The sequence below is a fragment of the Cellulosimicrobium sp. 4261 genome (genome assembly GCF_040546915.1).
Classification (GTDB): domain Bacteria; phylum Actinomycetota; class Actinomycetes; order Actinomycetales; family Cellulomonadaceae; genus Cellulosimicrobium; species Cellulosimicrobium cinnabarinum.
This window is the reverse complement of sequence record NZ_JBEPOQ010000004.1, coordinates 223,540-281,210: the sequence shown is the minus strand read 5'-3', so window position 1 is coordinate 281,210 and position 57,671 is coordinate 223,540. Positions and strand designations below refer to the sequence as shown.

Here is a 57,671-nt window from a genome sequence, read left to right as displayed (position 1 = left end):
CCGCCGCGGCACGCCGCCCCGGCGCGCTGCTGGTCCTCAACGCGGCGCCGTCGCGCGACCTGCCCGACGACGTCTGGGCCGCGCTCGACGTGCTCGTCGTCAACGAGCACGAGGCGGCGGACCTGGCGGGCGCCGCCGGCGACGCCGACCCGAGCGCGCTCGCGGGGCTGCTGCTGGAGCGCGTGCCGGCCGTCGTCGTGACGCTCGGCGGAGAGGGCAGCCTCGTGGCGGAGCGCCGCCCGGCCGGGCCCCTGCTCACGACCGTCCCCGCGATCGCCGTCGAGGCGGTCGACACGACCGGCGCGGGCGACACGTTCTGCGGCGTCCTCGCCGCGGCGCTCGCGCGCGGCGCGGGACTGCCCGACGCCGCGCGGCTGGCCGCCGCCGCGGGTGCGCTCGCGGTGACCCGCCCCGGGGCGCAGGACGCCGTGCCCGACGCGGCGGACGTCGTCGCGCTCGCCGAGCGCGCCGAGAACCCCGCCCGACCGACCTGAGCCCGTCCGCAGCACGTCCGACCGCGGGCCCGGCCCGCCGAGGAAAGGCACCATGACCTACACGTTCGACCCGCTCGTCCCGCGTCCGATCGACCTGCCGACCGAGGTCGCCCTCGACGGGCCGCTCACGCCCGAGCAGTCCCTCGCGCTCGACGAGGCGAAGATCTTCGTCGGCCCGGCCGACCCCGCCGACCGCCCCGCCTGGCGCGAGCGTCTCGCCGCCTGGCGCGACGACGCGCGCCGCCGCCACGGGTACACGGGCGCCGCGTACGACCGCCCGGACGCCGCGTGGGCCGCGGGGTGCTCGACGGTCGCGCAGGTCTGGCTGTGGGACGAGCTGCTGTACTCGTTCGAGGAGCACCGGTTCACGCCGGAGCGGTTCCTCGCCGACGCGCGCGAACGGTTCGGCGGCCTCGACGCCGTCGTGCTGTGGCACGCGTACCCCGTCATCGGGATCGACGACCGCAACCAGTGGGACTTCTACCGCGACGTCCCGGGGATCGTCGACCTCGTGCGGACGTTCCACGACGCGGGCCTGCACGTGTTCGTCGACTACAACCCGTGGGACGTCGGCACGCGTCGCGGCGACGACGACCTCACCGAGCTCGCGGCCGTCGTGCGCGACCTCGGCGCCGACGGCGTCTTCCTCGACACGCTGAAGAAGGCCGAGCCGGAGCTCGTGGCGCGGCTCGAGGCCGCGCGCCCGGGGATCGTCCTGGAGGGCGAGTCCAAGCTCCCGGTCGAGCGCATCGAGGACCACTCGTCGTCGTGGGCGCAGTTCTTCGCCGACTCGCCCGTGCCCGGCGTGCTGCGCGCGCACTGGTACGAGCGTCGGCACATGCAGCACCACGTGCGCCGCTGGCACCGCGACCACTCCGAGGAGCTCCAGTCCGCGTGGCTCAACGGCGTGGGCGTCATGGTGTGGGAGGTCGTGTTCGGGGTGTGGGTCGGCTGGTCGGCGCGCGACGCGGCGACGGTGAAGCGCCTGGTCACGGTCCAGCGCGCCGCGCGTCCGCTCCTGCTGGACGGCGAGTGGACGCCGCTCACGGAGCTCGCCCCCGAGGCGGAGGAGGCCGGTGTCTACGCGTCGCGCTGGGAGCTCGACGGCGTGACCCTGTGGACGGTCGTCAACCGCGGCGAGACGGACCACGACGGCCCGCTGCTCCCGGACGGCACGCCCGGGCGCGTGCCCGGCCGCGGCATCGCCGCGGTGCTGCACGTGGCCGACGGCGCCCCCGAGCCCGCGTGGCTGCCGCACCTGCGCGACGTCGTGGCCGCGCTCGACGAGAGAGCGCCGCACGACCCCGACGCGCGGTTCCCGCACCGCCTCGCGCGGCGTCTCGCTCCCGCGGCCGAGACCGTCGCGGCACCCGCGGCGACGGGCGTGCCCGGGGCGGGCGCCGTCGTCGTCCCCGCGGGGCCGTACGTGCTGACCGTCCGGTACCGCGCGCGCGAGACCGGGATGTACCAGGGCGCGCCGTACGTGGACGAGTGGAAGCCGCTCCCGCCGCGCCTGCACGACGCGCGGACCCTCCAGCGCGACGGCGAGCTCGCCGCCCCGGTGGCGGTGGGCCGCGACGTGACGAACGCGGAGTTCGCGGAGTTCCTCGCCGCCACGGGGTACGCGCCCGCCGTCGCGCACCGCTTCCTCGCGCACTGGGTCGACGGGCGTCCCGCGCCCGGCACGGAGGACGAGCCCGTGACCTTCGTCGACCTCGACGACGCGCACGCGTACTGCGCGTGGCGCGGCGGACGCCTGCCCACCGAGGACGAGTGGCAGCTCGCGGCCGAGCAGCCCGGCTGGTCGCGCGGCGAGCCCGCGGTGTGGAGCTGGACGGGCTCCGAGCACTCCGACGGCCGGACCCGGTTCGTCATGCTCAAGGGCGGCAGCGACCACCGCGCCGAGGGCTCCGACTGGTACGTCGAGGGCGGGCGCCACGCGGCGGACTACGCGGTCAAGCTCCTCGTCCCGGGCCTGGGGCTCGCGCGCGGCGCGACCGTCGGATTCCGCTGCGCGTGGGACCTCGCCGACGACGCGACGGAGGTGACGGCATGACGGACGCGCCGCGCGTCTCGCGCGACCCCGCCGCCGGCGCGCTCGCGGGCCTGCGCGTCGTCGACGCGTCGACGCTGTTCGCCGGGCCCATGGCGGCGATGCACCTCGGCGACCTGGGCGCCGACGTCGTCAAGGTCGAGCACCCCACGAAGCCCGACCCGTCGCGGACGCACGGCGCCGCGAAGGACGGCGTGAACCTGTGGTGGAAGACGCTCGGGCGCAACAAGCGCACCGTCACCGCGAACCTCGGGAGCGACGGCGGCCGTGAGGTGTTCCTCGCGCTCGTCGCCGACGCGGACGTCGTCATCGAGAACTTCCGGCCCGGCACGCTCGAGCGCTGGGGCCTCGGCTACGACGAGCTGTCCGCGCGCAACCCGCGGCTCGTGCTCGCGCGCGTGAGCGGGTTCGGGCAGGTCGGGCCGTACCGCACCCGCCCCGGGTTCGGCACGCTCGCCGAGGCGATGAGCGGGTTCGCCGCGATGACCGGCGAGCCCGACGGCCCGCCGACCCTCCCGCCGTTCGGGCTCGCCGACGGCGTCGCGTCGCTCGCGACCGCGTTCGCCGTCATGGTCGCGCTGTCGACGCGCGAGCGCACCGGGCACGGGCAGGTCGTCGACACGGCGATCATCGAGCCCATCCTCGCGATGCTCGGGCCGCAGATCACGCGCTGGGACCAGCTCCGCACCGTGCAGCCGCGCACCGGCAACCGGTCCGCGAACAACGCGCCGCGGAACACCTACCGCACGCGCGACGGGCAGTGGGTCGCCGTGTCGACGTCGGCGCAGTCCATCGCCGAGCGCGTCATGCGCCTCGTCGGGCGCCCCGAGATCGTCGACGAGCCGTGGTTCGCGAGCGGCGTCGAGCGCGCGCAGCACGCCGACCTGCTCGACGAGGCCGTCGGCGGCTGGATCGCGCAGCGCACGCGCGACGAGGTCGTCGCCGCGTTCGAGGAGGCGCAGGCCGCCGTCGCGCCGATCTACGACGCCCACGACATCGTCGACGACCCGCAGTTCCGCGCGCTCGGCACGATCCACGAGATCGAGGACCCCGAGCTCGGGCCGATGCTCATGCAGGGCCCGCTGTTCCGGATGTCCGAGAACGACGGCGTCATCCGCTTCACCGGCCGCGCGCACGGCGCCGACACCGACGCGGTGCTCGGCGAGCTCGGGTTCTCGCCCGAGCGCGTCGCGGAGCTCCGGGCCGAGGGGGCGGTGTGACGGGGCGGGGCGACCGGCCGGGCGCCGCGCCGCCGCTGACGCTGCTGTACGTCCCCGCGGACCGGCCCGACCGGGTCGCGAAGGCGCTCGGGTCCGCGGCCGACGTCGTGCTCGTGGACCTCGAGGACGCCGTCGCCCCGGCGCGCAAGGACGAGGCGCGGGCGCACGCCGTCGCGCTGCTCGACGACGCGGCGGCCGCGCGCGGGGCCCAGGTGCGGATCAACCACCCCGCGACGCCGTGGCACGCCGACGACGTCGCAGCCCTCGCGGGCCTGCCGCTCGCCGTCGGGGCGCGCGCGCCCAAGGTCGAGTCCGCCGACGAGGTGCGCGCGCTCGCCGCGGCGCTGCCCGGGCGCGCGCTGCACCTGCTGGTCGAGTCGGCGCTCGGCGTCGAGCGCGCGTTCGAGCTCGCGGCGGCGTCGCCGCAGGTCGCGTCGCTCGGGCTCGGCGAGGCCGACCTCCGCTCCGACCTGCGGGTCGACGACGAGGCCGGGCTCGCGTGGGCGCGCGGCCGGGTCGTCGTCGCGGCCCGGGCGGCGGGGCTGCCGTCGCCCGCGATGTCCGCGTTCACGCACGTGCGCGACCTCGAGGGGCTCGCGGCGTCGTGCCGCGCCGGGCGGTCGCTCGGGTTCTGCGGGCGCACCGCGATCCACCCCGCGCAGCTCGACACGATCCGCGACGCGTTCCTCCCGACCCCGGACGAGGTGGACCGGGCGCGCGAGGTCGTCGAGCGCGTCGGCGACGCGGCGGCGTCGGGCACGGGCGTCGTGGCGCTCGCGGACGGCACGTTCCTCGACGTCGCGATGGTCGAGCGCGCGCGCACCGTGCTGGCGCTGGCGGACCGCCGCCCGCCCGGCTAACGCGGCCGAGGCGCGCGCCGCGCCGCGCCCGGCTAGCGAGAACGACCCTCCTCCCGGTCGAGCACGACGTTGCTGTCGTCATCGGCCCGGCCACGACAGCAACGTCGTGCTCGGCGGGACGAGGGAAGGGGGAGGGGGGCAGTCATCACCGGATCTCGACGAGGAGACACCATGGACGCAGCACGACGGCCGCACCGGCGGCCCGGGACGACGGCGGCGCTCGCCGCGCTGGCGGTGAGCGCGACGATCGGCGGGTCGGCGCTCGCGCTGCCCGCGACCGCCGCGGAGCAGGGCACGGTCGAGACGGGGCGGGTCGCGGACTCCGCGGCCGGGCCGATCGACTACACGGTCTACCTGCCGCCCGGCTACGACGACGCCGCGCAGGAGTACCCGACGCTCTACCTGCTGCACGGCCGCGGTGACACGCAGGCCGCGTGGCAGCAGGTCACGGGCGACCTCGACGAGCTCATCGGGGCGGGGGAGATCCAGCCGATGGTCGTCGTCATGCCCGACGCGCCGTGGAACGACCGCGGCTCCTGGTACACGGACTCGCTGTACACCGGGGACGCGACGGGAACCGGCGCCGGCACCGCCGTCGAGACGGCGTTCACGCGCGACCTCGTCGCGCACGTCGACGCGACCTACCGCACGGTCGAGGACCGCGAGGCGCGCGCCGTCGGCGGCTACTCCATGGGCGGCGCGGGTGCGCTGCGGTTCACGCTCGCCCACCAGGACACGTTCTCCGCGGGCATCGTGCTGAGCCCCGCCGTGTACGTGCCGCAGCCGCCCGCGGACTCGTCGGCCCGCGACCACGGCGGCTACGGCGTCGGGACCGCGCCGTTCGACGCCGACCGGTACACCGCGCTGTCCTACCCGGCGGCGCTCGCGGCGCTCGACCCGGCGCTCCCGGTGCACCTGTTCGTCGCCGTCGGCGACGACGAGTGGGCCAACCCCGATCCCGCCGAGGCCACGCACGACATCGACTTCGAGTCCGCGCGCCTCTACAACCAGGCGCGCCGCGCCCCGGGCGTGACGGCCGAGCTGCGCGTGCTCGACGGCGGCCACGACTGGGACGTCTGGCGGCCCGCGTTCCGCGAGGGGGTCGTCGACGTCTCGGCGCGCCTGCGCACCACGCCCGCCGTGCCGTGGGACGCCGAGCTCCTCGGCTCCGCGGGCGACGACCGCGCGGGCGGGGTCGCGGCCCTGCCCGACGGGGGCACCGCCGTCGCACTGAACCTCGCCGGCGCGTGGGACGGGTACGAGCCCGCGGGCGGGCTCGACACGGTCGTCGTGCGACGCGACGCCGACGGCGCCGAGGTCTGGCGGCACGCGGTCGCGACGGCCGCGGACGACCGCGCGTACGGCGTCGTGCCGGGCGCGGACGGCGGCGTGCTCGTCGCCGGGTACACGAAGGGGGACCTCGACGGCGTCCACGCGGGCACGACGCGCGACGACGGGTTCGTCGCGGCCGTCACCGCCGACGGCGAGCGCGCGTGGACGCTGCAGACCGGCGACCCCGGCGCGGCCGACCGCTTCTACGCCGTCGCACCCGACGGCTCGGGCGGCGCCTACGTCGCCGGGTACACGAGCGGCGCCGTCGGCGACGCGCCGAGCGCCGGGGACAAGGACGCGCTGGTCGGGCGGGTCTCCGCGGCGGGCGAGCTGCTGTGGCTGCGCCAGGTGGGCGGCCCCGGCGAGGACAAGGCGCTCGCGGTCGCGGCCTCGCCCGACGGCGCGGTGTACGTGGGCGGGGTCTCGGGCGGCGGGATGCCCGGGGCCGAGCGCGCGGGCGCGAACGACGGCTGGGTCGCGCGCTACGCCGCGGACGGCGAGCGGGAGTGGCTGCGCGCCGTCGCGACGAGCGAGAACGACCAGGTCAACGGTCTCGTGGCGCGCTCGGACGGGTCGGTCGTCGCGGTCGGGCACACGCGCGGGGCGCTCGGCGAGGACGGCAACCTCGGGGACAACGACGTCGTCGTGCGCGCCCTCGACGTCGCGGGCGAGGTCCTGTGGACGACGCAGGTCGGGACGTCGACCGACGACCGCGGCGTGACGGGCGTGCTCGGCGCCGACGACGCGGTGCTCGTCGTCGGCACGACGTACGGCGCGCTCGGTACGGCGGTCGGCGGGGTCGACGTCGTGACGTTCCCCGTCGCGGCCGACGGCACCCCGGGCGAGGCGACGCAGACCGGGTCGCGCGAGCGCGACGGCGCGGACGAGTGGGACGACGCGAACCTGTTCGCGGCCCCCGAACCCGCCGCGGACGGTCGCGACGGCGCCGCGCTGCTCACCGGGCTCACGTACGGCGCCCCCGCGGGCACGACGAACGCGGGCGCCGCCGACGTGTTCGTCGCCCGGACGCCGTGGGAGGCCGTCGTGCCCGACGCCGGGGCCGCGGGCCCCGCGCTCGACGTCACCGCCGAGGCACGGTGCCTCGCGGGCAAGGCCTACGTCGCGGTGCGCGCGACGAGCACCGGGGACGCGCCCGTCGACGTCGAGCTCGCGACGCCGTACGGCACGCACGTCGTCCCGGACGTCGCGCCTGGCGCGTCGGCCTACCGGTCGTTCGCCGTCCGCGCCACGACCGTCCCCGCAGGCGAGGCGACCGCGACCGCGGACGGCCGCACCGCCGTCGTCCCGTACGCCGCGCTCACCTGCCCCTGACCGCTGCGGTCGACCGAGCACGACCCTGCACGCGGCCGAACACGACGTCGCTGTCGTCATCAGCCTGATGACGACAGCGACGTCGTGTTCGGCGCGGGGCTCGCTGGCGGTCAGCAGGTGAGGTGGTCGCCCGTCGTGGTGCCGACGATCTCCACGTAGTGGCGGAAGAGGCGGACGCGGTTGTTCATCTGGCGGGGGTTGCCGCCCTCGCACTCGAGCGGGCCGTTGATGGAGCGGATGGTCTCGGCGAAGCCGTGCTCGCCGACGATCGCGTCGTGGCACGTCATCGAGGCCGTGCCGGGCTGGGTGTTCCAGTACCAGAGCGCGGTCTGCCACGCGACGGTCGGGTCCTGCTCGACGAGCCACGGGTCGGCGAGGAGGTCGATCCCCAGCGCCTCCCCGGCCGCCCGGTAGTTGAAGTTCCAGCTCAGCTGGAGCGGGCCGCGGCCGTAGTAGGCGTCCTGCCCGGCGGGGCACCCGTACGGTTGCGCCGGGTCGCAGTAGTGCGGGTAGTTCGCGGTGCTGACCTCGACGACGTGCTCCAGCCCGTGCGTCTCGTGGCTCACCTGCGCGAGGAACGCCGCGGCCTCGCGCCGGGCCACGCGATCGCCGCCCGACGTCGCGAACGCGGGGTACGCGACCGTCGCCGCGACGAGCCCGGCGTACGTGTAGAACGGGTTCCGCTCCGGGAACATCGCGTCGAACTGCTGCTCGGTCACCACGAACGTCGTCGGTGCGGTGGTGGTCGTCGGGTCGGTCACGGGATCCCCCTCGTCGGCGGCGGCCGCGACGCCGCGGCCGCGCCCACCCTACGGGATTCGTGAGGAGGCCTGCGTAACCGTGGGGAGGTGCACCGGACAGAGCCACCGGCCCCCGGCCGAGACGCCCACCGTGACGCCCACGACGCCACCGAGCACGGGGACGGCGACCGGACCGGTGCGGATCCGGTCGCCGTCCTCGTGCTCGGCGGGGTGGGGTTGGGCGTCAGGAGGTCAGCGGCATGCCGTCTCCGGGTAGGCGGCGGTCGCCTCCGTCTGCACGGCCCGCCCGTCGACGTCCTTCGTCGCGACGAGCGTGATCTCGCCCGCGTCGAGCGTCTTCGCCTTCACCGCGAGCGTCTTCTCGGCCGACTCCCCGGCGGGGACCGCCGAGAACGTGTGCTCGCCCGCGGGGGTCTGCACGTGGACGTCGATCGGGACCGTGTCCTCGTTCGTCACGGACGCCGTCAGCCAGAGCTGCTTGCCCGCGGCCTTGCACGACGGCGTCGCGGTGCCGGAGAAGCGGACCGTCGTCGAGCCCGGCTCGGCGCCGACCGTGGCCGCCGTCGCGGACTGGTCGAACGACGCGTTGCCGAACGTCGTGAACCAGCCCTGGGCGGTCGCGAAGTCGTCGGTGAAGGCGCGCGACAGGAGCAGCAGGAGCCGCGCCTTGACGGCCGTCAGGTCGCCGCCGGCGATGATGCCGTTGCCGCCCCCGTACGACGACCCCGACCCGGTGCGCGTCGTCGAGACGAACCAGACGCCCTTGTCGCGGACCGCGGCGGTGCGGGCCTGGCCCATGGCGGACGAGATGCCGCCGGCGCCCGTCCCCGCGGTGACGATGCCCTGCACGCCCGCGTTCGCGAACGCCGTCACGGCCTCGCCGCCGGCCTGCTGGTAGGACATGAGGATCTCGACCCGGGGGAGCTTCTTCGGGTCGACCTTCGCGAGGTCGAACGGCGTGAACCACTCCTCGGTGTCGCACGCGAGGACACGCGCCGGGGCGCGACCGAGCGTCACGTTGTCGCCGTCGATCCAGCCGAGCACGCCGTACTCGCGCGTCTGGAACGTGTCGGTGCGGTACGAGTTCGACTTCGTGACCTCGCGGGCCGCCTGGATCTCGTCGTTGAGCATGAGCACCGTGCCGAAGCAGAACGTCTGCTGGGACGCGGCGACCTTGATCGCGTTGTAGAGGTTCGCAGGCGCGTCCGTGCCGAACACGAGGCTCGAGTCCGGCCCGGCGCCCGACCCCCACGGGCGCATCGAGCCGGACGTGACGACGGGCTTGCGCGACCGCACGGTGAGGTCGAGCCAGTACGCGAACTCCTCCTGCGTGTCGGTGCCCGTCGTCACGACGACGGCGTCGGCGGTCTTCAGCTGCTTCTCCACCTCGAGCGTGAGCGCGTGGAACTGCTCCATCGAGTAGCCGGACGAGCCGGCGTTGCCGAACTGGACGGCGGTGACGTCGGCGACCGCGTCGAGCTCGGGCCGCAGCGTGTTCAGCATGTCCTCCATGCGGTACGTGCCGGCGCGATAGCTCGTGAACGTGTCGCGGCCGGTCGCCTTGCCGGCCATCGTGCCGCCGGTCGCGACGACGACGACCTTCGGCTTCTCCGCCGCGGCGGTCGCCGTCGCGGTCGCGTACTGCGCGGACGTGATGCCGAGCGGGTTGGCCGGTGCGGTCCCGGCCGCGAGCACCGGTGCCGCGGCACCCTCGGCGCGCGCGGCGGCGGCCGACGCCCGGGAGTCGGCGACGGTGTACGCGACCGTCGCGGCGAGGGCGGCGCACGCGAGCACGAGCGCGACGACGGCCGCGACGGCGCGGCCGGACAGGGTCAGGGTGAACGTTCTCAACAGGGGGCCTTCCGTCGGGGGAACATCTGGCCCGCCCGACGCTAGGGACTCTGTGTTGCCTGGGGATTGCCTGGGCGTAAGAAGTACGGACGTGCCGGATCCCGGCGGAGCGGTTGACCGACCGCCGCCGCGGGTCCAGCCTGGCGGGAGGGCCGGCGTCGGTCCGGCCCGGTCAGGAGCGGTCATGGACGATCGCGACGCCGCCCTCCTGCGGGCGCACGAGCACGCCGCCGCGTGGCTCGACTCCCTCGCGACGCGCCCGGTCCCGCCCCGAGCGGGCGTCGCGGACGTCGTCGCCGCGCTCGGCACCGACCTGCCCGACGGCCCGAGCCCGGCCGCCGACGTCGTCGACCTGCTCGCCACGGCGTGCGGACCGGGCCTCACCGCGATGCCGTCGGGCCGCTTCTACGGCATGGTCATCGGCGGCAGCCACCCGGCGGCGCTCGCGGCCGACTGGCTCACGAGCGCGTGGGACCAGAACTCCGCGCTGCGCACCGTGACCCCGGCCCACACGGCCGTCGAGGACGTGACGAGCGCGTGGCTGCTCGAGCTGCTCGGCCTGCCCGCGTCGGGTGCGGTCGGGTTCGTCACCGGCGCCACGACCGCGAACTTCACGGCGCTCGCCGCCGCGCGCGGCGAGGTGCTGCGCCGTGCGGGGTGGGACGTGCGGCGCGACGGCCTCACGGGTGCGCCGCGCGTGCGCGTGCTCGTCGGGGCGGAGCGGCACGAGTCGGTCGACCTCGCGCTGTCCTACCTCGGGCTCGGGGCGCCCGAGGTCGTCGCCGCGGACGACCAGGGCCGCGTCTCGGTGGCCGCGCTCGAGGAGGCGCTGGCCGACCCCGCCTCCACCTCGCGAGACCGGGGCTCTACCTCGCGAGACCGGGGCTCTACCTCGCGGGACGGGGGTTCTACCTCGCCGCCCACGATCGTCGTGCTGCAGGCGGGCAACGTGCACTCCGGGGCGTTCGACCCGTTCGGCCCGGCGGTCGAGGCCGCGCACCGGCACGGCGCGTGGGTGCACGTCGACGGCGCGTTCGGGCTCTTCGCCGCCGCGTCGCCGTCGTACCGCCACCTCGTCGCGGGGTACGAGGGCGCGGACTCGTGGGCGACCGACGCGCACAAGACGCTCAACGTCCCGTACGACTGCGGCCTCGCGATCGTCGCGGACCCGGTGCCGCTGCGCGCCGCGATGGGCATGCACGGCGACTACCTCATCCAGAGCGCGGCGGGCGACCCCCTGGACAAGGTGCCCGAGCTCTCGCGGCGCGGTCGCGCGTTTCCCGTCTGGGCCGTGCTGCGGGCGCTCGGCCGCTCGGGCGTAGCGGACCTCGTGGACGGGTTCTGCCGCCACGCGGCGACGTTCGCCGACGCGGTGCGGGCGCTCGACGGCGAGGTCCTGCACGACGTCGTCTTCACCCAGGTGTGCGCGGCGTTCGGTGACGACGCGCGCACGCAGGACGTCGTGCGGCGCGTGCTCGACGACGGGACGGCGTGGATGTCCGGCTCGCGCTGGCACGACCGCGCCGTGCTGCGCGTCTCCGTGAGCTCCTGGGCGACGACGGACGCCGACGTCGCGGTGAGCGTCGACGCGCTCGGCCGGGCGGTCGCCGCGGCCCGCGCCTGACGACCGGCCCCGGGCGTCGGTCCGACGCCCGGGGCCGGTGGTGCGTCAGCGCCCGCGGTGCCGGCCGAGGTCGATGCGCACGAGGTGCCCGTCGGGCGGCGTCGTCTCGTCCGCCGGGAGGGCGTTCGTCGTCGCGAGGAGGCCCTTGCCGTCCCACTCCAGGCCTGCGGGGAGCGGGACCTCGACGAGGGTGCTGGGTCCGCGCTTGCCGACCTGCGAGATCTTGCCGCCGAACAGCTCGGCGACGTAGACCGTGCCGTCGCCGGACACAGCGAGGTTGGTCGCGCCGAGGAACCCGGAGGAGAGCTGGCGCACCGAGCCGCGCCACGGGTCCACCGTGTAGACCGCCCCGCGCGCACCGAGGCTCGCGTCCTCGGGCCCGCCGGGGAGCGTCGTCACGTAGAGCACGCCGCGCGGCCCCACCTCGACGTCCGTGGGGACGGGCTCGAACCAGTACGTCTGCCCGACGACGCACGCGGGCCACCCGAGGCCCGCCGCCGCCTCGGCGGTGACGACCGCGGGCTGCGCGGGCAGCACGGCCACGGTCCGTACCCGGCCGCGGTCGCTCACCGACAGGATCGCGTTGGCGCCCGCGTCGGCGACGTACGTGGTGCCGTGGGACGACGTCGTCGCATAGGGGTGGGAGTCCGCGATCCCCGTGTACCGGGGCGGGACGGGCGACGCGGGGACCTGGGCGACGCACGCCGGGTCGGTGTCGCGCAGGCCGTACGTCACGCCGCCGTCGGGGTTGTTCGCCTGCTCGTACGCGAAGGTGTCCGCGAGCACGACCGGCGCGCCCGTCGGGTTGCCCCGCCGGTCGGTGCGCAGCGTCGACACCTCCGACGCGACCGGTCCCTCCTCGCCGAGCTGTGTCTCGGTGAACGTGATCCGGCGGCCGTCGTAGGAGACGCCGCCCACCTCGCCGCCGTCGGGCGACGCGTACAGGACGGTCGGGGTGCCGTCGCGGCCGACAGCCGTGAGCAGCCCGGGGAAGTTCTGGGTGACGTAGGTGGTGCCTCGCGGTCCGACCGCGAGGCTGAGCGGCGTGACGAGGCCGGTCGCGACGTCGGTCACGGTCGGCGGGCGCGGCGACGGCTTGCCGCCGTGCGCGACGGCGGGCCCCGCGACGAGCACGAGGGCGGCCGTCGCGGCGGCGACGGCGGCGGGCAGGGCGGTGCGGAGTCTTCTCATGGGTGCTCCTGGTCCGGCGGTCCCGCGGGTGCGAGGGGAGCCGGCGCGCGCTGCTGTCGGCGCGGGCGTCGCCCCGGGGACGAGGGTGAGGTGGTCGTCGGGCCGGACGACGTGGCGCGCCGGGGGCGTGCCGTGCGACCGGCGAGGCGCCGGCCGGGAGTCTGCTGTGCGTCGGCGGTGAGCACAGACCTCCGAGTGTGCACCTGCGGGCGGCGCGGGTCCACCTTCGTCGCCCCGGGCGACGAGCACCCGGGGCGACGAGCACCCGGGGCGACGAGCACCCGGGGCGACGTCGGACCGGGGGGTCAGCCGCGGACGGCCAGGTCCACCCAGACGAGCCGGTGGTCGCTGCTCGGGAACGGGAAGACGCCGGTGAGGCGCGAGAGCGGGTCGGCCTGGACGGGCCAGAACACGCCCGCGTCGCGGACCCGCAGGTCGCGCGACGGCAGCACGTAGTCCGCGCGCAGGTTCCCCGGGGCGCTGTCGGCGAAGTCGGCGGTGTCGAGCGCGGGGTCGCCCCGGTGGGTCGCGTTCGCCCCGCCCTGGAGCGTGGCGGCCTCGGCCGCGCCGGCGGACCGGGGCGCCGGGTCCTGGACGCGCCGGTGGTCGAGGAGCTGGTCGATCGCGGCGTCCACGGAGTCGCCGTCGAGCGGGTCGGCGTTCTGGTCGCCCAGGACGACGAAGCTCGCGCCCGGGCGCAGCCCGCCGCGCCGGCCCGCGTCGTCGTACACGTAGCGGGACGTCTTGCCGGGCGTCACGTAGTCCGCCCAGAACCGGATCTCGTCGTGGTTGCGGCGGCCGTTGCGGTCCTCGGGGCCGTCGAACGTGGGCGGGGTCGGGTGGGACGCGAGCACGTGGACGGTCTGCCGCCCCACGCGGACCGGGACGTCCCAGTGCGACTTGCTCGACAGCCGCACGACGTCGAGCTCCTCGGGCGTGAACCAGTCCGCGGGCGCGGGCGTCGCGGGGTCGTCCGGGAGGAGCGCTCCCGGCATGTCCTTCCACAGGAAGTGCTGGAACGTGCGGACGCCGCGCGTGTCGATCGGGTACCGCGACAGCACGACCATGCCGTACTGCCCCTCGAACGCGCCGAAGCCGAACGCGTCGTCGCCGCCACCGACCACGCCGTCGTCGTTCAGGTCGAACCCGCTGGGCACTCCGGTGTTCGACGGCGCGACGTACGCGTAGCGGTACTCGATCGGCTCGGCGCCGCCCTGCGGGACCTCGAGGTAGTGGTCGCGGAAGAGGTCCACGGCGCGCCCGCCGGGCACGAAGTCGAACTCGTTGAGCAGCACGACGTCGGGCCGCGTGCGCTGGAGCACCTCGGCGATCGTCGCGGCCTGCGGGTCGTCAGGGGTCGAGAGGTCGGCCTCGAGCTCGCCCGCGGCGGCGCGGTTGAGGCTCGCGTTGTACGTCGCGACGCGGAGCGTCCCGCGGTCGTGGCCGTGGCGGTCGCCGTGCGCGGCGGCGGGGGCGGCGACGGCGCCCGCGCCCGCGACGGCGAGGGCCGCGGCGGCCGCGAGGGCGGGGACGAGCGCGGTGCGCGGTCGGGTGCGGCGCGCGGTCGGGCTGGACGGTCTCGTGGACACGGTGGCTCCTCGTCGTCGGGGGACGGTGGTCGTCGAGAGGTTCCCCGCCACCGTACGCACGGGTGCCCACGCCCGGAAGGTCGGGAAGGTGTCGCGCGGGCAAACACCCGGCGCCGGGCCGGGGTGACGATGTGAGTGCCCGGTGGGACCGTGAGACATGGACACCTCGCCGTCCCGACCCGTCCGCACCTACCCGCACGGCGTGCCCTGCTGGGTGGACACCGAGCAGCCCGACGTCGACGCCGCCCTCGCGTTCTACGGCGCCCTCTTCGGGTGGGAGTTCGAGGACCGGCTCCCGCCCGGCGCGGGGGAGCGGTACGTCGTCGCCTCGCTCGGCGGGCAGGACGTCGCGGCCGTCGCGACGGGCCGCGGCGAGCCCGGGTGGATCACGTACGTCGCGGTCGACGACGTGGACGCCTCCGCGCGCGGCGTCCCAGACCTCGGGGGCGAGGTCCTCGACGGCCCGACGACGGTCGGCCCGCCGGGGCGCATGGCGACCGTGCGCGACCCCCAGGGCGCGACGTTCCGGCTGTGGCAGCCGGGCACGCGGCTCGGTGCGCAGCGCGCCAACGAGCCGGGCACGTGGAACTTCAGCGTGCTGCGCACGCCCGACGTCGCGCGGGCCCTGCACTTCTACGGCCCGCTGCTCGGCTGGGAGGTGAGCCCGGACCTCGGAGCCGGGATGGCGCGCGTCGAGGGCTACGGCGACCACCTCGCGCGGACCGTCAACCCGGAGATCGACGCGAACCAGGCGGGCGCGCCGCCCGGCTTCCGGGACGTCGTGGCGGGCGTCCTGGAGGAGCCCGGACCCGCACGCCACACCGTGACGTTCGCCGTCGCGGACCGGGACGCCGCGGCTTCGGCGGCCGAGCGCGCCGGTGCGGTGGTGCTGTCCTCGGCCGACACGGGGTGGACGCGCGAGGCGGAGCTCCGCGACCCGCAGGGTGCGGTGCTCACGCTCTCGCAGTTCACGCCGCCCGAGGGCTTCTGACCGGACGCTGACCGCCGGGTCGCGGCGGGTGCGGCATCATGACGCCGTGAACGTCGTCACGCGCAGCCCGCACGCCCAGGTCGTCGACCGTCTCCGCGCCGCGGACCTCGAGTACGGGCGCGTCGGCCCGACGGACGAGCGGGGCTGGACCTTCGCCGAGGTCGACACCGAGAACGGCACGGCGACCGACGCGGCGGACGCCCCGACGTCGGCCGCGGAGGCCCTCGCGCAGGTCGACGCGCTCGTGCCGGTCCCGTGGGTCGCGCAGCTCGACGCGGGCTCGGACCTGCTGCCCGAGGGCGTGAGCGCGATCCTCGCCGCCCGCACGGACGCCCTTGCGCCGCCGGTCGTCGTCACCTGGGCCCCCGCGCAGCCCGGCTCGACCACCGACCACACGATGCGCCTCGACGGCGACCCGGGCGCCGTGCTCGCGGCCGTCGGCGCGCTCGTCGGGCTGCGGGACGCGACGACCGCCGCGGACCGGCTGCGCGCGCTCGAGCACCCCGACGACCTCCTCGAGGCGTTCGCGGCGGTCGCGGACCTGCCCGCGACGGACTCGGCGGCGCCCGACGCCGTCGTGCAGCTCGTCCGCGCGGACGCCGCGTTCGTCCGCGCCGCCGTGCGCCGGGCGGGCACGGCGTGGGTGCGCGCGACCGGCGAGCGCACCGTCGTCTGGAGCGCCGCACGCCCCGAGGTGCCGAGGTTCGGTGCGTCGGACGAGGCGGCGCAGGAGGCGTTCCGGTCGGCCCTCTCGGGCGAGTTCCGCGCCCGGTCCACGATCGAGCGCGGCCTGCGCGCCGGGGAGGTCGTCGTCAGCCTGGAGCGGACCGGCGGCGGCGTCGCCTGGACGCTCAGCACGCCGGGGCGCCCGTGGGTCTTCGGGAGCTGGAACGACACCTGGACGGACCTCTCGACGTCCGGCCCCGAGGGTGCGTACGAGGCCCTGGTCGAGGCGTTCGGCGCCCCGCGCGACCCGGGCCGGCTGCGCGCCCTGCTCGCCGCGTCGACCTGGCCCGGCGACCCGGTCGCCGACCTCGCCTACCTCCTCGGGCTGCCCGCCGCGCTCGTCGAGGCCGTCGAGGACCCGGCGCGGTTCCGGCACGGCGCCGAGCGCGTCCAGCCCCTCGGCCCGACGGCGCCGCTCACCGCGACCGAGAAGGCAGCTCTCGTCGCCCGCGCGCCCCGGCGCGGCGCGGGGAGCGCGGCGTGGGACGTCGTCCTGCTGGTGCTGGGCCTCGCGCTGCTCGGCCTCGGGGCGGCGATCCTCGCGACGGACGGCGCCGTCGTCGGGTCGGACGGACCGCCCGGGTGGGAAGTCGTCCCGTGGGTCGCGGGCGGCGCCCTCGCTCTCACCGGCTGGGCGCGGGCCGGGTCCGCCCGCGGGGAGCGGCGGCGCTTCCTCGCCGACGCGTGAGCGCCCGTCCCCGGTCGGCTCCGACCGGGGACGGACGACGTACCGGGCCGCTGCGCGCAGCGGCCCGGTCGATGTCAGGCGCCCGGTCAGGCTGCCCGGTCAGCGGCCGTCGAGGTGGTCGACCTCCTCGAGCAGACGCTCGCGCGTGGCCGTGTCGCGCACGAACTTCTCCACGACCTTCCGCACCGACGCCCACCGCCCGGCCTCGACCGCGTCGAGCGCCTTCGTCAGCTGGCCGGGCGGGAGGTCGAGCGCCGCGAGGCGCGAGCGCAGGCCCTCCGGCGTGACGGTCACGACGACGGTCGTCTCCGCGGTCGCCTCGCCGCCCGCGCCCCGCGCGGTCGCGGTCACCGTGTGCTCGCCGAGCGCGAGGTCCGCGGCCGGGACGACCGCCCCGTTGTCCACGGGCTCGCCGTCGAGCGTCACGACCACCTCGTCCGCGTCCGTCGTGCTCGCCGCGACGACCAGCGTGCCGCCCCGCTCGACCTCGGTGCCCTCCGCGGGGCTGACGATCGTGACCGTCGGCGCGCCGGGCGCGGGCGCCTCCTGCTCGCGCGCCTGCTTCCACCCGACGAACGCCCCCGCGCGGTCGGTGATGATGCCGTCGACCCCGATCTCGGTGAGGCGCGCCCAGTCGGCGGCGGAGTTCACCGTGTACGGCATGACGGCGACGCCCGCCGCGTTGAGGTCGGCGACGACGCCCGGACGCGCGAGCAGCGCGCTCGCCGACGGGTTGTACATGACCGCCCCGAGGTCCTGCGCCACGGCGACGGGGTCGGCGTCGAGCGCGCCGCGGAGCAGCCCGCGCGGGATCTGCGGGGCGTGCTCGCGCGCGGCGCGCAGCGCGTCGACGTCGAACGACTGGAGCACCACGCGGTCCTCGAGCCCGGCCTCGACGACCATGTCGACGACGCGCTCGACCTCCGCGGACGTCTCGGGCCCCTTGATCTCCAGGAGCAGGGTCGACGACCCGGTCTCGAGCAGGTCGAGCAGCTGCGCGAACGACGGCAGCCGCTGCCCGGTGAACGCGGGCGAGAACCAGGACCCGGCGTCGAGCGCGGTGACCTGCTCGCCCGCCAGGACGGCGACGTCGCCCGTGCCGTCGGTCGTGCGGTCGACCGTCTGGTCGTGCAGCACGACGGGGACGCCGTCGGCCGTGGTGTGCACGTCGACCTCGACGTACTCCGCCCCCGCGCGCATCCCGGCCGCGACGGCGGCGAGCGTGTTCTCGGGAGCCACCGACGAGTAGCCGCGGTGCGCGACGGTGACGGGCAGCTCGCCGTCGCCGCCGACGTACGACGCGGGCTCGATCTCGGTGACGGTCACGTCGTCGACGCTCACGGTCGCCCCGGCCGTGACGAAGCCGAGCGCGCCGTCACGGGACCGGTCGATCCGCCCCTCCAGCACGGTCCGCCCCTCGAGCGCGTACGTGACGGCCGCGCCCTGCACCTCGACGGACAGGTGCACGTCGCGCCCGGTCGCCGCGTCGGTCGGCGCCGAGCCGGTGTACGGGACGTTCCAGGCGTCCGCGGCGGTGCGCTGGGCGATCTCGACGCCGTTGGGCGCCGTCGTCGTGGTGCGCAGGACCGCCTGCCACCACGGGGTCGTGCCGTCGGGCGCGACGTCGAGGATCGCGCCCGCCCAGCGCGACGCGTTGTCCACGCTCTCGAACCGGAGCGTCGCGTCGAGCCGGTAGTTCTCTGCGGAGTGGCCGAACACGATCCGCGCGGGCGACGACCCGTCGGGTGCGTCGCCGACGAGCCGGCCGTCGCGCACCTGCCAGTCGCCGAGCACGGGCGTCCAGCCCTCGGGGAGGTCGTCGCCGTCGAACGACTCGGCGAGCAGCACGTCGCCGGGTGCGGCGGCCGCCGGGGCCGCGAACGGCACGGTCGCGGTCGTGGCCGTGGCGGCGACGAGCGTCGTCGCGAGCAGGGTCCCCGCCAGTGCGGCGGCGGTGCCGCGCACGGCGCGGCGTCGGGTGGTCGTCATCGGGTCCTCCGAGCGTCGGGTCGGTTGCCCCGGCGACCCTAGGAACGCGGCGTTGCGCTCCGGTGGACGCCGGGCGACGCCCCGGGGACGGTCAGGTGTCGGGACGCCGCCGCCCCCACGGCATCCCCTCGAGCCTCACCCGCCCGGCCCCGTCCCGCCCGTCAGGAGCCGTGCGACGTCGGCCCCCGCCGCCCGCCGTCGACCACGGGGTTGATCCCTGCCGAGCACGGGGTTGGCGGCGTGTTCCGCCGGAGAACGACCACAACCCCGTGTTCGGCGGAGGTCTCTCCGCCGGGGGGATCGGGCGGGGCGGCGGTCAGGCGGGGAGGAGGGGGGTGGTGCGCGCCGGGGCGGGGCGGGCGGCGACGTGGCCGTGGCCGGCGACGTCGACCCCGGCCGCGAGGAGGCGGGGGACGCCGTCGGTCACCTCGACGGTCGAGACGGACGCGTTGGGCAGCGCGACGAGGCCGGAGGGCGAGAGCGTCGCGAGCCAGGCGCCGAGCGTCAGGCCGTGCCCGACGACGAGCACGTGCCGGTCGCGCGTCGCGCCCGGACAGGAGGCGTCGTCGTGCGCGGCCACGACGCGCGTGAACACCGCGCGCACGCGCGCCATGAAGTCCCGGCCCGGCTCCCCGCCGCCGACGCCCGGGTGGGTGCCCGCGAGCATGCGCGGCACGAGCTCGGCCCACGGCTCGACGGCGTCGAGGTGCGACTCCGGCCGCCGCTCGTAGGAGCCGAAGGACAGCTCGCGCAGGTCGGGGTCGACCGTGAGCGGGAGGTCGGGGTGGTGCCGCAGGATCTCCATCGCGGTGAGGACCGCGCGGCCCTGCGGCGAGGAGTAGGCAGCCGCGAAGTCGTGCCGCGCGAGGTGCTGCGCCGTGACGCGCACGCCCGCGCGTCCCGTGCGGGTGAGGGGGGAGTCGCACGCCCCCTGCAGGTGGCGTCGTGCGTTGAGGTAGGTCTGCCCGTGGCGTACGAGCGTGATCGTCAGGGTCATCGTCGCTGTGCCCTCTCCGGTTCGTCCCGGTCTGCTGGTCACGGTCGACGCTAGGGGGCCCGGGTGTCGGGACGACGACCGCCGGGTGACGCCGGGGTGGCGGGTGCCGGAACGCCGTCCCTCAGGAGCGTGCGGGGACCTCGTCGGGGTGCCGGGCGTCGTCGGGCGCGGGGGCGTCGACGGCGTCGGGCGCCTCCGCCTGCTCGGGCGCGGGCTCCCCGGGGGCGGACCCCTCGGGCGCGACCGGCGCGGGCCACGGCTCGTCCGCGGTGGCCGCCTCCGCGAGCGGTCGCGCCCCCGCGTGCCGGTGCACGACCACCGCGAGCGGCGCGACGAGGACCCCGCACACCATCCCCCAGGCGAGTCCCGACTCGAGCACGGGGAGGGTGCGGCCGGCGTCGGGCAGCACGCCGCCCGCGGCGAGCGTGGAAGCGACGACGGGCACCGCCGCGGCGAGGGCCGCGCCCCCGGCGCACGCGAGCCACACCGCGAGCAGCAGCGCCGCGCGGCCCTCGACGGGTGGCAGCCGCCGCGCGGCGAGCGCCGTGAGCAGGCCGACCGCGAGCCCGACGCCGACGGGCAGCAGCAGGTGCACGGGGTCGGCGAGGAGCGCCGCGCGGTCGACGGAGATCCGGGCGGAGGGCAGCAGCACGACGTCGCGGGCGACACCCCACGGGGACTGCGGGTCCGCCGCGCCGGGGAGCGTCGTGCGCCCGACGCCCGCGGCCGCCCACAGCACGCCCGTCGCGGTGCCGGCGGCGAGCGCGGCGGGCCACGCGCGGACCCGGGTCGGCGTCCGGGTGTGGCGCGTGCCGGCGGGGTCGTCGTGGCGGTCGGTGAGGGCGCGCGCGACGGCGACCGTCACGGCCACGAGCGGCCCGTTGACGAACCCCCACCAGCCGCCGAGCGCGGTCGCGACGAACCGGGTGACGGTGTCCGCGCGCCAGGCCAGCGTGACGCCCGCGAACCACGCCGCCGTCGCGGCGAGCGCGGAGGCGAGCACGGCCGCGCCCCACACGGCGAGGAACGCCGCCCCGCGGCCCTCGCCCGCGGGCAGGCGCCGCAGCACGAGGTGCGTGCCGAGCGCGACGAGCCCGCCCGCGAGGGCGGCCGTGAGCACGGTGCTGCCCGAGACCTGCTGACCGCCCGTGACGACGCCGGTCGGGTGGGGCAGGACCGTCCGCACGAGCCCGGCGGGCAGGGTGTGCCCCGCCCCGGCGAGCCAGTCCGCGGCACGGCCGGTGACGACCCAGAGCACCGCGGTGAGCGTCCCCGCGGCGACGACGGCGGGCACGGTCCTCGATGACGGCATCCTGCGAGGGTAGTGGCAACGCGGGGCCGCGAGGACCGCTCAGTTCCGGTCCCGGGCGTCGTCTCTACGCACGGGACCTGCCGCGACGCGCGGCGGGACGACGACACGGAGGACGCCATGAGCGAGACCACGACCCGCAGCACGAGCCACACCCTGGACGTGCCGGGAGCCGTCCTGGCCTACGACGTCCGGACCCCCGCGACGACGAGCGACCTGCCGCCGCTCGTCGTCATGGGCTCGCCCATGGCGGCGTCCGGGTTCGGGCAGCTCGTGGACCTCCTCGACGACCGGGTGGTCGTCACGTACGACCCGCGCGGCACCGAGCGCAGCACGCTCGCCGCCGACGGCGAGGTGTCGGTCGAGCGGCACGCGGACGACCTGCACGAGATCGTGGCCGCGCTCGGCCTCGGCCCGGTGGACGTGTTCGGGTCGAGCGGGGGCGGCGTCGTCGGGCTCTCGTGGATCGAGCGGCACCCGGGCGACGTGCGGACGTTCGTCGCGCACGAGCCGCCGATCACGCCGCTGCTGGAGGACGCCGAGACCGCGACGGCGGTGCAGGCGGACGTCGTGGAGACGTACCGGCGCGAGGGCTTCGGGCCCGCGATGGCGAAGTTCGTCGCGCTCGTCAGCCACGTGGGGCCGCTGCCCGCGGACTACCTCGACCGCCCGGCGCCCGACCCGGCGATGTTCGGCTTCCCGACGGAGGACGACGGGTCGCGCGACGACCTGCTCCTCGGCCGGAACCTGGCCACCATGCCGTCGTGGGCGCCCGACGGCGACGCCCTGCGCGCGGCGGCGACCCGCATCGTCCCCGCCGTGAGCGCCCAGGGCGAGGGCACGCTCGCGTGGCGCGGCGGTGCCGCCCTCGCCGCCCTCCTGGGCGTCGATCCGGTGACGTTCCCGGGCGACCACGGCGGCTTCATGGTCAACGAGTGGTCGCCCGCGAACGACCCGGCCGCGTTCGCGGCGACCCTGCGCGAGGCGCTCGCGGGCTGACGGCGCGTCCCGGACGCGCCCCCGCGTCTCAGCGGAGGGCGGCGAGGGCGAGGCAGCCCAGGCCGAGGACGACGTCGAAGTACAGGCACGCCTCCGCCATCGGCCGGGGGACGACCTCGCCGCGCCGGTGGTGGACGACGTCCCACGCGGCGTGGCCGGCCAGGGTCAGCCCTGCCACGACGAGACCGATGCCCGGGTCGACGGCGAGCGCCACCACAGCGAGGGACCCGTAGCCGAGGAGTGCGGCCGCCTGGGGGAGCGTCGGTCGTGCTGCGCCGCGCGCGACGCCGATCCCGAGCAGCACGAGCGCGGTGAGCCCGATGCCGGCCCACCAGGGGATGCCCGCCACCTCGCTCGCGACCACGACGAGCGAGGCGCCGAGGATGCTCACCCAGGCGACCCAGGGGCGTCCGAGCGCTGCTGCGGCCACGTAGCAGAGCGCGGCCGCGCTCACGCCGATCGCCAGGGTGGTGCGGTCGGCCACGCCGATCGCGAGCAGCAGGACGGCGACGCCGAGGCCGAGCGCGGCGGGCCAGCGGGCCACGACGGCCCGGGCGGCGCTCGTCCCGGTGCTCGTCCCCGTGCTCGTCCCCGTGCTCGTCTGGGTGCTCGTCCCCCGCGCGGTTCCGGAGCGCGGTCCGGTGGTCTGCGGGGTGGTGCGTGGAGTGCTCATGACGTCCTCGTCTCTCGTGGCGGTCGCGGTCGGGCGACCGCGCTCTCCTGGGAGGACCAGCCTCACCCTGGGGCCGCGGTACTCCCCGGGGGTATCGTGGACGGTGTCCGGATCCGTGGACCGGACGTCGGGAACCCGGGGGTGACGGCTCATGGCGGAGCGGTTGGTGGCGGTCGTCGGCTACGCCGGCGCGGAGCTCCTGGACATCGCGTGCGTGACCTCGACGCTCGTCCTCGCGAACCGTGTGGGCGCTGCGCCGCCCTACCGGGTGGTGCTGCTGACCCCGGGCGGGCGACCCGTCGCGTGCGACTCGGGCCTCACGCTCGCGAGCCACGGCTCCCTCCAGCGGTGGGTCGAGCCGGTCGACACGGTCGTCGTGACCGGAGGGCTCGGCCACGAGGAGGCCGGTGCCGACCCGCTCGTCGTCGCGCACGTGCGCCGGGTGGCCGCCCTGAGCCGCAGGGTCGCGTCGGTCTGCACGGGCGCGACCGTCCTCGCGGCGACGGGTCTCCTCGACGGGCGTCGTGCCACCACGCACTGGCGCTACGCCGACCGGCTCGCGCAGGAGTACCCCGCCGTCCGCGTCGACCCGGCGCCCATCTACGTGCGCGACGACAACGTCTACACGTCGGCGGGCGTGACGAGCGCGCTCGACCTCACGCTCGCGCTGGTCGAGGAGGACAACGGTCCGGAGCTCGCCCGCAGGGTGGCCCGCGCGCTCGTGACGTACCTCCAGCGTCCGGGGAACCAGGCCCAGATGAGCGTCTTCACGGCGGCCCCTCAGGTGCGGGACGCATGCGTCCGGGCTGTGGTCGACCTCGTCGCCGCGCGGCTCGACGGAGACCTCTCGCTCCCCGCCCTCGCCGCCCACGCGGGCGTGAGCCAGCGGCAGCTCACGCGCCTGTTCGTCCGGCACCTCGGCCGCACGCCGGCGCGGTACGTCCGGCGAGCCCGGACCGAGGCGGCGGCCCATCTGCTCGCGTCGACCGACCACCCGGTCACCACCGTCGCCCGCGAGTGCGGCCTGAGGTCCGCGGAGGCGCTGCGGCAGGCGTTCGCCGCGGAGTACGGCCTCGCGCCCTCGCAGTACCGGGCCGCGCACCGGCGTGCCGGGCGCCTCGCCCCGCCGGGCGGGACCGGTCCGGGAGCCGCCGGGCTCCGCGGCGCGCGCGGCGAGCAGGAGCGGCTGCCGACGTAGCGGACCTCCGCGCACGGCCACCGGGCCCGTCGCGGGGACGTCCACCTACGGGGCGGCGAAGAGCGGTGCGCGCCCCGGCGGCTGCGCGGGCGGCGGGTCCTGGATGCCGGCGAGCAGCGGTCGCTCGAGGACCCGGTGCTCGGGCGTGAGCTCGAAGGGCTCGTCGTCGTGCACGACCCGCAGCCGCTCGCCGGACTCGAGGCGGTACGTGACGCCGTCGGCCCGGACCTCGACGCGCGCCCGGGCGTCCCCGTGGTGGACGGCGAGCGCGAGCCGCGTGAGCCGCGCCGGGAGGCGGGGCGCGAGGCGGAGCCCGTCGTCGTCGTGCCGCAGCCCCACGATCCCCGTGACGACGGCCGTCCAGGCGCCCGCGAGCGACGCGACGTGCAGCCCGCCGTCGGTCGACGCGCGCAGGTCGCACAGGTCGAGGAGCGCGCACTCGCGCGCGTAGTCGTACGCGAGCTCGACGTACCCGATCTCCGCGGCGACGACCGCCTGCACGGGCGCGGACAGGGACGAGTCGCGGACGGTGAGCGGCTCGTAGTAGTCGAAGTCGCGGCGGCGCTGCTCGGGCGTGAACTCCTCGGGTGCGGCGTGCAGGGCGAGCACGAGGTCGGCCTGCTTGACGACCTGCCGCCGGTACAGCTCGACGTAGTGCACGTGGTCGTCGAGCGGGAACCGCGCGGTGCCGCGCGACTCGAAGTCCCAGTGGGCGTGGCGCGTGAAGTCCTGCGACTGCTCCGTCACGCCGAGCTCCGCGTTGTACGGGACGACCATCCGGTCGGCCGCGCGCCGCCACCCCGCGCGCTCGTCGGCGGTGACGTCCAGCCGCGCCGCCTGCTCCGGGAACCGCTCGCACAGCTCGTCCGCCGCGCGCAGGTTCTTGCGGGCCATGAGGTTGGTGTACGTGTTGTTGTCGACGACGGCGGTGTACTCGTCGGGCCCGGTCACGCCGTCGATGCGGAAGCCGGCGGCGGTGTGGTGGCCCCGCCCGGCCCACAGCCGCGCCGTCTGCACCGCGAGGTCGACGGCGACGTCCCGGGCGAGCTCGTCGTCGTGCGTGGCGGCGACGTGCCGGACGGCGGCGAGCGCGACGGCCGAGGCGACGTGGAACGCGGCGGTACCCGCGGGCCAGTAGCCCGACGACTCGCGTCCGCTGATGGTGCGCCACGGGAACGCGGCGCCGGGCAGGCCCAGCTCGGCGGCCCGCTCGCACGCGTGGGGGAGGGTGGCGTGCCGCCAGCGCAGGTGCGCGGCCGCGGCGTCGGGCAGCACGTGGTCCAGGACGGGGAGCACGAAGGTGTCCGAGTCCCAGAAGGCGTGGCCCGCGTAGCCGGTGCCCGTGAGGCCCTTGGCGCGCACGCCCACGCCCTCGACGCGCGCCGACGCCTGGACCACCTGGAACAGGGCGTGCCGCAGCGCCTGCTGCATCTCGTCGTCCCCGTCGAGCTCGACGTCGCCCCGCTCCCAGACCACGGCGAGGGCGTCGGCCTGCTCGCGCTCGAGCGCGTCCCAGCCCGCGTCGACGGCCGCGGCGAGCACGGAGTGCGCGTGCGCGGGGAGCGCGTCGGCGTCGGCGCCGCCCGCGTAGGCGGCGAGGACGACGACCTCCAGCCACTCGTCGGTGCGCAGGTCGACGGTGAGGACGGCGGCGCCGCCGCGGTGGTGCCAGCGCGGGCGGACGCCGTCCGCCGCGTCGGCGAGGTGCGCGGTCTCGACGGCGACGCCGCGCTCCGAGCGCACGGTGCGCTGCCGCACGGACGACCCCTCGGCGTCGTGCCGGCACGAGACGGTGACCAGCCCGGGCGCCTCGCGGCCGGGGTCCTGCCCGCCGTGGGCGCAGCCGGGCACCGGGCGCAGGGTGACGGTGACGTCGCCGTGCGCGTGCACGCGCCAGCGCGACGCGACGACCTCGCGCCGGGTGAGCGGGACGAGCCGCTCGTTGTGCAGGGTGACGCTCCCGCCCGACGGCGCGGTCCAGCGCAGCTCGCGCCGCAGCACGCCCCGGCGCAGGTCGAGCACGCGCTCGTGCGCCTCGACCGTCCCGTCGGGACCGGCGGGGTCGTCGGTCCGGACGTCGACCGGCTCGCCGTCGACGGACCAGCCGACCCGCCACGCGTCGACGACCGGCACGAGGCGCTCCTCGACCTCGGGGTAGGCGTACGCGCGTTCCGCGTACGTCTGCTCGAACTCCTCGTGCACGGAGGCGACGAGGGTCGAGGGGTCGTCGTCGGGGTCCGCCTCGTCGAGCGTGCCGCGGACGCCGACGTACCCGTTGGCGAGGGACAGGAGGGACGCGGCCGTGGCCGGGTCGTCGACGTCGAGGGCCGACTCCCGGACGGACCACGCGGGGAGGTCGCGAGTCACGCGGTCACTCCACCACGACCGGCCGACGCACACCCGTCCGGGACGGGTCGGAGGCCCGTCGAGAGCCGCTCCGGGGACAAGTGTCGATCGGCCGGGGACTTTTGCTTGTTGTCGACACAACTTTCGCCTACCTGTTGACATCCATGCACTGACTGCGGTGTCATGAACCTCGTTGCCCCTGGAACCCACCAGGGGGCCGGACGTCGGCGCAGGGGAGCCCGTCGTCCGGACCGACAGCCGAGCGGTACGCACCGACGCGCACCCCGGCGGGGGCCATGGCGGCCCCGGACCTCGCCCCACGGCCGGTCTCCCACCGACCCGGGTCGAGCCCCACACAACCGAGCACCCTCTCAACCCTCTGCGACCGCGGGACACCCCCACACCACCCAGTCCTGCTGCCCAGAGTCCCCCCGCACCACCTCGGGGAACCTCCGCGCGCCCGAGCGCGCCGGCACGCGGGGCGGCGACCGCCGTCCCGCCGGTCCGGCGCGCCGCGGACCGCCCGGACGACCCCGTACGCCCGGAAGGAGTCCCCCATGCCCGACCCGACGACCGAGACGGCGCCGAGGCCGCTCTCGAGGCGGGCCCTGCTCGCCGGGGCCGGCGTCGTCGCTGCCAGCCCCGCCGCCGCGCTCCTGCTCGGAGCCGGCGGCAGCGTCGCCGCGGCGCCCCCCGCCGCCGCCGCGACGACCGTCACCGCAGCCACCGGCGTCCGCAAGATCACCATGTACGCCGAGCGGATCTCCGACACCCTCGTCGGGTACGGGCTCGAGCGCGGCAAGGCGACCGTCCCCGGGCCCATCCTCGAGATGTGGGAGGGCGAGACCCTCGAGATCACGCTCGTCAACACGACGGACAAGCGCCTGTCCATCCACCCGCACGGCGTCAACTACGACGTCAACAGCGACGGCAGCACGTTCAACAACTCGTTCAACGAGCCGGGCGAGACGCGGACGTACACGTGGTCGACCGTGAAGATGGCGCGCGACCGCGGCATCTGGATGCCCGGCAGCGCGGGCTACTGGCACTACCACGACCACGCGTGGGGCGAGCACGGCACGCAGGGCCTCGCGGCGGGCCTCTACGGTGCGCTCGTCGTGCGCCGGGTCGGCGACGTGCTGCCGCAGAAGCAGTTCACGATGGTCTTCAACGACATGACCATCAACAACAAGGTCGCGCCGGACACGCCGATGTTCGAGGCGAAGCTCGGCGAGCGCGTCGAGTTCATCTGCATCGGCCACGGCAACCAGCTCCACACCTTCCACCTCCACGCGCACCGCTGGGCGAACAACCGCACCGGCCTGCTCGCGGACCAGTACGACCCGAGCCAGGTCGTCGACAACCGGGACCTCAACCCGGGCGACGCGTTCGGGTTCCAGGTCGTCGCCGGGCTCGGCGTCGGCCCCGGTGCGTGGATGTACCACTGCCACGTCCAGTTCCACTCCGACGGCGGCATGGCGGGGATCTTCCTCGTGCGCAACGCCGACGGGTCGATGCCGCCGGGCGCGCAGGAGTCGATCGACCGGTTCCAGGGGCACGGCAGCCACACCACGTCGGCCCCGTCCGGGGCCGCGCCGTCCGGCACCGCCGCGACGACGAGCGCCCCGGCCACCGCCCCCGGCGGTCCGGCCGGCGGTGGCTCCGGCCCGGCCGTCGTCGACCTCACGGGCCACGCCGGCCACTGACCGCGTGGCGGTGAGGCGGGGCGGGCCGCCGGCCCGTCCCGCACCAGCAGGACCGCTCCCGGTCCGTCCGGGGGCGTCGCACCGATGACGAAGGAGTTGGAGAGTGCTTTCCAGACGATCGACACCCCCCACGAGGGGGCGCTCCCGACCGGGGGCACTACGGGCCCTGACCGTCGGCCTGACGGGCGTCGCGCTCGTCGCGAGCGCCGCCGTCCTCCCGGCGGCGGCCCAGACCGGCGCCACCGCACCGACCACCGCGGTCAGCGCGGGCGGGTCCCTCGCGGCGGGGTCCGTCGCCGCCGCGCCGGCCGCCGCAGCCGCGCCCGTGCGCGTGCTCGTGTTCCACGGCGCGCCCGACGAGCAGACCGACCCCGTCGTCGACGCGACGGCGGCGGTCACCGAGATCGGGGCCGCCAACGGCTTCGAGGTCGAGGCGACGTCCGACCCGGAGATGATCAGCGCGGCGACGCTCGGCGAGTACCGCGGCGTCGTCATGCTCTCCGCGGAGGGCATCGAGCTGAGCGGCGAGCAGGAGGCCGCCCTCCAGGCGTACATCAACGGCGGCGGCGGATTCCTCGGCGTGCGCGACGCCGCGCGCTCGCAGGAGGCCTCGAAGTGGTTCGAGGGCCTCGTCGGCGCCCGGATCAAGGGCGCGACGATGACGGCGGAGAAGGTCGCCGAGGCGACCGGCACCGGCCGCAGCCCGGCCGCCGAGACGCCGGCCAAGGCCGTCGACGGCGACCCCAACACCAAGTGGCTGACGTTCGCCCGCACGGGCCAGCTCACGCTGCGCATGGAGCAGCCCGTCGCGGTGGTGAAGTACGGCATCACGTCGGCGAACGACTCCGCGGGCCGCGACCCGAAGAACTGGAAGCTCCAGGGCTCGACCGACGGGCAGACGTGGGTCGACCTCGACACGCGCACCGACGAGGACTTCCCGCAGCGCTTCCAGCCGCGCACGTTCGACGTCGCGAACGAGACCGCGTACGGCTGGTACCGGCTGGACGTCACCGCGAACTCCGGCGACGCCGAGATCCAGCTCGCGGAGCTCTCGATCTTCGGCCCCGACTCCGTCGAGCAGCCCGACCCGGAGATCCCGCTCGAGGAGCGCACGGTCGACCTGGTCGACCGCCAGCACCCCGCGACGGCGGACCTCCCGCTCACGTGGGACCGCGAGGACCGGTGGCTCGACTGGGCCGACGACCCGACCGGTGACGTGCACACGGTCGCGACGCTCGAGCCCGGCCCCGACGCCGGCCCGACGACGAACCCGTTCCAGCCCGTCTCGTGGTGCCGCGACTACGACGGCGGCCGGTCGTTCTTCACCGGCATGGGCGGCACGCCCGAGAGCTGGGCGGACGCGACGTTCCGCGAGCACCTGCTCGGTGCGCTCCAGTGGACGACGGGCGTGGTGCGCGGCGACTGCCAGGCGACCATCGCGTCGAACTACAAGGCGGAGCGCCTCTCCCAGGTGAACACGGCCGGCACGCTCGACCAGAACGGCGAGCAGCACGGCCTGACGATCGCCCCCGACGGCACGGTCTTCTACATCGGCCGCGGCGCCTGCGCGACCGGCCCGATCGTCCCGTGGAGCGACCCGAACGTGGGCCTCGGCTGCGGCACGATCCACCAGTGGGACCCGGAGACGGGTGAGGCGAAGCTGCTCACGACGCTCGACGTCATGGGCAACCGCGGCAGCGGCGACGAGCTCGTGAAGAACGAGGAGGGGCTGCTCGGCATCGTGCCCGACCCCGACTTCGCGACCAACAACTGGCTCTACGTGTACTGGATGCCGCACGAGAACATCGACCGCGAGCGTCGCGTCGGCTACCGGACCGTCTCGCGGTTCACCTACGACCCCGAGACCCCGACGATCGACCAGAGCACGCGGGTCGACCTGCTCGAGTGGGAGACGCAGATCCACAGCTGCTGCCACGCGGGTGGCGGCATGGCGTTCGACAGCGAGGGCAACCTCTACGTCGGCTCGGGCGACAACAACTCGTCCGGCGGGTCGAACGGGTACTCCGGCAACAACTGGACGCAGGAGTACGCGGGGATCAGCTTCCAGGACGCGCGCCGCACGTCGGGCAACACGAACGACCTCAACGGGAAGATCCTGCGGATCCACCCCGAGGACGACGGCACGTACACGATCCCGGACGACAACCTGTTCCCGGTGGGCGAGTACCCCGCGGACAAGACGCGCCCGGAGATCTACGTCATGGGCGTGCGCAACATCTCGCGCCTCCAGATCGACCCGGACACCGACTGGCTGACCGCGGCCTGGGTGGGCCCGGACGCCGGCAGCCCGAGCCCCGAGCTCGGCCCGGCGAAGTACGAGACCGCGACGATCATCACGTCCGCGGGCAACCAGGGCTGGCCCTACTGCATGGGCAACAAGCAGCCGTACCGTGACCGGAGCAACGAGGACGCGAACGTCCTCACCGGCTGGTACGACTGCGACAACCCGAAGAACACGTCGCCGCGCAACACGGGCCTCGTGGACCTCCCGCCGGTGCGGGACAACATGATCTGGTACTCGCCCTCGGGCGGCGGACCGGTCTTCCCGGACCGCGGCAACGGCATCCCGACGTACGAGGACGACGAGGCGACCTACACCATCCCGTGGCTGCGGGGCGGCGGCCAGGCCGTCATGTCCGGTCCGACCTACCGCCAGTCGCAGGTCGACCCCGAGTCCGACGTCGCGTGGCCGTCGTACTGGGAGGGCAAGTGGTTCATCGGTGACCAGTCGAACTCGAACAACCGCGTCGCGGTGACGGTCGACCCGGACGCCGTCGAGGAGCAGGGCGCCCCGGCGTTCATGGAGGACCTGCGCCAGATCATCCCGGGCGGCCGCGGTGACGGGCTGCTCCAGAGCTGGATGGACGCGAAGTTCGGTCCGGACGGCGCGCTGTACCTGGTCGACTACGCGGGCGGCTTCTTCAGCCTCGACCCGAACCAGAAGCTCATGCGGATCACGTACCAGGGCGGGGCCCCGACCCCGGCCCCGGCCGCGTCCGCGACGAGCATCCAGGGCGACCCGCTCACGGTGCAGTTCACGGGTGCGCGGTCCGGCGGCGTCTCCTACCTGTGGGAGTTCGGCGACGGCAAGACCTCGCGCCAGGCCAACCCGAAGCACAAGTACCCCCGCATCGGGACCTACGAGGCCAAGCTCACCGTCACGTACGCGGACGGCTCGACGGCCACCGTCACGACCGACGGCTCGCCGTCGTGCACCCTGCCCGACGAGCGCGAGACCGTGTTCTTCGGCGACGTCGACTCCACGGTCGAGAACCTCGACCTCGGCGCCTGCACGATGAACGACCTGTTCCAGGACGAGAAGGAGTGGCGCACCCACGCCCGGTTCCTGGCGCACGTCGAGTCGGTCGCGAAGAGCCTGTACGACGACAGCCGGATCGACGAGCGCGAGCGTGCTCGCCTCGTCGACGCCGCGGCGCGGTCCCAGATCGGCGTGGACCCGGGCGGGTACCGCACGATCTTCGACGGCACGCAGGAGTCGCTGTACGACTGGTTCCAGGCACCGAGCGGCAAGTTCACGCTCGAGCCGGGCGGTTCGCTGAAGTCGAGCGGCGGCCTCGGGATGCTCTGGTACGCGGGCGAGGAGCTCGGGGACTTCTCCGTGAAGCTCCTGTACCGCGACGTCTCCGCGGGTGACCACCACGCCAACACGGGCGTGTTCACCCGGTTCCCGAACCCGAACGACCCGGGCGACGTGCCGTGCGCGGCCAACCAGTCGCCCGCGTGGGTCGCGATCTCGTGCGGTCACGAGATCCAGATCTACGACGGTCCGACGGGCGAGCCGCAGAAGACCGGCTCGGTCTACAACTTCGACCCGCTCGGCCTGAACACCGGCGGCGAGAAGCCGAAGGGCGAGTGGAACGAGTACGAGATCCGGGTGGTCGGCCAGCAGTACACGATCATCCGCAACGGCGTCGTCATCAACGAGTGGGAGAACACCCCGGGACAGCAGTCGTCCCGCGCCGGTGACCCGCCGACCGACCTGCGCCAGTTCGACAGCGGGTTCATCGGGCTCCAGAACCACGGGAACGCGGACCTCATCGAGTTCCGCGACATCCGGGTCGCGGACCTGTAGCACCGCCGGGCGGGGGCGGCCGGTCAGGCCGTCCCCGCCCGTACCCCGCAGTCCGACAGCACCCCAGAACTCCCAGAACCTTCCCCGAGACACCCCCCGAGGAGTGCACCCTCATGGAACGACGTACCAGTCCCGGCGGCGTCCGCCGCCGCGGCGCGCGGCGGTTCCTCGCCGCCACGGTCGCCGGGCTCACCGCGACGACGGTCCTCACCGTCGCGCCGGCGTCCGCGTCCCCCGCAGGGACGGCAGCGCCGTCGTCCGTCTTCTCCGTCGCCGACGCCACCGTCGCGGCCGAGCAGGTCCTCACGTGGACCGCGGACAACAGCGTGACCGACTACAAGGCCTTCCCGGCCACGGCCGAGGCGGGCCCCGCCACGATCGTGTTCGAGAACAGCATCGCGACCGGCAGCACGTTCGGCATGAGCCACACGCTCACGTTCGACACGTCGTCGCCCGGCTACAACCACGACGTGAACCTCAACATCCTCGCGAGCCCGTTCGACGCGAACGGCGGGCGGCACGAGGCGCAGGTCACCTTCACCCCGGGCAAGTACCGCTACTTCTGCGCCATCCCCGGGCACGGCGAGATGTGGGGCGAGCTCGTCGTCACCGACGGCGGCACCGGCGGCGAGGACACCACGGCCCCGTCCGTGACCGCGCTCGTCACCGGCGAGCAGGACGGCGACGGCGCCTACGTGGGCGGCGCGACCGTGACGCTCGACGCGACCGACGACGACTCGGGCGTGGCCGGGGTCGAGTACGACCTCGACGGCGCGGGCTGGCAGGCCTACACGGAGCCGTTCGTCGTCGACGCCGTCGGCGCGCACACGCTCCAGTTCCGCGCGACCGACGCCGCGGGCAACACGTCCGAGGCGCAGACCGCGAGCTTCACCGTCGTCGAGGGCGACGTCGAGGAGGACACGACCGCCCCGGTCGTCGAGCCCATGGTCATGGGGCAGCAGGACGAGGACGGCGCCTACGTCGGCACCGCCGCGTTCATGCTCCACGCCACGGACGAGGGCTCGGGCGTCGCGTCCGTCGAGTACCAGGTCGACGGCGGCGCATGGCTCCCGTACACGACCACGGTGCCGTTCACCGAGGTCGGCGAGCACACCGTGTCCTTCCGGGCGACCGACGTCGCGGGCAACGTGTCCGAGGTCGGCTCCGTGACGTTCACCGTCGTCGCCGGCGGCGGCGAGGACGACACGACCGCCCCGACCGTCACCGCCGAGGTCACCGGCACGCAGGACGGCAACGGCGCGTTCGTCGGGTCCGCCACCGCGACGCTGACCGCGACGGACGACGCGTCCGGCGTGGAGAGCGTCGAGTACGACCTCGACGGCGCCGGCTGGCAGCCGTACACCGAGCCGGTCGTCGTCGACGAGCCCGGCGAGCACACGCTCGTCTACCGGGCCACCGACGTCGCGGGCAACGTCTCCGAGGAGACCGTCACCGAGTTCGTCGTGGTGGCGGAAGCCGAGGAGGACACGACGGCCCCGATCGTCGCGACCGAGCTCAGCGGCCAGCAGGACGAGGACGGCGCCTACGTCGGCTCCGCGTCCGTGCTGCTCACCGCCACGGACGACGGCTCGGGCGTCGCGTCCGTCGAGTACGACCTCGACGGCGCGGGCTGGACCGAGTACACCGAGGCCGTCGTCGTCGACGAGCCCGGCCGCCACACGCTCGCCTACCGCGCGACCGACGTCGCGGGGAACGTCAGCGAGCCGGCGACCGTCACGTTCGACGTCGTCGCGGGCCAGGGCGGCGACACCGTCGCCCCGACCGTCGACCACCGCGTCATGGGCGGCGACAAGAACGAGGCCGGCGAGTACCTCGACAACGTGTTCGTGCGCCTCCTCGCGAAGGACGCCGACTCCGGCGTCGCGTCGGTCGAGTACCAGCTCGACGGCGGCGAGTGGGCCCCGTACGCCAAGCAGATCTCCGTGCGGACCCCCGGGTCGCACACGGTGACCTACCGCGCGACGGACGTCGCGGGCAACGTGTCCGCCCCGAAGACGGTCACGTTCGTCATCGCGGGCGGCGAGGAGCCCGGCGGCGACACCGACGGCCCCGTCGTCACGGCGGGCGTCAGCGGCAGCCGCACCCGCGACGGCGACTTCGTCGCGAGCGCGCGCGTCACGCTCACGGCGGTCGACGAGGAGTCCGGCGTGGACCGCATCGAGTTCCAGGCCAACGACGGCGCGTGGCAGCGCTACGCGGCCCCGGTCGCGTTCGCGGCCGACGGCCAGCACGTGGTCCGGTACCGCGCGGTCGACGGCGTCGGCAACGTCACGAGCGGCGAGGTGACCTTCACGGTCCTCAAGCTCGTGCGGGACCGCTGCGTCGGGTCGGACATCCGTCCGACGGTGATCATCGACGGCCACGACAGCACGGTGCAGAACTACGACGACGGCACCGGCTGCACGGTCAACGACCACGTCGCCGAGAACGACGAGTACGCGACGCACCGCGAGTTCGTGGACCACGTCAGCCTCGTGACCGAGGACCTCGTCCTCGACGGCGTCCTCGACGACGCCGAGCGCGACCTCGTCATCACGGCGGCCCAGCTGTCCGACATCGGTCGCCGCTGACAGCACCCGTCCCACAGCACGTCCGACCGGCGAAGGCCCGGACCCGCTCCCTCCAGGAGCGGGCCCGGGCCGTCGTCGTCCCCGGCCCACCCCGGGTCCGAGAGACACCCCCGGTGCGCCGAGCACGACGTTGCTGTCGCCTGGGGCGGTATCCCGACGAGAGAGTCGTTCTCGACCGCGCGCAGGGTCGTGCTCGGCCTGCCCCGCTGGGAGGGGACGCCCGGGAGGGGCGTGCCTCGCCGTCGGGCTGTGGGCAGGGCGGCCGGGCTGCCCGACGCCGCGCGGACCGGTCAGGCCGGCGGCTCGCCGTACACCGGACGGACGAAGGCCAGGACGATCCCGAGCCCGCCGCGCTGGGCGAGGCGCGCGCGGTCCTCCGGGTGGGCGAGCAGGTGCCGCAGGACGCGCGCGACCGCCTCGGCGTCCGTCACGACGACGGGATCGGGGTCCGGTCCGTGCGCGGGCCGACCCTGGAGCAGGTCCTCGCCCTCCGCGTGGCGCGCCCGTGCGCCGTCGTGCAGCTCGACCCGGAGCGACGGGCGCCCCTCGCCCCGGACGACGTGGACGCGCGCGACGTCGTCCCACCGCACGACGACCCGGACCACCTCCGCGCGGCCCACCGGGAGCTCGACCTCGTGCGGCCGCAGCACGACCGCGTGCTTCGACGGCCCGCGCACGTACGCCAGCAGCCCGCCGCCGAAGGCGAGGGCGACGATGCCGATCAGGGCGGCCGCGAACCCCTCGTCGTTCCGCAGGAGCCACACCGCGAACGCCACCGCGCCGCCGCACAGCGCGAGCAGGATCAGCAGCACCGCGAGGTAGTCGACGACGGGCGTCAGGCGCTCGCGACCACGGACGCCGCCGCGCACCGCGGTCCACACCATCGTCGGCCGGTACGGCTGCCGGGGTCGGCGGCTGCTGCTCACGGAGGACAGTCTGCCGGGTCGGCGCCGAGCACGACGTCGCTGTCGTTCTCGCGGCGATCCCGCCAGCAACCTCGTGCTCGGCGGCTCGGGGGCTCGTCGGTTCAGGAGCCGCCGAGGAGCATCCGCTTGGCGGCGGTGAACTCGTCGTCGGTGAGGGAGCCCGCGGCGTGCAGGCTCGCGAGCTCGGCGAGCGCCGCGGCGACGCCGTGCTGCACGGTCACCTCGGGGGTGCCCGCGCCGCGGGTCATCCGGGTCGTCGTGTACGTGGTCGTCGTCGAGGACGACGATCGCGTGGGCGAGCCCCACGCGGGGGCTTCCGCGTCGCTCGTCGGGTCGTCGGCGACCGGTGCGTCGGCGACGGTCGCGCCCGCGGCCCGGGCGGCGTCGTGCAGCGCGCGCGTGCGGTCGCGGCGGGCCTGCACCACGACCCGCTCCCCGGGCAGGCGCCAGACGACCACGGGGTCGCCGGTCTGCGGGACCTCCGACGGGAGGAGGTTCGTGACCGGGGCGAGGCGCGTGACCGTCGTCGTCAGCGCCCCGTGCCGGACGCGCACGGCGCAGTGCGCGACGCCGCCCGACTCCGTCCGATCCGTGACCGACGCCGTCACGACCCCGGCCTCGCGCGTCGCCGCCAGGCGGTCGCGGTGGTACTGCGCGTAGAGCGGGGCGTCGTCGCGCGACCGGCGCAGCGACCGCGCGTAGCCCGCCCACATCGGGCCGAGGAAGACCCACGGGAAGATCGTCCACACGACGTTCCAGAACCACGGGAAGAAGCCGTCGTGGTCCCACGCGTTGACCGTCACGAGCCAGACGAACCCGCCCGACAGCAGCGCGAGCAGCACCCCGTTGCGGATCTTCGTCCCGACGCCCGACGGCGGCTCCATGAGCCCCTCGGGCGTGCGCGGCAGGTCGTCGACGGACTCGTCGTTGCCCACCAGCCGCAGGATGGCCTTCGGGTCGGCGGTCTTGCGCGCGAGCGCGGCGGACGGCGGCAGGGGGGATTCGTCATGAGGGGCGGACGGCGCCCCCATCGTGTGGTCAGACATCACCCCGATCCTACGATCGCCCCGCCCCACCGGGCCCACCCCTCTCCAGGCGAACACGGGGATGGCGACCTCTTGCGGCTGTTTCTGGTCGGCAACCCCGTGGTCGACGGGCGGTGAGGGCGTGGTGGTCAGCGGTTGGTTGTCACCGTCGTGCCGGCGGCGCGGGTTGCGGCCAGCAGCGAGTGGAGGCCGAACGCCTGGACCGGGCCTAGCGCTCCCGTCCCGTTCGTCTCGCCGGCCGCTGCTCGGGTCGCGCCCCACGCGAGGTAGTGGGCCGTGAGGTCGTACGCGTCGGGACCGTCGAGCCGGGCCCGACGCAGTACCTTGCCCTCGGCGTCGCGCGCCACCGCGAGCACGTGCGTGCGCGACGCCGCGCGGGCCGCCTCGTCCGGACCGCCGCTCGACCCGCTGCGCGAGCGGGCGAAGCGCCGCAGGCCGTCGCCCAGCCCGGGGACGCGCAGCGCGGCCGTCGCGACCGCCGTCGCCACGGGCGCGAGCCGCACCGCGGGGCCGGACACGCCCAGCGCCACCTCGACGTCGCGCAGCCCCGGCGCGAAGCCGGGGAGCGTGAACGGCTCCGTCCCACCCGCGGTGACACCGCGCACGCGCCGTCCGGGGCCGACGTCGAACGTGACGACGCGCGCCGCGACGCGCTCGGTCCGGAGGTCGCCGTCGCGCCACGCGTACGACGGCTCGAGCGCCGTCTCCAGCGCGCTCACGCGCGTGCCCCCGCTCACTCCGCCGCCCGTGGGGAAGTAGCCGATCTCCAGGCGCACCGCGTCGGCGCCCTCGTCCTGGAGCGCGAGCGCCCCCGCGAGGTTGCCCGGCACCCAGTCGTGGCCGAACGCCGTGAGCAGCGCCGCACGCGTGCGCCGGGCGCGCGGGCCGAGCTCGTCGAACACGCGCCGGATGAACGCCGGCTCGCCCGTCGAGTCCAGGTACACCGCGCCCGCGTCGATCGCGGCCTCGACCGCCGGACCGCCGTGCCGCCCGAACGGCCCGACCGTCGAGATCAGCACGTCGCCCGGCCCGACCAGCGCACGCACGGTCCGCGCGTCGTCGACGTCGGCGACCGCGGTCTCGAGCGGCGTGCGCGCCGAGGTGACCGACGACGGGCTCCCGGCCTCGAGCGAGCCCGTGGGCTCTGCGCGGTGGCGGGGCGCTGCGGATGGTGCCGTTGCGGACGGTGCCGCCGCGGTCCGTGCCGTCGCGGCGAGGTCCGCGGCGAGCGCGTCCAGGCGGTCCTGGGACCGACCCGCGAGCACGGGCCGGGCGCCGCGGGCCACGAGCTCGTGCGCGACGAGCGTGCCCGTGTAGCCCGTCGCGCCGAGGAGCACGATGCGGCCCGTCGCCGGGGGAGGGGTCGGGGCGTCGGTCATGGGGTCACCTTTCGCCGGAACCAGGGATCCCGCGAGACTACGGAGCGGTGCCGGGGCTCGCGCGTCGGCGGGGTCCGGCCGCTCCCTGCCCGCGCTCGCCCGCGGCCCGCGTGGTGTCCTGGCGGTATGGACCGACAGCCCGACGATTCCCGGGGCGAGGGCAGATCGCCCGACGGCGGCGGACGGCCTGATGGGCCCCGGCCTGGGCTCGTCGGTGTGCTGTGGTGCGTCGTCGTCATCGTGGCGGTGCTGGTGATCGGCGTCGCGATGGGACTGCTCGACGGTCGCTGACCATACCGGCCCGCATCCCCTCACGGCGTGCGCTCGGTGGGGTTTGCCGCGCGCTGGGTGGACGGCGGCGCGGGGTGGCTCGCGCCCGGAGGTCAGCTGCGTCTCGCTCCGCGCCGACGTCGATATTGACTTCATTCTCCATGACTTCGATATCGACGTCGTCTAGGATGACTTCACTATCGACGTCATCGGAGGCGGTATGGCGGTCCGCATCGAGATCACGAGTCCCGAGCTGCTCGGCTTCGCCTTGCAGCAGGGTCGGCTGCTGCGTGGGACGAGCCAGCGGCAGCTGGCCGACCAGCTCGGCATCGGGCAGAAGTGGGTCTGGGAGATGGAGAACGGCAAGCCCGGCCTTCTCATGGATCGCCTCTTCGCCATGCTCGACGCGACGGGCGTCCGGTTGTGGGCGGAGATCGACGAACCGGTCGGCGACGACCTCTCCGGGGCAGGCGGGGACGACGTGGAGAAGCTCGATGGCTGACCTCCGCGTCGAGCTGTACGGCCGGCTCGTCGGTCATCTGGTGGGGACGAGCTCGCGCACGTTCGACTTCAGGACGGACCGCTTCGCCGAGCTCCTCCCGGAAAAGGCGGCGTCCTCAGCGACCTCGCCGCGCGAGCGCGGGTCAGGGAGGCCGACGTCGCGACCGCCGAGGAGAAGCTCCTAGTCGACGGCGTGCAGTACGAGCCGATCCCCGCCGACCGGTCCGACGATGAGCGGTGGTACTCCCACGAGTTCTTCACCGATGATGACCTCGCCGGCTACGTTGGCGAAGGCAGGAACGTCATCGTCGACGAGCTCGGGGAGCCGAAGAGATTCGCCAAGTCGGTCTTCGAGTCACTTGTTACGGACTCGGACGTCGAGCGGGCGTTTGCGAACCAGCTCGAGAAGCAGAGTGAGGTCAAGCTCTTCGTCAAGCTGCCGTCGCGATTCCAGGTCGCCACCCCTCTCGGCAACGACAACACCGACTGGGCCGCCGTCCTCGAGCGGCAGGGCGAGGAGTCGCTACACGCCAAGACGGCGGTGAGATGTGTTTTTCAGTTCTGGCGGGAGGAATGAGGGTCGTGCGCTGCTGCGCTATGCGGTTTCGAAGCGCTCGAAGCGCCAGGCGAGCAGCTCTCGGTCAGGACGCTCCGAATAGCGACGCGGCACGCTGAGCTGTCGCCCGTGCATCTCCTGCAGCCCATGTTTGAGCATGGGACCGTCAATCTCTCGGAGGAGTTCGAGCGCGATCCGGACCTCGCCGTCAGGCGTGACGCCCAGCATGTTCTGGTCGTACGCGGCGTGATGGATCTTGCAGAGGGCGAGTCCGTTGTTCACGGTCGGCAGTCCATGTTTCTCGCTGTCCGGGACGATGTGCGCCGCGTCGAGCAGCGCCCCGTGCTTGAGCTCGCAAATCGCGCACCGGGTCTCGTAGGCGACGAGGACGCGGGTGCGGAACGCCGGCTGGTGCAGTCGCTGCTTGGCGAGCCGGAGCGCGTACTCGCGCTGCGGCGTCGTGAGATGGGCCGGGTCCGGGATGAACCGGAAGGCCTCGTCGAGAGCGATGAGGAACTGGCTGTTCTCCGGCTCGTCGTCCACGACGTACACCGGGGCGACCGGGGTGTAGATGTTCGGGACTTCCTTGCGGAACAGGATGAGCGGCATCCCGCTCGTCATCGCCTCGCGCAGCTTGCGGTTGTCGCCGCTCCACGGGTCACCGGCGCGGTACGCGTAGTGGAGGAGGCCGTCCTCGGACTCGGTGTCGTCGTACGGTCCGCTCGCCGAGCTGACGATCGACAGCGTCGAGGAGAAGCTCTGCGGGTTGCGGATGCCGCGCGAGTAGTCGATGACCGGGAGCTTGCGGCCGTCGATGTGGAAGTCGAGCAGCTCGTCCCGGTGGAGGAATCCGCCGTTCGCCTCGGCCCGGTCGTGCACCCACTGGATGATGCGGGTGCGCAGCGCGGCTTCGACGGCAGAGTCCATGCCGGCAGCTCACCAGGCGGCCCGCAAACGGGCAAGTGTCCGTCGGGTGAAGTTCGCCGAGAGTGCCCGTTTCGTCTGACGGGTTCGACAGCTCCCGCCAGCGGCTACGCGCTGTTGCCAGCCGACTGCGACACCAGCACCGCGAGCTGCACGCGGTTCGTGACGCCGAGCTTCGCGCTCGCCGCGGAGAGGTGGGTCTTGACCGTCGCTTCGCTCACGTACAGCCGCTGCGCGATCTCGGGGTTGGACAGGCCCTGCGCCACGAGTCGCGCGACGTCGAGCTCGCGCTCGGTGAGGGTCGCGACCTGCTGTGCGGCCTCCCTGCGTCCCGCCGCGCCGGGCGCGGCGGTGACCTGCGCCATGACGACGCGCGCCGCGCGGGGCGACAGCGCGCCGTCGCCGGCAGCGACGGCGCGGACGGCAGAGACGATCTCGTCGGGGGACGCGTCCTTGGCCAGGAACCCGGACGCCCCGGCATGGACGGCGTCGAGGATGCTGGACTCCGTGTCGAACGACGTCATGGCGATGACGCCGGGCGGGTCGGGGAGCGCCCGCACGGCGCGCGTCGCCGTCACGCCGTCGACGCGGGGCATGCGCAGGTCCAGGAGCACGACGTCGGGGTGGTGCGCCTGCACGGCCGTCACGACCTCGTCGCCGTCGGCGGCCTCGGCGACGACCTCGATGTCGTCGGGCCGCAGGATGGTCCGCAGCAGCCGTCGCACCATCGGGTCGTCGTCGACCACGAGCACCTTGATCACGCCCCGACCCTAGCGGCGCGCGCCCACGGCGCGTCCGCCGCGACCGCCGCACCACTCGTCGCCGCGAGCGCCGTCAGGCCGGGGCGCCGTCCTGGTGGCGCACCCATGTCTCGCGGACCTCGGTGAGGTGGTCGAGCATCGCGGCGCGGGCGCCGTCGGCGCGGTGCGCGTCGAGGTTGTCGACGATCGCGCGGTGCGCGCGCGTGACGACGTCGATGCGGCGCGGGTCGTAGGAGAACGTGGCGACGCGCGTCTCCATGAGCCCTTCGCCGAGCACGTCGTAGAGCATGACGAAGAAGTCGTTGCCGGTCGCGACGGCGAGGCCGCGGTGGAAGGCGTAGTCGTTCTTGGAGGCGGCGACGATGTCGTCGGCGTGCCCGGGGAGCTGGTCGACGAGGTCGGCGAGGCCGGTGAGCTCCGCGTCGTCGATGCGTTCCGCGGCGATGCCGGCGACGGCGACCTCGAGCGTCGCGCGGACCTCGTGGAGCTGGAGGTAGGGCACGTTGGGGCCGTGGTGGAGGAACATCTGGAGCATCTGGCCGACGTCGTCGATGCTGGTGCGCCCGACGCTCAGGCCGGAGCCGGGCGTGGCGGTGACGATGCCCTTGGCGGTGAGGGCGCGGACGGCCTCGCGCACGACGGTGCGGGAGACGCCGTAGGACTCGCAGAGCTCGCGCTCGGAGGGCAGCCGGTCGCCGGGCTGGAGCTCGCGCGCGAGGATGTCGTCGCGGATCGCGTCGGCGACCTGGTCGGACAGTCGGCGCTGTCGCACGATGCCGCTCGTCGGCAGCGTCGCATCGGGCTCGGGCACCGTTCCTCCTCGGGGTGACGACCGCGCCATTCTGCCTCACGGGGGCCACGACCTGCCCGGACGCGGTCCCTGCTCGCGGTCGTGAGACGGGGTTGGCTCAACTGGTATGACAGGATACAGTCACTCAACCTGCCGAGCCGAGCGTCCGACGTCGGGCACCGGTGCCGGCAGGTCTCCCCTCACCCGCACGCAGAGCAACGCGGCTTCCCAGTCGCGGGGAAAGAGCTGTTCCACGATGCGCGCCATCAGATTCGAGACGTCCGGGACCGCCCACGTGGTCGACATCCCGCGCCCGGTCCCCGGCCCCGGCGAGGTCCTGCTCGCCGTCACCTCCACGGGGGTGTGCGGCTCCGACCTGGCCGCCCTCCGCGGCACCCACCCGTTCCGCGTCCCGCCGCTGATCTCCGGCCACGAGGCCGGTGGTCGCGTCGCCGAGGTCGGCCCGGACGTCGCCGACGTCGTCGTCGGCGACCGCGTCGTCGTCGACCCGCAGCGCCCGTGCGGCACGTGCGACCTGTGCACGACGGGCGGCTACCACCTGTGCGCGAGGAAGCAGATGCTCGGCGTCGCCGAGTGGGACGGCTCGTTCGCCGAGCACGTCGTCGTGCCCGCGTACACGCTGGTCCCCGCGCCCGACGGCGTCGCGGACGAGCACCTCGCTCTCGCCGAGCCGGTCGCGGTCGCGGCCCACGCCGTCGCGCAGCTGGGGGAGCGGCGCCGCGAGCGCGCGCTCGTGCTGGGCGGCGGCACGATCGGCGCGCTCGTCGCGCGCGTGCTCGCCGACGGCGGCAGCACGGTGGTCGACGTCGTCGAGCCGCGCGAGCACGTCCACGAGGTGCTGCGCGCGGTCGGTGCGACGGGCGTCCACCTGCCCGACGCCGCGCTCGAGCCCGGCTCGTACGACGCCGTCTTCGTCGCCGCGGGCGTGCCCGCGCTCGTCGAGCGCGCGTTCGAGGCCGTCGCGCCCGGCGGTGCGATCGTCCAGGTCGCGGTGTTCAACCAGCCCGTGCCGGTCCCGGTGGGGCAGCTCCAGGTGCGCGAGATCGCCCTGCTCGGCACGGCCATGTACACGAAGGACGACTTCCGCACCGCGCTCGACGTCCTCGCGCGCCACCCCGGGCTCGCCGACGTGCTCGTGTCCCGCACGACCTCCCTGGAGGAGGGCGCCGCCATCACGACGACCATGGCCGCCGAGGGGCCGGGCGACATCGTCAAGCTGGTGATGGTCCCGTGAGCGCGGCCCGCGCCGTGCGCGGCGTCCTGTCCGGCGCCGAGCGCGCGCTGTTCGTGGTCTCGGGCGTCGCGATCACGCTCGTGAGCGCCGTCCTCGTGCTCCAGGTCTTCATGCGGTACGTGCTCAACAGCCCGACCGTGTGGTCCGAGGAGTTCGCGACGCTCGCGTTCGTCTGGTGCGTCATGACGGCGATCCCCGTCGCGGTGCGCCGCAGCGAGCACATCGCGGTGACGCTGCTCCTCGACCGCCTCCGCGGGAAGGTTCGCCGCGCGTTCGTCGCGCTCGGCTACGCGCTCTCCGCGGGCCTGTTCGGCCTCGTCGCCGTCTACGCCGCGATGATGCTGCCGACGGGCGCGCGCCAGCTCATGACCGGCCTGACCATCGCGACGGGCACGGACATCACGCTGCTCGCCATGTACGTCGTCGTGCCGATCGGCATGGGCTTCTCCTGCGTCTACGCGGTCGAGAAGCTCGTCGAGGCGCTCCGCGGCGACTTCGACACCCCCGACGACGCCGTGGAGGCGAACATCGCCGAGGCGGAGCAGCTCGTCGCGCCCACCTCCCAGGACAAGGACGTCTGACCCATGCCCCTCATCCTCGGAGGGCTCCTCCTCCTCATCCTCGTCATCGGCGCCCCGGTGGGCGTCGCCGTCGGCCTCGCCTCGTTCGCGAGCCTCGCCGCCGAGGGCGTGCCGCCCGAGGTCGGCGCCCAGCGGTTCGTCGCCGGGATGCGCTCCTTCCCGCTCCTCGCGATCCCGCTCTTCGTGCTCGCCGGGTCGCTCATGAACGCGGGCGGCGTGACCCAGCGCCTCATCGACTTCGCCTACGCGATCGTCGGCCGCATCCGCGGCGGGCTCTCGGCCGTCAACGTCCTCACGAACATCACGTTCGGCGGCATGTCCGGCTCGGCGGTCGCGGACGCGTCGTCGGTCGGCCGCCTCCTCATCCCGCAGATGCTGCGTCGCGGCTACGCGCCCGGCGACGCGGCGTCGGTCACCGCGACGGCGTCGATCGTCGCGCTCGTGCTCCCACCGAGCATCACGATGATCATCTACGGCGTCGCCGCCGAGGTCTCGATCAGCGCGCTGTTCTTCCACGGCCTCTACATCGGCCTCGGGTTCGGCCTCGTGTACCTGGTCACGGGCTGGCTCGTCGCCCGCAAGAAGGGCTACCCGGCCGAGCGCGGCGTGGGCGCGCGCGAGCTCGTGCGCACCGCCGCCAAGGCGCTCCCGGCCCTGCTCATCCCGGTCGTCGTGCTGGGCGGCATCCGGCTCGGCGTCTTCACCGCGACAGAGGGTGGCGCGGTCGCGGTCCTCATCGCCGTGATCCTCGGGGTCGTCGTCTACCGCGAGCTGTCCTGGCAGCGGGTCGTCAAGGCGATGCGCGAGACGACGATGCTCGTCGCCGCGATCATGCTCATCATCGCCATGGCACAGGCCTACTCGTGGGCGCTCGTGACCGGCGGCACGCCGCAGATCGTCGCCGACGCCGTGCTCGGGCTCACGGACAACGTGCTGCTCATCCTCTTCGTCGCCAACGTGATCCTGCTGCTCATCGGCACCGTCGTCGAGGGCAACGCGGCGATCATCATCTTCACGCCGATCCTCCTGCCGATCGTCACCGCCGCGGGCGTCGACCCGGTCCACTTCGGGCTCGTCGTCGTCATCAACCTCGCGATCGGGCTCATCACGCCGCCCGTCGGCATCAACCTGCTCATCACGAGCCGGATCGCCGGGATCTCGGCGGAACGGGCGCTGCGCGACATGCTCCCGTGGCTCGGGGTCTCGGTCGCCCTGCTGTTCCTCGTCACGTACGTCCCCGTCCTCACCGGCATGTACTAGCCGGCGCGACGGTCGACACCCGCCACCGGCACCAGCACCCCGGCGGGCGAGGGCGTCCCGCGCCCTCGCCCGCCCCGCACACGAAGGAGCTTCCCGTGGGGAAGAGAACCACCGCGCCGCACCGTCGCGTCGCCGCCCTGGTCGTCGCGAGCGCGCTCGCCCTCGGCGGCTGCACCGCCACGACGACCGACCCCGAGCCCGACCTGCTGCTCCGCCTCGGCCACTCGTACGGCGCCGGGAGCCTGCAGGACCGCGCCGCCAACCGGCTGTCCGAGCAGGTCGCCGACGCCTCCGACGGCCGCGTGACGATCGAGGTCTACCCCGCCTCCCAGCTCGGGAGCTGGGAGGACATGCAGGAGGGTCTGGAGTTCGGGGCCGTGGACATCGTCGTCGAGTCCGTCGGCTCGCTCGAGCGCTACACGGACCTCGCCGCGATCGAGGGCGTGCCGTTCCTCTACGAGGACGAGGACCAGTTCCTCGAGGTCTGGGACGGCCCGCTCGGCGACGAGATCATCGAGGCCATCCGGGAGGACTCCGGGTTCCTGCTGCTCGGCCAGATGTACCGCGGCGGCCGCGTGCTCAACACGCAGCGTCCCGTCACCGAGCTCGCCGACGCGCGCGGCCTCAAGCTGCGCGTCCCGACCCAGCAGACCTACCTCGACACGTGGCACGCGCTCGGCGCGAGCCCCATGCCGCTCGCGCTCAGCGAGGTGTTCCCCGCGATCGAGCAGGGCGCGGTCGAGGGCCAGGAGAACCCGATCGACGTCGTGCGCTTCAACTCGTTCTACGAGGTCGCGCCGCACGTCACGCTCACCGAGCACGTGTTCGGCAACTTCCACTTCCAGGTCTGGGCCGACGCCTACGAGGGCTGGCCCGACGACCTCCGCGCGATCGTCGACGCCGAGATCGACGACGTCTCCTCCTGGTACCGCGAGACGTCGATCGCCGAGCGGCAGGAGAACGTCGACTTCCTGGTCGAGCGCGGCGTCGAGCTGCACGAGATCGACCGCGCCGAGTGGGCCGAGGCCTCGTCCGAGGTGCTCGACCACGTCGACCCCCAGGTCGTGGAGTGGGCCGAGCGCATCCGCTCGGGCGACGCGTGACGCCGTACCGCGGCCCCGAGCCGCCCCGGCGCGTCGACCGTGCCGCCCGCGACGACCGACGACCCGACCGACGACCCGGCCGACGACCCGACCGACCAGAGGAGACACCGATGCGCGGCGCGATCGCCGACGACTTCACCGGGGCCACCGACCTCGCCGGCAACTGGAGGGCCCGCGGTCTGCGGACCGCCGTCGTGCTGGGCGTCCCGGGGCCGGACGAGCTCGCGGACCTCGCCGACCACGACGCCGTCGTGGTCGCGCTGAAGATCCGCTCCGCGCCTGCCCCCCAGGCGGTGGAGCAGGCGCGCGCGGCCTACCGCGCGCTCGCCGCGCTCGGCGTCACGCAGGTCTACGACAAGTACTGCTCGACGTTCGACTCCACGCCCGAGGGCAACATCGGGCCCGTCGCGGACGCGCTCATGGAGGAGACCGGCGCGCGCAGCGCCGTCGTCGTCCCGGGCTTCCCCGACGCGGGCCGCACCGTCTTCCGCGGCCACCTGTTCGTGGGGGACGACCCGCTCGACCGCAGCCCCATGAAGGACCACCCGCTCAACCCCATGTGGGACTCGCGCGTCGCGAACCTGCTCGCGGCGCAGACCGCGCACCCGGTCGCCGAGGTGCCGGTCGGCGTCGTGCGGGCCGGCGAGCAGGCGCTGCGGGGCGCGATCGTCGCGGCCGAGGCGGGCGGCGCGCGGTACGTCGTCGTCGACAGCATCGACAACGACGACCTCGCGGTCGTCGCCCGCGCGACGTCCGACGCCCCGCTCGTCACGGGCGGCTCCGGGCTGGCCCTCGGCCTCGACCCGACGGGCGCGACGCTCGGCGACATCACCGCCGTCCCGGGCCGACGCGCGGTGCTCGCGGGCAGCGCGTCGCGCGCCACCCAGGCGCAGGTCCGGGGGGCCATGCCGCACCTGCCGCACCAGAAGGTCGACGTCGCGGCGGCGCTCGCGGACCCGGACGCGGAGGTCGAGCGCCTCCTCGCCTGGGCGCGCGAGCGCTGGGCCGAGCAGCCCGACCGACCGGTGCTCGTGTACTCCGTGGGCGAGCCGGACGACGTCGCGCGCGGACGTGCGGTGACCGCCGACGCGTCGGCCGTGGTCGAGCGGCTGTTCTCCGCGCTCGCGCCACGCCTCGCGGAGGCGGGCGCGACGCAGCTCGTCGTGGCGGGCGGCGAGACGTCGGGCAGCGTCGTCCAGGGGCTCGGGGTGCACGTGCTCGAGGTCGGGCAGCTCCTGAGCCCGGGTGTGTCCTGGCTGCGCGGTCGCCGCCGCGGGGCTGACGACGTCAACCTCGTCCTCAAGTCGGGCAACTTCGGCACCGAGGACCTGTTCGTCACCGCGTGGGAGGAGCTCGCATGAGCGACCTGGTCGAGGAGCTGCTCGCCGCCGGGCGCGGTCTCTCCGCGAGCGGGATGTCGCCCGGGACGTCGGGCAACGTGTCCGTGCGCGTCGGCGACGAGGTGCGCATGAGCGCGAGCGGCACGTCCCTCGCGACCCTCACCGCCGAGCAGATGGCCCGCACGACGCTCGACGGCACCCCCGTCACCGAGGGCGACGGCCCGACGCCGCGGCCCACCAAGGAGTGGCCGCTGCACCTCGCGATGTACGCGCGCGACCCGGAGTACCGCTGCGTCGTGCACCTCCACTCGCCGAGCGCCGTCGCGGCGTCGTGCCTCGCTCCGTGGCGCGAGCACACGGCGTTCGCGCCGGTCACGCCGTACGTCGTCATGCGCGTGGGCAACGTGCCGCTCGTGCGGTACGCCGCGCCGGGCGACCCGGCGCAGGCCGAGCGCGTGCGGGGGAGCGCGCTGCGCTTCCACGGGGCCCTGCTCCAGAACCACGGGTCGATCGCCGCTGGGCGTACGGTCGCGGAGGCCGTCGACCGGGCGATCGAGATCGAGGAGGCGGCGCGCGTCCGGCTGCTGCTGGGGGACCGGCTCGACACGCGGCACCTCACCGACGACGAGGTGCGCGAGCTCGTCGAGGCGTACGGGCAGCCCTGGGGCTGACGTCCGGGCGAGGATGGTCCGGTGCCGACCGACCCGCCGTACGCGCGCCCGACCGCCGACGACCTCGCCGCCGCGCGCGGCCGTGAGATCGAGGACTGGCTGCGGCCTGACCTCGACGTGCTGTTCTGCGGGATCAATCCCGGGCTGTACTCGGCGGCGGTCGGGCTGCCCTTCGCGAACCCGGGGACGCGGTTCTGGAAGGCGATGCACGAGGCGGGCTTCACCGACCGGGTGCTCGGGCCGTGGGAGCGCGACGCGTTCCTCGACGCGGGCCTGGGGATGACGAACGTCGTGCGACGGGCGACCGCGCGGGCGGACGAGCTGACGCCGGACGAGATCGTCGCGGGCGGACGCCGCCTCGTCGAGACGGCGGAGACGTACCGGCCGCGGTGGGTCGCGGTGCTCGGCCTGGGCGCGTACCGCACGGCCTTCGCGGACCGTCGCGCCGCGACCGGCGCGCTGGAGCGGCGCGTCGGCCCCGCGCGGGCGTGGCTGCTCCCGAACCCGAGCGGCCTCAACGCGCACCACACGGTCGCGACGCTCGGCGCGGCGTACGCAGAGCTGCGTGTCGCAGCGGGGCTGCCGGACCGCCGTCGGGCGTGAGCACCGCCTCCTGCGTGCCACCGGCCCGCGAGGACTTTGTTGACTCTTGCGAGAAGTTGTTGACTTGTGTGAAGCCGCCCGGGAGACTCGAATCCCCGAGGTCGACGCCGTCCCGGGTTCTTGCCCCTCACCGTCGAGGAGACACCCCATGAAGCTCTCCCTGTCCCGGGCGCGCACGCGTGCCACCGCTGTCACGGGTGCGCTGGTCGCGCTCGGGCTGGTGGTCTCGGGCGCCGCCGCCGCGACTGCCGCCCCGTCAGCGGCGACCGCCGCACCCACTGCAGCCTCCGCCGCCGTCGCCCCGACGATCTCCCCGGTCGTCGACGCCAACTTCCCCGACCCGGACATCCTGCTCGTCGACGGCGTCTACCACGCCTACGCGACGAACGACCAGGGCCGGAACGTGCAGCACCGCACCTCGACGGACCTGGTCACGTGGAGCGCCCCGAACGACGTCGCCCCCGACCTGGGCGCCTGGGTCAGCGAGGCGTGCACCTTCTCGCCGGGCGGCGCCACCGACCGCTGCGTCTGGGCGCCCGAGGTCGCCGCGGTCGAGGGCGGGTACGCCCTCTACTACACGGCGCGTGACGCGACGTCGCCGCGCCAGTGCATCGGCCTCTCGCTCTCCGACTCGCCCGAGGGGCCGTTCGAGCCCGTCGGCGCCGACCCGTTCGTCTGCCCCAACGGCGAGGACGGCACCGAGGACCTCGGAGGCGCGATCGACGCCGGGACGTTCGTCGACGGCGACCAGCTCTACCTGCTGTGGAAGGCCGACGGGAACTGCTGCACCGGCAAGACGGCGATCATCTTCGCCCAGCCGCTGTCGCCCGACGGCACCACCCTCACCGGGCCGGCCACCGAGCTGATCCGCGTCGACACGGCGTACGAGGGCCGCGTCGTCGAGGCGCCGACGGTCGTCGAGCGCGACGGCACCTACTACCTCTTCTACTCCGCGAACGACTTCTACGGCGGTGCCTACCGCACGTCGTACGCGACGGCGCCGAGCCTGGCCGGCCCGTGGACCAAGGCGACGACGGAGCTCATGACGAGCGACCGCTTCCAGGGCGACGTGCGCGGCCCGGGCGGCCAGGACGTCGTCACCGCGCCGGACGGCTCGGACGCGATCGTCTTCCACGGCTGGAACGCGGCGTTCACGTACCGCGCCATGTACGTCGCGGACCTCGAGTGGTCGGCCGACGGCGTCCCGTCCGTCCCGCAGGCGTCCGACCGCTACCAGGCCGAGGACGGCGTCGTGACGAACGCGCGCGTCGTGGCCGACGGCGGGGCGTCGGGCGGGGCGAAGGTCGGCGGCCTGGACTTCGCCGACTCCTCCGTGACGGTCGAGGTGCACGCCGACGCGGCCGGGCCGGCGCTGCTCGGCATCCGGTTCGCGAACGGCTCGCAGGACGGCTCGACGCGCGTCCCCTCCACCGGGACGCTCGCCGTGAACGGCGAGGTGACGGAGACCGTCGTCTTCCCGCACACCACGTGGGGCAACTGGCAGACGTCGGAGCACCTCGTCGACCTCGTCGCCGGCACCAACACGATCACGCTGACGCGCGCGACGTTCTTCACCGAGCTCGACGCGTTCGACGTCTACCCCGCGACGCGCGACCCGCGCCCGTCGTCCCCGCCCGTCATCCCGTCCGACGCGACGCGGTACGAGTTCGAGGACGGCGTCATCACGCGCGGCTCCGTCGGGAGCGCGGCCGGGGCGTCGGGCGGGCAGAAGGTCGGCGGGCTCGACTTCCTCGACAGCTCGGTCGCCCTCCAGGTGCACGCCGACGAGGCCGGGTCGTACACGCTCGGCGTGCGGTTCGCGAACGGCTCGGAGCGCGGCGGGTACACGCTGCCATCGTCGAGCACCGTCACGGTCAACGGCGCCGACGCGGGCGTCGTCACCTTCCCGCACACCACGTGGGGCAACTGGCAGTCCGTCACGCACCAGGTCGAGCTCCAGCAGGGGTGGAACACCGTCACCCTGACCAAGCTCACCTGGTACACCGAGCTCGACGCGCTCGACGTCTTCCCGGCCGAGGCGCCGCCCGTCGACCCGCAGGTCACCGTCACGGCACAGCCCCGCTGCCTCGGCGGCACCCCGTACCTCGCCGTCCGCGCGACGAACGACGGCGACGAGACCGTCGCCCTCGCCGTCACCACCCCGCACGGCGAGCGGGCGTTCGCCCAGGTGGACCCCGGCAAGAGCGCGTACCAGTCGTTCAAGGTGCGCGGCGGGGAGCTCGCGCCAGGCGAGGCGCTCGTCGCGGTCACCGACGTCGCGGGCACGACGACGGAGGTGACGGCCGCGTACGAGGCGCTCACCTGCGCGTAGTCGCCTCCTGACCAGCAGACCGCGGTGCCGCCCGGCCGATGGGCGGCACCGCGGTCGTGCGTCCGCTCACGTCGCCCCGTCGATCTCGTCAGGAGCCGGGGAGGTCGTCGGTCACCAAGCGGGACCGGGCCTCGTAGATCCGCAGCGGGTCGGCGGAGCTCGTCGTCGTCGCGGTGCCGGTGACGTCGGTCCAGCTCGGGGTGCCGGTGATCCGGAACTGCCCGGACCACGTCGTGGTCAGCGTGATCGTCACCCGGTCCGCCGGCTGGTCGTAGGTGTGCGCGACCGTGTGGTGCGGGTACGCGGCGCCCGGGTCGGTCGTCGTCACCGGACCGCTCCCGTCGCCGTAGTCCCAGGTGAACGACCGGGGCGTCGCCCGGATCTGGACCGGGATGCCCAGCAGCGTCGTGTCGAGCACCTGCTCGCCGGGCTCGGTGTAGGTGATCGTCGGCACGTTGACGACCGTCCAACCGTCCGGTGGCTGCACGACGACGGGTGACGGCGCGAGCGTCAAGGTGGCGAGCGCTCGTGCTGCTTCGTTAGCGAGGTCAGCAGGCGTCACGCACGACTGGTCGGCCACGGGTGCGCCTGCCGCCGACCATTCGCCAGGCGTGCCGTCCGCGGCGACCTCACGGGTCTGGCGGTACAACGCGCCCAGGTAGTAGGAGTTCGCGTCGCACTCGAGCCCTTCGGTGACGAGCCGCTCCCACTCGGCGCAGCGGCCAGATAGATCGGACGTTGGGTCGTCGAGGCCGTTGAACACCGCGCAGGTTGTTTGCGAAGACCGGTAGTACCGCTCAGTAGCCGGGCCACCTTTTGCGCCACTCACCTCATGTGATTGACCACCGCGCGTCGCTAGCTCAGCTTCGACGCGCACCTCCTGGTTGTCGATCTTGCCGAACCCGCTCCAGTCACCGCGTGGGTCTTGGCTGGATCTCTCGAGAGCTACCGCCCCGGGCGTCAACGCGACGTGCTGGAAGGAGTGGGGAGTGACCCCCAAAGCGAGTGAGAGGCCGAGCGCTACTCTCAGCATTTCCCTCATCCTTCCGGTGCCGGAGCGATCTCGACAATCACCCATTCACTCTCGTTGCGGCCAACTTCGGCGCGGACAGGCCGAAACGTTGCAGGTCCGCTTGCGATCTCTTCGCCGCTCGCATCGGTTACAGAGAACGCGGATTGAGTTGCAACTCCATCAAGCGGCCATATACCGGTCGCTGCATCGCGCGCGTATTTTCCTGCGTTTTCGATCTGCAAAGACATTTCGCCGCCCGAGTGCTTCCCGCCATTCTCTCGCAGCCACGAGGCCTGATCGGAGGTGTCTGCGCAGAAGCCGCACTCCGCGTGGGATAGGAAGTCCCACTCGGTGGTGTCGCCTGTGGCGAGCACGTAACCGTAGAGCGACAAGAAGTACTCCGCCGCCGCAGCAGCGCCCTCCGCGTCGTCGCGCTCCATGGCCGCGGGCCGTTCGGGCTTCGGAGGCCCGGTCGTGGTCGGCTCGGGCTCGCGCGGCTCCGTGACGGACGGCTCGGCCGACGTCTCGACCGGCGGTGACGGTGCGGGGTCACCCCCGCCGGTGCACCCGGCGACCAGGCACCCGGCTGTCACGACGACGCCCAGGGCGAGCGCTCGCCGTCGGGCACTGCTCCTCGACCGGAGCGCTCGGGCGCTCACCGTTCCTGCCGGTCGTTCCTCGACCGGCGCATGACGCGTACGACTCACCAGACCCCCTGCCCGCGAACCGGGCGGCGCGGCCCGGACCGGGCGGCACCGCGCGAACGCCACGAACCTAGCGAAACGCCGCGCGAGGCGGAACCGCCCGTCCCGCCCTGTGGACGACGCGTCATGAGGTCTCCACCACGTGACCGCTCCACAGGTGCGGGTGGCGCGGCGGGCACGGCTCGGTGAACGTTGCCCGACGCCCGTCCCCGCACCCACCCATTCCTGGGCAAAACCGGCGCCTTCGCTTCCTATGCTCCGAGTGGCCGCCCACCCGCAGGACGGGTGCCGCGCCGGCCGTGACCTGCACCCTCGGACGAGCGGACCTGTGCTGTGACCACCGTTCTCACCCCGGAGTCTCCGGGCTCCTCGGGCGCGCCGGGAGGCGCGTCCCCGGGCGCGACCTCCCCGGCCGCCGGCCCGGGCACCACCCGCCCCGGACCGCCTGCCGGCCCGACGTCGTCGGGCACCGACCGCGAGGTCCAGACGCTGCACCGCAGCCGCCTGGGTGCGCGCCGCCGTCGGCGGAACCTGCTGTGGGCGCTCCTGCTCGCGGGCCCGAACGTCCTGCTGCTGCTGGTGTTCGTCTACCGGCCGCTGCTGCAGAGCTTCTACCTCTCGACGCTCCAGTGGAACCTCGGGTCGCCGGTCGCGCGGCCGGTCGGGCTGGGCAACTACGTCGAGTGGTTCACGGCCCCGACGACGGGCCGCATCGTCACGACGACGCTCGCGTTCACGCTCGCCACGGTCGGCGGCGCGATGGTCCTCGGCCTGGGGCTGGCGCTGCTGCTCAACCGCAGGCTGCGCGGCCGCGGCGTCGCCCGGACCGTCGCGTTCGCGCCGTACGTGCTGTCGGGCTTCGCGGTCGGGATCCTGTGGCTGTTCATGTTCGACCCGCGGTACGGGCTGGTCCAGGAGCTGCTCGGCTGGGTCGGCGTCGCGTCGCCGCAGTGGTACACGCAGCGCCCGTGGCCGCTGGTGATGATCGTCGTCGTCTACCTGTGGAAGAACCTCGGGTACGTCGCCCTCATCTACCTGGCGGGACTCCAGTCGGTGCCGCAGGACCTCAAGGACGCGGCCGCGCTCGACGGCGCGTCGTCGGCGCGGACGCTGCGCTCGATCATCCTGCCGCTCCTGACCCCGACGACGTTCTTCCTCGTCGTGACGATGCTCCTCGCGTCGCTCCAGTCCTTCGACATCATCAAGGCGATGACGCAGGGCGGCCCGCTCGGCTCGACGACGACGCTCATGTACTCGATCTACGAGGAGAGCTTCGTCAACGGGCGCGCCGGGTACGCGTCGGCGGTCGCCACGGTCCTGTTCCTCGTGCTGCTCGCGGTGACCGCGGTGCAGATGCGGTTCGTCCAGCGGAAGGTCCACTACGCATGAGCACCGTCGCGCCCGCCCGTCCCGAGACGGCGCCCGCCACGCCCGCCGCCTTCGCGTCCCGCCCGCCGCGCGCTCCCCGTGCCCGACGCCGGGCCCTCCAGCCGGGCGGGTACCTCGCCCTGGTGCTCGCGACCGTCGTGCTCGGTGCGCCCCTGGTGTGGATGGTGCTCGCGAGCATGAAGACGCCCGCCGAGCTGTACACCGTCCCGCTGCAGTGGCTCCCGGGCAGCGTGAACCTCGACAACTACGCGCAGGCCGCGGACTCGATCCCGCTCGGGCGCCTGCTGCTCAACAGCGTCGGGATCACGATCGTGGGCGCGGGTCTCAAGGTCGCGCTGGGTCTCACGTGCGCGTACGCGCTCGTGTTCCTCGACTTCCCGTTCAAGAAGGTCGTGTTCGGGCTCGTCATCGCGACGCTCATGATCCCGCCGCAGATCACGATCATCCCCAACTACACGCTCGTCGCGAGCCTCGGGTGGCTCAACACGTACCAGGGCATCCTCGTGCCGGGCCTCGCGAGCGCGTTCGGGACGTTCCTGTTCCGCCAGCACTTCCTCACGCTGCCGCGCTCGATCCTCGAGGCCGCCGAGCTCGACGGCGCGGGGCACTGGCGCAAGCTGTGGCGGTTCGTCGTGCCGATGAGCACGCCGACGCTCGCGGCCGTCGCGCTCGTGTCGGTCGTGACGGAGTGGAACGACTACCTGTGGCCGTTCCTCGTCATCGACCGGCCCGACAAGATGACCCTCCCCGTCGGCCTCACGCTGCTGCAGAACACCGACGGCATGACGAACTGGGGCGTCCTGCTCGCCGCGACCGTGGTCGTGACGCTGCCGATCCTCGTCGTCTTCCTCGTCCTGCAGCGCCGCCTCGTCGCGGGCCTCACCGCAGGTGCCGTCACCGGCTGACCGGCGCGCACCCGCCCGACACCAGACTCCCCGGCCCGCCCGCAGCGGTCCGGGTTCCCCGAAGCGCACCGAGACCCGGTGCACGACCTGAAGGAGCACCTGTGTCCCACCGCACCGCACCCGGCGCGCGCCGCCGTCGGGCCCGCGCCGCCGCCACCGCCCTCACGGCGGTCACCGCCCTCGCGCTCACCGCGTGCGCCGGCCCGAGCGTCGCCGGGGCCGACGGCGCCGGCACCGCGGGCGACGACGCGACGGCCGAGGCCGTCGACTGGTCGGCCGTCGAGCCCGCGTCCGAGATCACCTGGTGGAGCAACCACCCCGGCACGTCGCAGGAGATCGAGCAGGAGCTCATCGACCGGTTCGAGGAGGAGTCCGGCATCACGGTCAACCTCGTGACCGCCGGCGCCAACTACGACGAGGTCGCGCAGCGCTTCCAGGCCGCGTCGCAGACCGACGAGCTGCCCGACGTCGTCATCGCGTCCGACGTCTGGTGGTTCCGCTACCACCTCAACGACCAGATCCTGCCGCTCGACGACGTGCTCGAGTTCGTCGAGGCCGACGCGGACGACTTCCAGCCCGCGCTCTACGCGGACTACGAGTACGACGACCAGCACTGGGCTGTGCCCTACGCGCGCTCGACGCCGCTCTTCTACTACAACAAGGACCTGTGGACGGCGGCCGGCCTGCCCGACCGCGGCCCCGAGACGTGGGAGGAGCTCGAGCAGTGGGACGCGTCCCTCAAGCCGCTCGTGCCGTCCGGCGGCTCGACGCTCGGCCTGTCCACCGGCCCGTCGTGGGGCGCGTGGTGGTTCGAGAACATGATCTGGGGCCAGGGCGGCGCGTACTCCGACGGGTTCGACCTCACGCTCGACTCGGAGGAGTCGGTCGCGGGCGGCCAGTTCCTGCACGACCTCTTCCACGAGAAGGGCGTCGCGACGCTCTCCGCGGACGACGCGATGGTCGACTTCTCGTCGGGTCTCATCGCCTCGACCATCGGCTCGACGGGCTCGCTCAAGGGCGCGCTCGACGCGGCGTCGTTCGAGGTGGGCACGGCCTACCTGCCCGACGGCCCCGACGGCGGCGGCACCCCGACGGGCGGGACGGGTCTCGCCATCCCGGCGTCGAAGTCGCCCGAGCAGCAGCTCGCCGCGGCGATGTTCCTCGCGTTCCTCACGAACACCGAGAACACCGCGTACTTCTCGCAGAACACGGGCTACATGCCGGTGCGGACGTCGGCCGTCGAGTCCGACACCATGAAGGCCATCTACGAGGCGACGCCGCAGTTCCGCACGGCCGTCGACCAGCTCGCCGACAAGGCGCGCCCGCAGGACGACGCGCGCGTCTTCATCCCGGGCGCCGACGCGCTGCTCAACGAGGCGATCGAGCAGATCGTCATCGAGGGCGCCGACCCGGCGGCCGCGTTCGAGTCCGTCGCGCCGCGCATCGAGACCGCGTACACCGAGAACGTGGAGCCGTACCTGTGACGGCGACCGCCCTCGCGCCCACGGACGCCGCGCCGGGACGGGCCGCGCCCCCGCGCGTCATCGCGCACCGCGGCAACAGCTCGGTCGCCCCGCAGAACACGCTCGCCGCGTTCGAGGCGGCGTGGCGGGCCGGTGCGCACAGCATCGAGATCGACGTGCAGCTCACGGCCGACGGCGAGCCCGTCGTCATCCACGACGACACCGTGGACGCGACGACGTCGGGCAGCGGGACGGTCGCACGGCTCGACCGCGCGGCGATCCGGGCGCTCGACGCCGGGTCGTGGTTCTCCCCGGCGTTCGGCGGCCAGCGCGTGCCGACGTTCGCCGAGGTCGTCGACCTCCTCGTGCGGCGACCGGGGATGGACCTGCTGCTCGAGCTCAAGGGGTCGTGGACCGTCGAGCAGGTGCGGCGCGTCACGGGGCCGATCCGCTTCGCGGGCATCGCCGACCGGGTCGTGGCGCAGAGCTTCTGGCCCGAGACGGTCGCGGCGCTGCGCGAGGCCGACCCGGGCCTGCGCCGTGGGCTGCTCGTCGTGGCGCTCGACGACGTGCTCGCGCGGTGCGCCGAGCTCGACGTGGTCACGTGCAACCCGATGGGCGCGCTCCTCCTCGAGGACCCGGGGCTCGTGCAGCGCCTGCACGACGCCGGTCTGGAGGTCGCGGTCTGGACGCTCGACGAGCCCGCGCACTGGGCCGCCGCCGTCGACCTCGAGGTGGACGCGATCATCACCGACCGTCCCGACCGGCTCGCGGGCTGGCTCGCGGCCCGCGGGGTCTGAGGGCCGGTCCGGTCGCACCGGGGTCGTGTGCCGAGACGCTCGTCGTCCGGCGCGCGGCCCCGGTCTCGCGTCTCGTCCCGTCCGCCTCCGGGGGATCAGCGCACGACGATCGTCGTGACGACGTCGGTCACGCTCGGCCAGGTCGGGGTCGACCCGAACCCGAACCGGACCGGCGGGACGACGTCGCGCAGGCCGCCGAGCGAGCCGCCGTCCCACCGCGTCCGCGCGGCGAGGAGCGCGTGGACGTCCGTCGCGCCGTAGTGCTCGGTGCGCCCCGGCCCCGCGCTGCCCCGCGTCCGGACGCCGCGCAGCAGCACGCGCGCGACGGGGTCGGTGAGCACGGTCGCGTGCCGCGACGTCGCGACGCGGCGGGGCACCGCGCGCAGCACGTGCCCCAGGAACGTCCGCGGCCCGACGGCGAGCCGCGCCTCGAGCGGGCCGGCCACCACGTGCCAGCCCGGCAGGC

The 57,671-nt window shown here is 74.6% G+C and carries 45 protein-coding genes (2 of these 45 only partly in view); 27 read left to right on the top strand and 18 right to left on the bottom strand.

The window, feature by feature from the left end; all coding sequences use genetic code 11:
* The 5 genes from ABIE39_RS07575 to ABIE39_RS07555 all read left to right on the top strand — a co-directional run.
* On the top strand, positions 1-494 hold the 3' portion of the coding sequence (locus ABIE39_RS07575; protein ID WP_354051153.1) for a PfkB family carbohydrate kinase. It extends 487 nt beyond the left edge of the window; the window shows 494 of its 981 coding nt (coding positions 488-981); its start codon lies off the left edge, out of view; it ends in the stop codon at positions 492-494.
* 52 nt (positions 495-546) lie between these two features.
* On the top strand, positions 547-2,550 hold the full coding sequence (locus ABIE39_RS07570; protein WP_354051151.1) for an SUMF1/EgtB/PvdO family nonheme iron enzyme: 2,004 nt from the start codon (positions 547-549) through the stop codon (positions 2,548-2,550).
* Positions 2,547-3,767, top strand: coding sequence for a CoA transferase (locus ABIE39_RS07565; RefSeq protein ID WP_175009680.1), 1,221 nt, complete (start codon positions 2,547-2,549; stop codon positions 3,765-3,767). Before ABIE39_RS07570 ends, ABIE39_RS07565 begins: the two co-directional genes overlap by 4 nt.
* Complete coding sequence (locus ABIE39_RS07560; RefSeq protein WP_209828941.1) at positions 3,764-4,627, top strand: HpcH/HpaI aldolase/citrate lyase family protein; 864 nt, start codon at positions 3,764-3,766, stop codon at positions 4,625-4,627. Before ABIE39_RS07565 ends, ABIE39_RS07560 begins: the two co-directional genes overlap by 4 nt.
* A gap of 171 nt (positions 4,628-4,798) precedes the next feature.
* The gene (locus ABIE39_RS07555; RefSeq protein ID WP_354051148.1) at positions 4,799-7,291 is read left to right on the top strand and encodes an alpha/beta hydrolase-fold protein; all 2,493 of its coding nucleotides are present in this window, start codon (positions 4,799-4,801) and stop codon (positions 7,289-7,291) included.
* Positions 7,292-7,401: 110 nt separating this feature from the next.
* On the opposite strand, the gene ABIE39_RS07550 is transcribed toward ABIE39_RS07555, so the two are convergent.
* Together ABIE39_RS07550 and ABIE39_RS07545 are read right to left on the bottom strand one after the other, a co-directional pair.
* Positions 7,402-8,052, bottom strand: a complete 651-nt coding sequence (locus ABIE39_RS07550) for a chitinase (protein WP_354051146.1) — start codon at positions 8,050-8,052, stop codon at positions 7,402-7,404.
* Between the two features lie 231 nt (positions 8,053-8,283).
* Positions 8,284-9,903 carry an asparaginase gene (locus ABIE39_RS07545; protein ID WP_354051145.1) on the bottom strand — a complete coding sequence of 540 codons (1,620 nt, stop codon included), beginning with the start codon at positions 9,901-9,903 and terminating at the stop codon, positions 8,284-8,286.
* A 184-nt stretch (positions 9,904-10,087) separates the two neighbouring features.
* Between ABIE39_RS07545 and ABIE39_RS07540 the strand changes: the two genes are divergently transcribed.
* The gene (locus ABIE39_RS07540; RefSeq protein WP_354051143.1) at positions 10,088-11,527 is read left to right on the top strand and encodes a pyridoxal phosphate-dependent decarboxylase family protein; all 1,440 of its coding nucleotides are present in this window, start codon (positions 10,088-10,090) and stop codon (positions 11,525-11,527) included.
* Positions 11,528-11,572: 45 nt separating this feature from the next.
* Here ABIE39_RS07540 and ABIE39_RS07535 read toward each other — a convergent pair whose 3' ends face one another.
* Both ABIE39_RS07535 and ABIE39_RS07530 read right to left on the bottom strand, forming a co-directional pair.
* Positions 11,573-12,718 carry a ScyD/ScyE family protein gene (locus tag ABIE39_RS07535; RefSeq protein ID WP_354051142.1) on the bottom strand — a complete coding sequence of 382 codons (1,146 nt, stop codon included), beginning with the start codon at positions 12,716-12,718 and terminating at the stop codon, positions 11,573-11,575.
* Positions 12,719-13,023: 305 nt separating this feature from the next.
* Positions 13,024-14,307, bottom strand: coding sequence for an endonuclease/exonuclease/phosphatase family protein (locus tag ABIE39_RS07530; RefSeq protein ID WP_354051140.1), 1,284 nt, complete (start codon positions 14,305-14,307; stop codon positions 13,024-13,026).
* 157 nt (positions 14,308-14,464) lie between these two features.
* Between ABIE39_RS07530 and ABIE39_RS07525 the strand changes: the two genes are divergently transcribed.
* Together ABIE39_RS07525 and ABIE39_RS07520 are read left to right on the top strand one after the other, a co-directional pair.
* The gene (locus ABIE39_RS07525) at positions 14,465-15,298 is read left to right on the top strand and encodes a VOC family protein (RefSeq protein ID WP_354051139.1); all 834 of its coding nucleotides are present in this window, start codon (positions 14,465-14,467) and stop codon (positions 15,296-15,298) included.
* Positions 15,299-15,344: 46 nt separating this feature from the next.
* The gene (locus ABIE39_RS07520) at positions 15,345-16,712 is read left to right on the top strand and encodes a hypothetical protein (protein ID WP_354051137.1); all 1,368 of its coding nucleotides are present in this window, start codon (positions 15,345-15,347) and stop codon (positions 16,710-16,712) included.
* A gap of 99 nt (positions 16,713-16,811) precedes the next feature.
* Here the strand turns inward: ABIE39_RS07520 and ABIE39_RS07515 are convergent, their stop codons facing one another.
* From ABIE39_RS07515 to ABIE39_RS07505, 3 genes are all read right to left on the bottom strand, one after another.
* A complete protein-coding gene (locus ABIE39_RS07515) occupies positions 16,812-18,701 on the bottom strand; it encodes a glycerophosphodiester phosphodiesterase family protein (RefSeq protein WP_354051136.1) in 1,890 nt (629 codons plus the stop codon).
* Between the two features lie 316 nt (positions 18,702-19,017).
* Positions 19,018-19,698, bottom strand: coding sequence for a histidine phosphatase family protein (locus tag ABIE39_RS07510; protein WP_354051134.1), 681 nt, complete (start codon positions 19,696-19,698; stop codon positions 19,018-19,020).
* 121 nt (positions 19,699-19,819) lie between these two features.
* Positions 19,820-21,010 carry a hypothetical protein gene (locus tag ABIE39_RS07505; protein ID WP_354051132.1) on the bottom strand — a complete coding sequence of 397 codons (1,191 nt, stop codon included), beginning with the start codon at positions 21,008-21,010 and terminating at the stop codon, positions 19,820-19,822.
* A gap of 117 nt (positions 21,011-21,127) precedes the next feature.
* Here ABIE39_RS07505 and ABIE39_RS07500 point away from each other — a divergent pair, with 117 nt between their 5' ends.
* Complete coding sequence (locus ABIE39_RS07500; RefSeq protein ID WP_354051130.1) at positions 21,128-22,006, top strand: alpha/beta hydrolase; 879 nt, start codon at positions 21,128-21,130, stop codon at positions 22,004-22,006.
* 28 nt (positions 22,007-22,034) lie between these two features.
* Here ABIE39_RS07500 and ABIE39_RS07495 read toward each other — a convergent pair whose 3' ends face one another.
* Positions 22,035-22,679 carry a hypothetical protein gene (locus ABIE39_RS07495; protein WP_354051128.1) on the bottom strand — a complete coding sequence of 215 codons (645 nt, stop codon included), beginning with the start codon at positions 22,677-22,679 and terminating at the stop codon, positions 22,035-22,037.
* A 151-nt stretch (positions 22,680-22,830) separates the two neighbouring features.
* Between ABIE39_RS07495 and ABIE39_RS07490 the strand changes: the two genes are divergently transcribed.
* Positions 22,831-23,877, top strand: a complete 1,047-nt coding sequence (locus tag ABIE39_RS07490) for a GlxA family transcriptional regulator (protein WP_354051126.1) — start codon at positions 22,831-22,833, stop codon at positions 23,875-23,877.
* 45 nt (positions 23,878-23,922) lie between these two features.
* Here ABIE39_RS07490 and ABIE39_RS07485 read toward each other — a convergent pair whose 3' ends face one another.
* Entirely contained in the window at positions 23,923-26,244 is a 2,322-nt protein-coding gene (locus ABIE39_RS07485; RefSeq protein ID WP_354051124.1) for a glycoside hydrolase family 65 protein, read from the bottom strand.
* Between the two features lie 536 nt (positions 26,245-26,780).
* On the opposite strand from ABIE39_RS07485, the gene ABIE39_RS07480 reads away from it, so the two are divergent.
* From ABIE39_RS07480 to ABIE39_RS07470, 3 genes are all read left to right on the top strand, one after another.
* Entirely contained in the window at positions 26,781-27,929 is a 1,149-nt protein-coding gene (locus ABIE39_RS07480; RefSeq protein WP_175009667.1) for a multicopper oxidase domain-containing protein, read from the top strand.
* A gap of 103 nt (positions 27,930-28,032) precedes the next feature.
* Positions 28,033-32,043 carry a ThuA domain-containing protein gene (locus ABIE39_RS07475; RefSeq protein WP_354051123.1) on the top strand — a complete coding sequence of 1,337 codons (4,011 nt, stop codon included), beginning with the start codon at positions 28,033-28,035 and terminating at the stop codon, positions 32,041-32,043.
* Positions 32,044-32,156: 113 nt separating this feature from the next.
* A complete protein-coding gene (locus ABIE39_RS07470) occupies positions 32,157-34,634 on the top strand; it encodes an OmpL47-type beta-barrel domain-containing protein (protein WP_209828916.1) in 2,478 nt (825 codons plus the stop codon).
* 290 nt (positions 34,635-34,924) lie between these two features.
* Here ABIE39_RS07470 and ABIE39_RS07465 read toward each other — a convergent pair whose 3' ends face one another.
* The 3 genes from ABIE39_RS07465 to ABIE39_RS07455 form a co-directional block, all read right to left on the bottom strand.
* Positions 34,925-35,560, bottom strand: coding sequence for a glycosyltransferase (locus tag ABIE39_RS07465; RefSeq protein ID WP_354051121.1), 636 nt, complete (start codon positions 35,558-35,560; stop codon positions 34,925-34,927).
* A gap of 101 nt (positions 35,561-35,661) precedes the next feature.
* The gene (locus ABIE39_RS07460) at positions 35,662-36,606 is read right to left on the bottom strand and encodes a hypothetical protein (protein WP_354051120.1); all 945 of its coding nucleotides are present in this window, start codon (positions 36,604-36,606) and stop codon (positions 35,662-35,664) included.
* A 128-nt stretch (positions 36,607-36,734) separates the two neighbouring features.
* Positions 36,735-37,985, bottom strand: coding sequence for a saccharopine dehydrogenase family protein (locus tag ABIE39_RS07455; protein WP_354051118.1), 1,251 nt, complete (start codon positions 37,983-37,985; stop codon positions 36,735-36,737).
* A gap of 490 nt (positions 37,986-38,475) precedes the next feature.
* On the opposite strand from ABIE39_RS07455, the gene ABIE39_RS07450 reads away from it, so the two are divergent.
* Both ABIE39_RS07450 and ABIE39_RS07445 read left to right on the top strand, forming a co-directional pair.
* Positions 38,476-38,757: a helix-turn-helix domain-containing protein gene (locus ABIE39_RS07450; protein WP_257416484.1), complete on the top strand. Its 282-nt coding sequence runs from the start codon at positions 38,476-38,478 to the stop codon at positions 38,755-38,757.
* Positions 38,758-38,949: 192 nt separating this feature from the next.
* Positions 38,950-39,333 (top strand): restriction endonuclease, encoded by a 384-nt coding sequence (locus tag ABIE39_RS07445; RefSeq protein WP_354051116.1) that lies wholly within the window; start codon positions 38,950-38,952, stop codon positions 39,331-39,333.
* An 18-nt stretch (positions 39,334-39,351) separates the two neighbouring features.
* On the opposite strand, the gene ABIE39_RS07440 is transcribed toward ABIE39_RS07445, so the two are convergent.
* From ABIE39_RS07440 to ABIE39_RS07430, 3 genes are all read right to left on the bottom strand, one after another.
* Complete coding sequence (locus ABIE39_RS07440; RefSeq protein WP_175009661.1) at positions 39,352-40,239, bottom strand: HNH endonuclease; 888 nt, start codon at positions 40,237-40,239, stop codon at positions 39,352-39,354.
* Between the two features lie 104 nt (positions 40,240-40,343).
* Positions 40,344-40,997, bottom strand: a complete 654-nt coding sequence (locus tag ABIE39_RS07435; protein WP_354051114.1) for a response regulator — start codon at positions 40,995-40,997, stop codon at positions 40,344-40,346.
* Between the two features lie 73 nt (positions 40,998-41,070).
* Positions 41,071-41,808: a FadR/GntR family transcriptional regulator gene (locus tag ABIE39_RS07430; protein ID WP_021481974.1), complete on the bottom strand. Its 738-nt coding sequence runs from the start codon at positions 41,806-41,808 to the stop codon at positions 41,071-41,073.
* Positions 41,809-42,043: 235 nt separating this feature from the next.
* On the opposite strand from ABIE39_RS07430, the gene ABIE39_RS07425 reads away from it, so the two are divergent.
* From ABIE39_RS07425 to ABIE39_RS07390, 8 genes are all read left to right on the top strand, one after another.
* Positions 42,044-43,042, top strand: a complete 999-nt coding sequence (locus ABIE39_RS07425; protein WP_354051112.1) for a zinc-dependent alcohol dehydrogenase — start codon at positions 42,044-42,046, stop codon at positions 43,040-43,042.
* On the top strand, positions 43,039-43,623 hold the full coding sequence (locus tag ABIE39_RS07420) for a TRAP transporter small permease (RefSeq protein WP_074803496.1): 585 nt from the start codon (positions 43,039-43,041) through the stop codon (positions 43,621-43,623). The genes ABIE39_RS07425 and ABIE39_RS07420 overlap by 4 nt, the downstream gene beginning before the upstream one ends.
* A 3-nt stretch (positions 43,624-43,626) precedes the next feature.
* Entirely contained in the window at positions 43,627-44,883 is a 1,257-nt protein-coding gene (locus ABIE39_RS07415; RefSeq protein ID WP_209828853.1) for a TRAP transporter large permease, read from the top strand.
* A 95-nt stretch (positions 44,884-44,978) separates the two neighbouring features.
* Positions 44,979-45,986, top strand: a complete 1,008-nt coding sequence (locus ABIE39_RS07410) for a TRAP transporter substrate-binding protein (RefSeq protein ID WP_021482372.1) — start codon at positions 44,979-44,981, stop codon at positions 45,984-45,986.
* A 110-nt stretch (positions 45,987-46,096) separates the two neighbouring features.
* On the top strand, positions 46,097-47,347 hold the full coding sequence (otnK, locus tag ABIE39_RS07405) for a 3-oxo-tetronate kinase (RefSeq protein ID WP_175009657.1): 1,251 nt from the start codon (positions 46,097-46,099) through the stop codon (positions 47,345-47,347).
* Positions 47,344-47,997: a class II aldolase/adducin family protein gene (locus ABIE39_RS07400; RefSeq protein ID WP_175009656.1), complete on the top strand. Its 654-nt coding sequence runs from the start codon at positions 47,344-47,346 to the stop codon at positions 47,995-47,997. Before otnK ends, ABIE39_RS07400 begins: the two co-directional genes overlap by 4 nt.
* A gap of 21 nt (positions 47,998-48,018) precedes the next feature.
* Entirely contained in the window at positions 48,019-48,600 is a 582-nt protein-coding gene (gene mug / locus ABIE39_RS07395; RefSeq protein ID WP_061267865.1) for a G/U mismatch-specific DNA glycosylase, read from the top strand.
* A gap of 148 nt (positions 48,601-48,748) precedes the next feature.
* A complete protein-coding gene (locus tag ABIE39_RS07390; RefSeq protein ID WP_354051109.1) occupies positions 48,749-50,932 on the top strand; it encodes a family 43 glycosylhydrolase in 2,184 nt (727 codons plus the stop codon).
* A gap of 88 nt (positions 50,933-51,020) precedes the next feature.
* Here the strand turns inward: ABIE39_RS07390 and ABIE39_RS07385 are convergent, their stop codons facing one another.
* Positions 51,021-51,695 (bottom strand): hypothetical protein, encoded by a 675-nt coding sequence (locus ABIE39_RS07385; RefSeq protein WP_354051107.1) that lies wholly within the window; start codon positions 51,693-51,695, stop codon positions 51,021-51,023.
* A gap of 275 nt (positions 51,696-51,970) precedes the next feature.
* On the bottom strand, positions 51,971-52,537 hold the full coding sequence (locus ABIE39_RS07380) for a DUF6318 family protein (protein ID WP_354051245.1): 567 nt from the start codon (positions 52,535-52,537) through the stop codon (positions 51,971-51,973).
* Positions 52,538-53,137: 600 nt separating this feature from the next.
* On the opposite strand from ABIE39_RS07380, the gene ABIE39_RS07375 reads away from it, so the two are divergent.
* From ABIE39_RS07375 to ABIE39_RS07360, 4 genes are all read left to right on the top strand, one after another.
* Positions 53,138-54,037, top strand: a complete 900-nt coding sequence (locus tag ABIE39_RS07375; RefSeq protein ID WP_074804259.1) for a carbohydrate ABC transporter permease — start codon at positions 53,138-53,140, stop codon at positions 54,035-54,037.
* Positions 54,034-54,942 carry a carbohydrate ABC transporter permease gene (locus tag ABIE39_RS07370; protein ID WP_354051105.1) on the top strand — a complete coding sequence of 303 codons (909 nt, stop codon included), beginning with the start codon at positions 54,034-54,036 and terminating at the stop codon, positions 54,940-54,942. The genes ABIE39_RS07375 and ABIE39_RS07370 overlap by 4 nt, the downstream gene beginning before the upstream one ends.
* A gap of 101 nt (positions 54,943-55,043) precedes the next feature.
* Positions 55,044-56,426 (top strand): extracellular solute-binding protein, encoded by a 1,383-nt coding sequence (locus tag ABIE39_RS07365; RefSeq protein WP_175010122.1) that lies wholly within the window; start codon positions 55,044-55,046, stop codon positions 56,424-56,426.
* On the top strand, positions 56,423-57,205 hold the full coding sequence (locus ABIE39_RS07360) for a glycerophosphodiester phosphodiesterase family protein (RefSeq protein WP_175010121.1): 783 nt from the start codon (positions 56,423-56,425) through the stop codon (positions 57,203-57,205). The genes ABIE39_RS07365 and ABIE39_RS07360 overlap by 4 nt, the downstream gene beginning before the upstream one ends.
* A 95-nt stretch (positions 57,206-57,300) precedes the next feature.
* Here ABIE39_RS07360 and ABIE39_RS07355 read toward each other — a convergent pair whose 3' ends face one another.
* On the bottom strand, positions 57,301-57,671 hold the 3' portion of the coding sequence (locus tag ABIE39_RS07355; protein ID WP_175010120.1) for a hypothetical protein. It continues 274 nt past the right edge of the window; only the last 371 of its 645 coding nucleotides appear in the window; its start codon lies off the right edge, out of view — the gene reads right to left on this strand; its stop codon occupies positions 57,301-57,303.

Bases quoted from the DNA above. Each gene is read 5' to 3' on its own strand.
- ABIE39_RS07400 (WP_175009656.1), top strand. From the start codon at position 47,344: ATGAGCGACCTGGTCGAGGAGCTGCTCGCCGCCGGGCGCGGTCTCTCC.
- ABIE39_RS07440 (WP_175009661.1), bottom strand. From the start codon at position 40,239: ATGGACTCTGCCGTCGAAGCCGCGCTGCGCACCCGCATCATCCAGTGG.
- ABIE39_RS07555 (WP_354051148.1), top strand. From the start codon at position 4,799: ATGGACGCAGCACGACGGCCGCACCGGCGGCCCGGGACGACGGCGGCG.
- ABIE39_RS07535 (WP_354051142.1), bottom strand. From the start codon at position 12,718: ATGAGAAGACTCCGCACCGCCCTGCCCGCCGCCGTCGCCGCCGCGACG.
- ABIE39_RS07480 (WP_175009667.1), top strand. From the start codon at position 26,781: ATGCCCGACCCGACGACCGAGACGGCGCCGAGGCCGCTCTCGAGGCGG.
- ABIE39_RS07565 (WP_175009680.1), top strand. From the start codon at position 2,547: ATGACGGACGCGCCGCGCGTCTCGCGCGACCCCGCCGCCGGCGCGCTC.
- ABIE39_RS07515 (WP_354051136.1), bottom strand. From the start codon at position 18,701: ATGACGACCACCCGACGCCGCGCCGTGCGCGGCACCGCCGCCGCACTG.
- ABIE39_RS07510 (WP_354051134.1), bottom strand. From the start codon at position 19,698: ATGACCCTGACGATCACGCTCGTACGCCACGGGCAGACCTACCTCAAC.
- ABIE39_RS07370 (WP_354051105.1), top strand. From the start codon at position 54,034: ATGAGCACCGTCGCGCCCGCCCGTCCCGAGACGGCGCCCGCCACGCCC.
- ABIE39_RS07495 (WP_354051128.1), bottom strand. From the start codon at position 22,679: ATGAGCACTCCACGCACCACCCCGCAGACCACCGGACCGCGCTCCGGA.
- ABIE39_RS07490 (WP_354051126.1), top strand. From the start codon at position 22,831: ATGGCGGAGCGGTTGGTGGCGGTCGTCGGCTACGCCGGCGCGGAGCTC.
- ABIE39_RS07460 (WP_354051120.1), bottom strand. From the start codon at position 36,606: ATGTCTGACCACACGATGGGGGCGCCGTCCGCCCCTCATGACGAATCC.
- ABIE39_RS07450 (WP_257416484.1), top strand. From the start codon at position 38,476: ATGGCGGTCCGCATCGAGATCACGAGTCCCGAGCTGCTCGGCTTCGCC.
- otnK (WP_175009657.1), top strand. From the start codon at position 46,097: ATGCGCGGCGCGATCGCCGACGACTTCACCGGGGCCACCGACCTCGCC.
- ABIE39_RS07425 (WP_354051112.1), top strand. From the start codon at position 42,044: ATGCGCGCCATCAGATTCGAGACGTCCGGGACCGCCCACGTGGTCGAC.
- ABIE39_RS07570 (WP_354051151.1), top strand. From the start codon at position 547: ATGACCTACACGTTCGACCCGCTCGTCCCGCGTCCGATCGACCTGCCG.
- ABIE39_RS07525 (WP_354051139.1), top strand. From the start codon at position 14,465: ATGGACACCTCGCCGTCCCGACCCGTCCGCACCTACCCGCACGGCGTG.
- ABIE39_RS07540 (WP_354051143.1), top strand. From the start codon at position 10,088: ATGGACGATCGCGACGCCGCCCTCCTGCGGGCGCACGAGCACGCCGCC.
- ABIE39_RS07505 (WP_354051132.1), bottom strand. From the start codon at position 21,010: ATGCCGTCATCGAGGACCGTGCCCGCCGTCGTCGCCGCGGGGACGCTC.
- ABIE39_RS07455 (WP_354051118.1), bottom strand. From the start codon at position 37,985: ATGACCGACGCCCCGACCCCTCCCCCGGCGACGGGCCGCATCGTGCTC.
- ABIE39_RS07415 (WP_209828853.1), top strand. From the start codon at position 43,627: ATGCCCCTCATCCTCGGAGGGCTCCTCCTCCTCATCCTCGTCATCGGC.
- ABIE39_RS07470 (WP_209828916.1), top strand. From the start codon at position 32,157: ATGGAACGACGTACCAGTCCCGGCGGCGTCCGCCGCCGCGGCGCGCGG.
- ABIE39_RS07390 (WP_354051109.1), top strand. From the start codon at position 48,749: ATGAAGCTCTCCCTGTCCCGGGCGCGCACGCGTGCCACCGCTGTCACG.
- ABIE39_RS07500 (WP_354051130.1), top strand. From the start codon at position 21,128: ATGAGCGAGACCACGACCCGCAGCACGAGCCACACCCTGGACGTGCCG.